We start from the raw sequence: 46,164 nt of genomic DNA, 5'->3' as shown, positions 1-46,164 counted from the left end.
GCCGGTCAAACCACATCCGAACCCAGGGAAAGGCCACCGGTTGAAGGTGTTCTACCCCTTGTGTTCTTTCATTGGAGCCGTCATGATCCGCAAACTGAAATCCGGCGAGTATCGTCTCTACTCTGGCAAGCTCGATCCGAAGACACACAAGCGCAGAAATCTCGGGACATTCAAAACCCGCGAGGCCGCCGAAAAGCATGAGCGCGAAGTGCAATACTTCAAGCACCACTAGCAGATCGACGAAGCCGGATATGCATCCGTGAAACAAAATCCGAGCCTGCCGGTTTATTGAGTTGAAGCAAAGGAGATTGGCTATGACGCAGCCTCGCAAGTCCAAAATCCTGCCACGAGAAGAAGATTATCGCGACTATCAGGATCGCGACAATCGCGATGGCTGGCCGTATTCGGATGAGAGCGGTTTGAGTTCGCCCAATCCGGAAAATCGAGAATATGGCACCACCCCGGCAAATTTTGACGAGGAACCCAATTCGGGCGTGATTGGAGATACCGCAGGTGCGGACGGGCTTGAGGAAGACACGGCCTACACGACTGGGCCACTTCCACCCGGTCGCATCGATGACGATGAATTGGAAGCGACGATTACCGAACGGTTCATTGAGAGCAAGGACATCGATGCAGACAGCATTGAGGTTCATGCAGACAACGGCATAGTAACATTGGAAGGCAGCGTCGAAACGCAGGCCATTGCCGAACATGCGGAAGCTCTCGGGCTGTCGGCGCCCGGTGTCGTCAAGGTTCACAACAATCTGAAAACGATCAGTGTCGATTCCCATATTCCGCCGGATGTGTGACATGCGGCCTCGCATATCCTGGAGGCGCGTAAAAATGGTCCTGCTTGTAACATCGCGACGCGATACCCATTTAGCGTTACGAGAACGATGACTCCGTCTGTTCATTGCACTGCAATAGCCGACTAGGCTCCAATTGCCTGGTCTTTTAGGCGGTACGTGCTTTGCCCTGTCCGATAATGTGACGGGCGCTTCCACTATCCATCGACATTCGGGCTGGCTCAATGGCCAGCTGAGGAGATTCTATTGAACAAATCAAACGCAATCGCCGCGCTCGCGGCAATGAAATCGCATGAGCGCCGTGAAACTGACAAGAGGACGGACGACAAGAGCTGGAAACCCTACCCCTGTTTGCTCAGCCGCAGCGAGCTTCAAAAGCTGATCGCCGAGCAACTCGGGTGACGGCCTCCCGCTTATCATTGGCAACAGCAAGGAGAATAAGATGCAGGTTCTGGTAAGAGACAATAATGTAGAGCAGGCACTCAAGGTGCTGAAAAGAAAACTGCAACGCGAAGGCCTGTTCCGGGAAATGAGAGAACGGCGCGCCTACGAAAAGCCCTCGAAGCGACGTATTCGGGAAAAGGCGCAGGCCGTCAGTAGACATCGCAAAGCCATGCGCAAAAGGATGCAGCGCGAGGGCCGCTGAGAAGTCGGTCGGACCCCGCGTCTCAAACCGAAATTACTGAGATGCAGGGAAGCTGGTACTTGTCGCAGCGATCTTCGCGACGGCGACCGAGACTAGCTCGGCCTCAGTACAACTTGATCCTTCTTCACATCAAGCCGCACTCGGCCGGAGATTGCCGCTCGGCAACGATCTTCAACGGCGACGGACCGCGAGCCGGGCATGCCCTTTCCGACGACGTTGATGATCGGATTATGGCGTTGCTGCCGCGGTAACGCGCCAGACCGTGTTGCCGACGTCATCGGCAATTAACAAAGCACCGGCTTTGTCGACCGCCAGCCCTACCGGCCGCCCCCTGGCCTCGTTGTCGCCATTCAAAAAGCCGGTCACGACGTCTTGGGGAAGGCCTTTTGGCCGACCGTCGGCGAACGGCACGAAGACGACCTTGTAGCCGTTGAACTGGTAGCGATTCCAGCTCCCGTGCTCGCCGACGAAGGCTCCGCCGCGATAGGCCGCCGGCAAACTGGTACCGGTATAGAAGGCCATACCCAGGGGCGCGACATGCGAGCTCAGTGCGTAGTCCGGAACGATCGCCTTCGCAACCAGATCTGGCCTTTGCGGCATGACCCTCGGATCGATATTCTTGCCAAAATAGCTGTACGGCCAGCCGTAAAAGCCCCCCTCCTTCACCGAGGTCATATAGTCCGGCACGAGATTGGGACCCAGTTCATCCCGCTCGTTGACAACGGCCCAGAGAGCGTGCGTCTGCGGCTCCCAGGACAGACCATTCGGATTTCTCAAGCCGTCTGCGAAGATCCGATGGCGGCCGGTTGCTCTATCGACCTCCCAGATGGAGGCGCGGTCCATTTCCGCCTGTATGCCGTTTTCGGTGATATTGCTGTTCGATCCGACACCAACATAAAGCAGCGCCCCATCGGGGCTCGCCACAAGGCTCTTGGTCCAATGGTGATCGATGGGACCGCCCGGCAAATCGACAAGTTTCGTTCCCGGGTCGGGGATGCTCGTCTCTCCCGTCTTGTACGGGTAACGCATGATCTTGTCCGTCTCTGCGACATAAAGGTCGCTACCGACAAGAGCGACACCGAAAGGGGAGTCGAGATGATCAAGAAAAACGCTCTTCGTTTCGGCAACCCCGTCCCCATCGGCATCGCGCAAAAGGGTTATGCGATTGCTTCCTTCGTTGTTGCCGGCAGATGTCGCCATCGACTCGATCCAGCCCATGATCAGATCCTTGGGACGTTTGATAGACGCGGCAGGCCGCGCTACGGATTCCACGGCGAGAACATCGCCGTTCGGCAGCACATAAACCGAACGCGGATGCTTCAATCCGGTCGCGAGCGCCTTGACCTGCAACCTCTCCGCTACCTGCGGCTTTTCACCGTTTTGCCAGCCGACCACCTTGGCGACATGCATTGGCGGAAGGAGATATTGTGTCTGAGCCGGCAGTGTCGGATTTGGCCCGACCTGATCCTTCGGATTCTGTTCGTTCTGATCGCAGCCAGAAAGCATGAAAATCGTGCCGCAGATAAGCGCAGCAAAGGAGAATGACACAGTCGGTTTATCTATCCTAAGGTTCATCTTTCGGCTCCCGAACCTCTGCGGTAAATCCGCGACCGCCTTATCCAGCTGCTAAAGAGGACGAGCACAACCACCACGGATGAAAGAATAAGGCCGGTCGGAACGACGGAAGTCCACGCATCGCGGCTGTGCACCAGAGCGTTGAAGAATGACAGGACGAGGATAAGAGCGTTACAGATCATATATAGCCAAACAGGGCCTCGCATCGAAGAAAGACGCCGGCCAAGAGCATCGACAATCAAGGCAATTACAGCAAGCAAACCGAACAGTAAGCCAACTGTAAGCAGCCATGCTGAGGCATTCGCCCACATCATTTCAGCCGTTCCCCAATAGGCCAGATCTGTTGCCAATGTGCCGAGGAAACAAACCATTGGGATCGGAATGAAGAGCGAGTGAACGGGGCGGTGTGGAAGAGGATACGTAGTCCGAAGATCCTGATCGACCATGTCGGCATCTCCAAATTCCTGGCGAGAGAGCATCTGCCAAACATTCAACGATATGTTTTGTTCCGGGCGAAGGTTTGCGACCGGAAGGGCTGGGGTGAATCCTGAACCAAGCTCCCGAGGAGGAATTCCGTGGGCAGCCGGTTCAAGCTGGCCTGAGGTGAATCGAGGCACTAGGATCTCCGCTCAGCTATCGACACGAGGGGCAATTCGCCCCTACTTGCCGCCTTTCCGCTTGGGATGGCGGCCAAGATGGCGATCCTTTTGCTGGAATAGGCCTTTCACGGACGATCTGAGGAATGCTGCCAAGTTCATTTCGTACAAATCCCTCGCGCCGAAATCAAAGGAGAGGCTTGCCTCCGGTAACGGCGATAGTTGTGCCGGAAACATAGCTGGAGAGTGGATCGGCGAGCATGACATAGGCCGTCGCCAGTTCAGCCGGCTGACCCGGTCTCTTCATCGGCACCTGCTTTGCAAAATTCTCGACCGCCTCTGACGTCATCGTGGAAGGGATCAATGGAGTCCAGATAGGTCCAGGCGCGACGGCGTTGGCGCGAATGTCCTTTTCCGCGAGCAATTGCGCCAGCCCGGCGGTAAAATTCTGAATGGCCCCTTTGGTGGTGGCATAGGCGAGCAAAGTCGGGTTTGGAGTATCGGAGTTGATGGACGCTGTATTGATGATGGCGCTACCCGGCTTCATGTGCGGCACTGCCGCCTTGGTCAGATAGAACATGGCATGGATATTGACCCTGAAGGTCAATTCCCACTCCTCGTCAGTGATATCGCCGATATCCTGAAAGCTCTCTTGATGCGCAGCATTGTTAACAAGAATATCGATCCCTCCGAGTTCGGCGACAGCCTTGTCGATAATCTCTCGACAATGTTTGGGATCCTGAATATCGCCGGCCATCAGTACTGCCTTGCGGCCGGCCTCCTCAACCCATTTCTTGGTTTCATAAGCATCGTCATTTTCATTTAGATAGGCGATCAGAACATCGGCGCCCTCGCGGGCAAAGGCGATCGCGACCGCGCGGCCAATGCCGCTGTCGCCACCGGTGATGACAGCCCTTTTGCCGTCAAGCTTTCCCGATCCGCGATAGGTCCTCTCTCCATGATCGGGTGCAGGATGCATGGCAGCGGTATAGCCCGGCATGGGCTGTTGCTGCGGCGAAAATGGCGGTCTCGGATATGTCATGACTTTCTTCCGGCAATGGTTGCAGTCCCATCCAAACCCTCTGCCGCGCTTTCGGTTCCATCAATGACACGCTCTCTGCGGGATCCGTCCCGGAACATTCATGTCCGGTAACGGTTCCTGTCGAAAGCCGAGTTTCGAGAAATCCCGTTTCACTGATTTTGAAAGGACAGTCCGATGCAGCGCTTCGAGGAAAAGGTCGTCATCGTGACGGGCGCGGCATCAGGAATGGGCGAGGCGACGGCGCGACGGTTTTCCAAGGAAGGCGCTAGTGTCGCCCTCGTCGATCGCCGTACCGAAGCGCTGGAAAAAGTCGTTGCAGATCTGCCAGCCGAGCGCAGCCTCAAGCAGGTGGTGGATGTATCGGCATCTTCGGCGGTCGCCGCGATGGTTTCGGCAGTGGTGGAGCGGTTCGGTCGCCTTGATGTGATCGTCAACAATGCGGGCATTCACGAGGGTGGCGAGCCCACCGACATCTCAGACGAACGATGGCATGCCGTCATCGCCAACGACCTGGACGCCGTATTCTTCGGTTGTCGCGCGGCCATCCCACATCTTGAAAAGACCCGGGGGTCGATCATCAACACCGCTTCTGTCTCCGGCACCGGCGGCGATTGGGGCATGAGTCCATACAACGCCGCTAAGGGTGGCATCGTCAACCTGGCCCGTGCCCTGGCGCTCGATCTCGGCCGAAAGGGAATTCGCGTCAACGCCGTATGTCCTAGCCTCACGCGGACCGGTATGACACAGGATATGCTCAAGGACGAAGCCCTCGTTGCCAAGTTCAAGGAACGTATCCCGCTCGGCCGGGTCTGCGAGCCGGAAGAGGTTGCGGCTGTCATCGCCTTTCTGGCAAGTGACGACGCAAGCTTCGTCACCGGCGCCAACATTGCCGTCGATGGCGGCGTGTCCGCCTCCAACGGCCAGCCGGCACAGGATTGAACGGGAGACGAGCGCGATGAACTTCAAGAAAGTTGACCTGCGGAACGGCCTCGAGACCTACGTCGTCGTGCTCGATGCGAATGAAGAGGCGTTCTCCACGCTGGCCCGCTTCGCCACGGACCAGCGTCTCAATGCCGCCTCGATCACCGCAATCGGCGCATTCGAACGAGCGACCGTCGGCTGGTTCGATTTTAGCAAGCGCACCTACCGCAAGATCCCTATTGCCGAACAATGTGAGGTGCTGAGCCTGATCGGTGACATTGCGACAGGTGACGACGGCAAGGCAAGCCTCCATCTTCATGCTGTCTTAGGCCTCGAGGACGGCTCCACGCGCGGCGGTCACTTCCTGGAAGGTATCGTGCATCCGACCTTGGAAGCAACCATCGTCGAAACGCCGGTAGAGCTGCATCGTCGATATCAAAGCGATCTCGGGATCGCATTGATCGAGCTTTGAGTTTGCCGGTCTTCAACCTCCAGACAGCAGGAACATTACGGGCCGAGAGAGGTTCGATCAGCTGTTCCGGCGGCAGAAGGAGGATATCATGGCAACGGAAAGGCGCTTCGAAACTTCGCGCGGTAGCGGCGGTGAGACACACCAGCACATTCCCGAAAACGGTCCTCATGACGGCGCGGACCATCTGACCACCAATCAGGGCATCCGGGTGTCGGACAATCAGAACAGCCTAAAGTCCGGCCTACGCGGCCCGACGCTGCTTGAAGATTTCGTCCTGCGTGAAAAGATTTTCCATTTCGACCACGAGCGCATTCCCGAACGGATCGTGCACGCGCGAGGTTCGGCCGCGCACGGCTTCTTCGAGCTCTATGAATCGCTGTCCGATGTAACCGGCGCCGATCTCTTTCAGCGCAAGGGTGAAAAGACGCCGGTCTTCGTCCGCTTTTCGACGGTCGCCGGCGGTGCAGGCTCGGTGGATACGCCGCGCGACGTGCGCGGCTTCGCGGTGAAGTTCTATACGAAGCAGGGCAATTGGGACCTGGTCGGCAATAACATCCCCGTCTTCTTCATCCAGGATGCGATGAAATTCCCCGATCTTGTGCATGCCGTCAAAATGGAGGCGGACCGAGCCTATCCGCAAGCGGCCACGGCTCATGACACCTTCTGGGACTGGGCATCGCTGATGCCGGAATCCACACATATGTTGATGTGGGCGATGTCGGATCGCGCCATTCCCCGATCTTTTCGCATGATGCAGGGTTTTGGCGTTCACACCTTTCGCTTCGTCAGCGATACGGGCAAATCGACATTTGTAAAGTTTCACTGGAGGCCGAAACTCGGCATTCAATCGCTGGTCTGGGATGAGGCGCTGAAGCTGCAGGCGGCTGACAACGACTACCATCGCCGTGATCTTTTCGAGGCGATCGCCGCCGGGCATTTCCCGGAATGGGAATTGGGCCTCCAGCTTTTCGACGATGCTTTCGCCGAAAGCCTGCCCTACGATATTCTGGATCCCACCAAGATCATTCCCGAAGAAGTTCTGCCGCTGAGGATGGTCGGGCGCCTCGTCCTTGATCGCAATCCGGACAATTTCTTTGCCGAGACCGAACAGGTGGCATTCTGCCCGGCCAACATCGTGCCAGGCGTCGATTTCACCAACGACCCGCTGCTGCAGGGGCGGCTTTTCAGCTACCTCGATACTCAGAAATCCCGCCTGGGAACCGCAAACTTCCATCAATTGCCGATCAACGCGCCCAAATGCCCCGTCATGAATTTCCAGCGCGACGGGCAAATGCAAATGCAGGTGCCGAAGGGCCGCGCCAATTACGAGCCGAACAGCCTCGGCGAGAACAGCGAAACCGGCGGCGCGCGCGAATGCCCGGCGACAGGTTTTAACACCTATGAGCATCAGGCTGGCGACGGCGAACAGGGCGACAAGCTGCGCAGGCGCGGCGAACTCTTCGCCGATCACTACAGCCAGGCGCGTCTCTTCTGGAAATCCCAAACGCCGTCGGAACAGGCTCATATCGCATCCGCCTTCGTCTTCGAATTGTCGAAAGTACAATTGCAGCATGTGCCGCCGCGCATGGTCGGAAACCTCGTCAATGTCGATGCCGGACTTGCCGATCGGGTCGCCGCCGGGCTGGGGCTTGTCGGGCCAGCCAAGAATTCGCCGGCACGCGAACCGATCGATCTCGACGCTTCCGCCGCCCTTTCCATTCAGAAAAACATGAAGGAGACGCTGGAAGGACGGCAGATCGGCATCCTGATCGCAGGTGGAAGCGATGCCAAGGCGATCTCCGATCTCGTCGGCGCCGTGAACGGCGCCAGGGCAAGACCCTTCATCGTGGCCCCGAAAGTCGGGGAAACGAAGCTTTCTGACGGCAATACGATTAGGGCCGACGGACAGCTCCTTGGTTCGCCGTCACAGCTTTTCGATGCGGTTGCCGTCATCCTCTCGAAGGAGGGCGCAACCTCGCTGCTTAACGACGGAACAGCGGTACAATGGGTGATGGACGCATTTGGGCACCTGAAGGCGATCGGCCATGACGCGGCAGCCAAGGTGCTGCTCGACAAGGCAGGCATCCGACCCGATGCCGGTGTCGTCGATCTCGGCTCCTTCCTGGGTGCTGCGCCCAAGCGCTATTGGGACCGCGAGCCCACTATCCGCATGCTCGCCTGATAGGCAATCTCTTTTGCCGTCGCCAACTGCCTCCATTGGTGACCAGCGGTGTCCACCGATCATCGCGTCGCCCGCCGATCTGATTTCGGCGGGCCAATATCCGAAACCCCGAAACAACTACCTGCCGTGCACCTTTTATCTTTCCCACCATCATCCAAGGATCAAGGGTAGTGAAGCCGGTAACGGGAAGGCGAATCCTTTGGCTCGTCGCTAGAAATGCCGAAGCTCACCAGCGCCTGCGATCATCGGTGGTCACGATATAGTCTCGAACCCGATTTTTTGACCATCAAGGTAGCCATGCTCATAGGCCTTGGCTTGTTCGCTGTTGTCAGGATAGGGGTTCTTTCTGTTCTCAGCTTCGCATTTTCCAGCCTTCACACCCTGTTCATACGCTTCCTTTTCGCTCTCTGAGGCTGGAAGACGAGGTGAGTGTTCAGGGTAGTATTGTATGGGATTGGGTAGTCCAAGCGCGGGTGCGAAGACTGAGGCGATGATCGGCTTCTGCGGACACATAATGAATTCCTCCTGACAGTAAAACGTCATTTGCGATGGACGGTTCCCTGAGGTCATCGGATCAACGTATCGTCAATCAGCGCGATAGCTCGCGGCCGATACGAGGCAAACGCGCGCGATCCGATTGCTTCACCCTCTCAACGACGGTCTTCCATAGGCAAGGTTCACATCGTGAAACTTTTTGAATTATAGGTCGTTGTCGTGCTTATGACCGACGCTAAATCCAATCCGAAATCGGTCGACCGCGCCAAGTCGCCTGGACCTGAGGGGTCGCACCAAGAGAAGCTCCCGATTGTCGACGCCGGGCTTCCTCCAAAGATCATTGAACTCGATCCGAATCTAACGCCTGAGGAGGCCGAAAAGGCACGCAAGGGTTACCTACTTACACGTTTCTGGATCAGCGCGCGCGGTTATTGGAGCGGCCGCGGAGACGGTTTTGCGTGGCCGTGCACGATCGGACTGCTTGCGCTGATTGGCCTGAATGTCTGCGTCCAGTATGGGATAAATATCTGGAACCGCGCTATTTTTGACGCCATCGAGCAACGCAATGCCCATAACGTCTATTTCCTGAGCTTGGTGTTTCCGCCGCTCGTGCTCGCAAGCGTCGCCCTTGTGACATCACAAGTCTACATTCGCATGATGATCCAGAGACGATGGCGTTCCTGGCTGACGACCGCGCTCATCGCGCGCTGGCTCGCCAACGGCCGCTACTACCAGTTGAATCTGATCGGCGGCGAAGGCCACAAGAACCCTGAGGCCCGTCTCTCCGAGGATTTGCGGATCGCGACCGAATCCCCCGTAGATTTCCTTGCCGGCGTCATTGCGGCGTTTGTGTCGGCATCGACCTTCATCGTGGTGCTGTGGACGATCGGCGGCGCGCTGTCGTTCCAGATCGCAGGCTCGGTCTTCACAATTCCCGGCTTTCTCGTCGTTACCGCGGTTCTTTATGCGGTCGTCACCTCCACCTCGATGGCGATCATTGGACGTCATTTCGTCGAGATTTCCGAGGTCAAGAACCAGGTAGAAGCCGAATTTCGCTATACGCTGACGCATGTGCGCGAAAACGGCGAAAGCATTGCCTTGCTCGGCGGCGAAGAGGAGGAGCGCAACGATCTCGAAAGGACCTTTGGCAATGTGCTGAAGCAGTGGGCACGGCTTGCGCACCAATACATGCGCACGACGCTCGTGTCGCACGGATCAATGCTGATCGCACCCGTCGTGCCGGTCCTGCTTTGCGCACCGAAATTTCTCGAAGGCAGCATGACGCTTGGCCAGGTGATGCAGGCTGCCTCTGCCTTCGCCATCGTCCAGAATGCATTCGGATGGTTGGTGGATAATTATCCGCGTCTTGCCGACTGGAACGCCTCCGCGCACCGCGTCGCCTCACTCATGACGTCGCTCGACGGATTGGAGCGTGCCGAAAAGAGCGATTCCCTCGGACGTATCAAGCACGGTGAAACCGAGGATGAGGCTATGTTGTGCCTAAATGATCTCTCCGTAACGCTCGATGACGGCACCTCGGTGGTCAAGGAAACGGAGGTGGAGATCGATCCCGGCGAACGAGTATTGGTCGCTGGGGAATCCGGCACAGGCAAAAGCACGCTGGTGCGGGCAATTTCGGGTCTTTGGCCCTGGGGCCATGGCAGCGTGAATTTTCATCCCGATAGCCGATTGTTCATGTTGCCACAGCGACCCTATATCCCATCGGGCACACTTCGCCGCGCCGTCGCCTATCCCCGCGCTGCCGAAGACTGGACTCTGGATGAGATCAAAGCAGCCCTCGAGAAGGTCGGCCTCGACTATCTGAACGACAGAATTGAGGAAGACGCGCCATGGGACCAGACGCTGTCGGGCGGCGAAAAGCAGAGGCTCGCATTCGCACGTCTTCTGCTACACGATCCCGATATCATCGTCCTTGACGAGGCAACATCGGCGCTCGATGAAAAGAGCCAGGACAAGATGATGGAAATGGTGATTCGCGAACTGCCGAAGGTCACCATTATCAGCGTCGGCCATAGAGCTGAGCTGGAGGCCTTTCATAGCCGCAAGATCACCTTGGAGCGACGCGAGGGCGGGGCAACGCTTGTCAGCGACATTGACCTTATCCAGTACGGGAGAAAACGGAACTTGCTTTTGCGCCTCTTGGAGGACCGAAGGCCGCACCGAAAGGCAAGCTGACCTCTGGAAAGAACGCGCCTTCAGGGTTGACTGAAGTTTGCCGGATTGTCAGTCCGGCCGCACGGTGAGCAACAAGCATCCTTTCGGATGGCCTAGCCAATTTGCGTTGGCCGGCCCCAATGAGGGGCGCCAAACGCGCCCACCCAATGATCGCGTTTGGCGTTAGTGAACCTGAGATGACACCGTACCTGCATTGGGCGGAGCCGGCTTGCCGGGATGAAGTGCGAAGGCGAAATAGACTGCGACGAGGCAGGCAAGAACGAAAATCGTCATCACGAAAATCATCATGCGGCGGCGTGCATGTGAGTGGCGGTCCATTTCGTCTCCTTGCGAGCTACGCACTCCGCGTTTGTCTGCTCGGCATCGATAGCTGACAAAGAGACAAAACCGCATCCGGTCGATAATGTTCCGAGGAGGTCTTCCAAGGCGCTCCTCATATTCCATCGAGTGCCATGATCGCGAGTGATCCGCCAGCCAACATCGCTTTGTCCTTTCGTCGCCGGCCGGGTTCTGAACGCATAGAGCATTGCCAGGAAAAGTGCGCATCGGTTTCCGTCCGGAATGCGCAAGGAAACAAGAGCATAGAGCGCTTTTGCGATTCGAAGAAAAGCGGAAACGTTCTAGACAAGTGCACGGGTCCAGTAATCGACACCAAGAAATCCGAGCAGGATCAGCAGCCAGAAGGCTGCGGCAACTGCGGCAATGCGATTAAGAGCCGTCTCCTCATTCAAATGCATATAGCGCCAGCAGATCATTGCAGACTTGACCGCCGCGATCGAGAGGCTGACGATGAGGCCCAACGGTCCGCTCAGTACAAAGCTGGCCGCGATGGTGGCACTTAGCAGAACCAGCAAGATTGCCCAGATGACGACGAGAGGATTTGCGAGGCGTAGCATATGACGTTCACCTCGCAAGATAGAACACAGGATAGAGGAAGACCCAGATCACATCCACCAGATGCCAATAGAGGCCCGCGGTGACGAGAACGATCGCCCGCTCCGGCAGCTCGATCGAGCTGCATGCCAAGCGAAACGACAGCGTGAGCAAAAGCACGATGCCTATGGACAGATGCACCGCATGCAGGCTGGTCGCGATGAGATAGAGGTTCATGAAGAGATGCTGAATGCCGTCCGTATAACGAGAATGCACGCCCTCTATCGGGAGCAGCCCTTCAGCGAATTCCATCTGGTACTCATAGGCTTTCGTCGCGAGGAAAGCCAAGCCAAGGGCGGCGGCTCCAACGAGCCAGCCGCGCGTGATTTTGGTTCGGCCCTTTCGTGCACTTTCCACGCCCAGAGCGACAAACAGGCTCGAGGTCAGCAGGATGGCCGTATTGAGCCCACCAATGCCGAAATGCAGAGCACGGGAGGCGTGGACGACCTCGGCGGCATGGGCCAACCGCATGGCCGCGGCAACGCAGAACAAGCCGCCGAACAGCATGATTTCGCTGCCGAGAAAGACATACATCCCCATCATCGCGGCCCGATGCTGCTGACGGGGATCGGTGAACGGATCGGTGACAGGCCCTGCCTCAGACATGCTCGTCCCTCATCTCGATTTCATAGTCGTAAGGCGGCCGATCGACGACCGGCAGCGTCTCGAAATTATGCTTGGGCGGCGGCGACGGCGTCGTCCATTCAAGCCCGGTCGCATCCCAGGGATTTTCGGGTGCCGGCTTGCCGTAGCGCATCGAATAGACGAGATATATCAATGGCATGACGTAGGCGATCCCAAGAACGGCAGCGCCGCCGGTTGAAATGACATTCAGCACCTGAAACTCCGGCGGATAGACATGATAGCGCCGCGGCATTCCGAGATAGCCAAGCAGAAATTGCGGGAAGAACGTCAGGTTGAAGCCGATGAAGAAGAAGATCGCTGTGACTCGCCCCAAGGCCAGCGAATACATGCGCCCGATGATCTTCGGCCACCAATAATGCAGCGCGCCGAAGAAGGCCGAGATCGTTCCGCCGACCATGATGTAGTGGAAATGCGCGATCACGAAATAGGTGTCGTGCACATGAACGTCGATTGCCAGCATGGCGAGCATCAGGCCCGTCAATCCGCCGAAGACGAAAAGGCCAATGAAGGTCATGGCGAAGAGAAACGGCGGATCGAGCGAGATCTGACCTTTGAAAAGGGTTGCCGTCCAGTTGTACACCTTCACGCCGGAAGGAATCGCCACCGCGATGCTGAGGAAGGAAAATGCCGCGCTCGCATAGAGCGATTGCCCCGAGACGAACATATGGTGGCCCCAGACGAAGAATCCGAGCGCCGCGATTGCGATCGAGGATCCGGCTACGAACTGATAGCCGAAGATCGGCTTGTGGGCACCGGCGGCGACAAGTTCGCTGACCACGCCGAGGGCGGGCAAGACCATGATGTAGACGGCCGGATGGCTGTAAAACCAGAAGAGATGCTGAAACAGCAGCGGATCGCCACCGATCGCCGGGTTGAATATGCCGAGCCCGAACAGCCGTTCCAGCGAGATGAGGACAAGCGTGATCGCCAGCACTGGCGTGGCCAGCACCAGGATCAGCGATGTCGCATAGATCGACCAGACGAAAAGCGGCAGCCTGCCCCAGGTCATGCCGGGGCAACGCAGGGTGTGGACCGTGACGATGAAGTTCAACCCCGTGAGGATCGACGAAAAGCCGACGATGAACACCGCGCTTGCGGCCAGGATCACGTTGCCGTTGGCATACATCGTCGAAAGTGGCGTGTAAAATGTCCATCCCGTATCGACGCCGCCTGCGATCAGAACGAACACCGTAAACAGCCCGGCGAGCATGTAGATATACCAGCTCAGCAGGTTCAGCTTGGGAAAGGCAAGGTCCTTGGCGCCGATCATCAACGGGATCAGGAAATTCCCGAAAGTGTTCGGGATGGATGGAATGAGAAAGAACCATACCATCACCACACCATGGACCGTGAAGGCGCGATTGTAGCCATCATTGGTGAGGAGGTCACCCGCCGGCGTCAGCAGATCGAGCCTGATCAGCGCGGCCGCGGCCGCACCGACGAAGAAGAAAAAAGTAATGGACAGAGTATAGAGAACGCCGATGCGCTTGTGATCCGTCGTCAGCAGCCAGGACTTGAGACTATGGCCGGCTCGCAGGTAGCTGAGGCGTTGCGCGACGGTTTCCGTTGAGCCGCCTCTGCGGATATTCGCTTGCTCGAGCTTCGGATCGGCTGCATCGGTCATTGTGTCACCCCCGCCTGCTTCAGCGATTTGACATAGGCGACGAGCTTCATGACGTCCTCCTCGCTCAAAACGTTCTGAAAAGTCGGCATGATCGGCTGATAGCCGGCAACGACTTGCGATTGCGGCAGCAAGATGCTGTCGCGGATATATTGATCGTCGGCGGTGACGATCTCGCCGGATTGAAGCGGCACAGGATTGCCGTAGATGCCGACCAGGGAAGGCGCGCGGACGGAAGCTCCCGGGTCGTGGCAGCCGCTGCAGCCGCGGCTGCGAAAGAGAGCGGCACCTTCCGCGGCAAGGCTGATGTCATTCGAGGACAGGGACAGCCATTTGGCGTAGTCGGCGGGGTTCATGACGACGAAGCTGCCTGTCATCTCGGAATGATTGCTGCCGCAATATTGCGAGCAGGCGATACGATAGGTGCCTGGCCTGTCGGCCACGAACCAGCTCGACGTATACCGTCCCGGCACGACATCCTGCTTGATGCGCAGCGCCGGGATGAAGAGGCTGTGAATGACGTCCTGCGAGGCCATGGTAAGCTTGACGGGTTGGCCGGCGGGGACATGCAGTTCGTTGATTTCGGCCTGCCCTTCGGGATGCTGGAATTTCCACATCCATTGCTTGGCGACGACGTCGATCTGCATGGCGTCGGCAGGCGGATGGTAAAGCCTGGCGAAGAGGTCGGTCGACCAGACATAGAAGCCGAGCAAGGCAACAAACGGGATGATGGTCCAGGAGAGCTCCAGGGGAATGTTACGGTTCGATGCATGTCTGCGATCGGCCTTCTTGCCGCGTCGATATTTGACGATGAAGACGAGGAGCAGGACGAAGACAGGCGCCGAGAGCGCCACGATCAGCACGGTGAAGGCGATGACGAGCAGGTCGATCTGATGACTGTAGGCCGACGCACCGGACGGCCAGAGCGGAATGAAGGTCATGGCGCCCCTCCCCCGGTGTCTCTCGGCCGACGCGAGCGAGCGAACATGACGACAAGCAGGCCGATGCCGATGATCGCGACCAAGCCGGATACAAAGCGAAGCGCCGCCAGAACGAGCGACGAGTATCGCCCGGTGAGCGGATCATAGTGATAGCACAGCAGCAGAAGCTGGTCGCGCCAGCTGCCGAGCCGGCCCTCGCCGGCCTCGGTGAGCGCCAGTTTCAGGTCCTCGCTTGACGGCGCAAGACCATAAAGCCAGCGGCTCAAACGCCCGTCCGGCGTTAGGACGGCGACCGCAGCATCATGGGCATATTGGCCGATGTCGGGATCCCAGGCGTAACGATAGCCGAGCGCATCCGTCACCCCATGAATGGCGGCCGCTTCGCCCGTCAATGCATGCATGCCGCTGCCTGCGAGGGAGGGAAAGCGGCTTTTCAGTTGCTCGATCGAGGCCGAAGCTTCTTTCAGGCCTTCACGCGCATCGATGCCGAAGGCAACGATTGTAAAGTCGGCGCCGGGTCGAAATGATTGACGCTGCACAGCCTCCATCAGGCCCGACAGGGTGACACCGCAGATATTGGGGCAATTGTGCAGAACCGGCGCCAACAGGATCGGTTTACCGCCTCCAAGCTGTCGAAGGGTGACGACATGACCGGCTTCGTCGCGAAAAGGCTGATCGAGGGGAACAAGAGCATTCGGCTTTTGATCGATCCCGGTCGCCGCAAATGGATCGAAGGCTGCCGCATGCGCGTCGCCGGCGCAGAAAAACAAGACAAAAGCCAGCATGAATCCAGCGGTCCTCATCGCGCTTCCTTCCGCTCGTCGCGATCAGGCCAGCCGCGTGCCGCCAGAATGGCCATGGCCCTGTCGATCGGAATATGCGCCCTCCCAGCCTCGCGGTCGATCCAGCCATAACCCAGAAGACGCTGTTCCGCCTGCCGCTGAAGCACCTCCCGATTGGCTGACGGAGACACCTCGAGGCGAGGGCCTATCTCCGCTTGGTTCGAGCCGAACGCCGTCAGCGGCGGCGCGGCGCCCAGCATAATCCACTGCAGAATGCCAAAGACAATGAGAACCGAAAGACCCATGCCGAGAAAGAGGCCAAATGTCACCCAAAGCACCAGCCGGGGCGAGACGTCCCTTGGTTCGAATTGCGGCGAAGCCTCCTTTCGCCGCGGCTTCCCGTGGAGCGAGGCGGTCACGGCGAACCCTCCATAGTCGGAGTTGCCGCCAATCGGCGCACGACCTTGTTCGCACGAGAAAGAATGGCAAGCGCGACCTGGGCGAGCCCGACAAGCGACAGACCATAGGCCATGATCGCGCAGCCTCGATACGATGTCAGCTGCGGTAAGATAAGCCAGGCATATTCCACCAATCTTCCTGCAAGGACCATCAGCGCGAGACCGACCAACCATCGCCCGGATTGGCGGATCGGCGGAAAGAACAGAAGAAAAAGCGGCGTCAGATGCAGGAAGGCAATCGAGACTTCGACTGAAGCCCAAATGCCTGTGCCGCGGCGCTGAAACCAGAGGGCGCCTGGAACCAGATTGCCCGACCAGATGATGAAATATTGCATGAATGCCAGATAGGCCCAGAAGAGGATGGCGGTGATCACGAGTGCACCGAGCACGCCCGGCTTCGCCACGCCCCCTTTCCAAAGGCTGAGAAGCACCAGCAGCGCGAGCGCCGTGAGCATCTGGCCCGCAAGCACATAGAGCGCGAAACCGGAGGAGTGAAAGTGCGGGTCGAGCGACATCAGCCAATCGGTTGCCAGAATTTCCTGAAGGAGGACGAAGCCGATGAGACCGCCAATTGCGATGCCCATGGATCGGCTGCGCAGTAGCGCCTGCGCAAGCAGGTAAGCGGCGGCGAGAATGAACAGGGTTCTGAGATCGAAGAACAGCGGCGTCAGGTAGATCGCCTTGAAGGTTTCGGATGGAGGCTGCCGCACCCATTCATAGACGGAGGATAGACCGAACAGGATCGGCAGCCAGGCAATCAGCACAAGCGGCAAAAGAGACAGCGCCGATCTCGCCGCGTGATCGAGATCGTGGCGCCAGATCCCCGGAATGATGCGCATCATCATGACCAGGCCGAGTGCACCGAGCGGCAGGGCGCTTATGAAGGCGAGTGCAGCAAGCCAGCCGAGCAAGGCGGATGCTGGCGCGACCAGAACCAAGGCGAGAGCCGCCATGCAGAAGATGCCGCCGCTCAGCGCCAGCAGACGGGTCGGAAGGGCCTCGATGCGGCTCACGATCCCGCCCTCCTCAGCTGCGCCTGATCTTCCGGTGGGAGACCTGCGGCATCAGCATCCTGGCTTAGCTGCAGCGCGCGGATATAGGCTGCGATCGCCCAGCGATCCCGCGGAGAAACGCGATCCGCATAGGAATACATCACACCGTGGCCCTTGGAGATCACCTCGACGAAATAACGGGATGGCGCCTGCCGCAGGCGGTCGATGTGAAAGCTCGGCGGATGGGGAAAGCCGCGCGCCGGCACCGTGCCGTTGCCGTAGCCGGCGGTGTCGTGACAGGGCGTGCAATAGATGCCGAATTCCTGCTGTCCGCGCTGGAGGAGCTCGATATTCACCGGCGGACGATCGGCAAGCGCCTGCGCATTCTGGAGATCATCGCGCCCAATCGTTCCATCCGGCGGCGCCTGCAACGCTTTGCCATCGGCAAAGAGCCGGCTCTTTTCGTAGGAATCATAACGCGGCTGGTGGTTCATGTCGTCGCAGCCGGCAAGAAGCAGGCTCAGCGTAAGAATGAGGGGACCGTATCTCATTCCGGTTGCTCCGTATGCTCGACGGCGTCCACGCGCACGGGATTGAGCTTGTCGAGAAAGGTGCGGGTGCGCTTCGGATGGAAGCGCTCGTCGTTGCTCATAATGACGAGAAAGAACTTGTCGGACCGCGCAAGCTGAAACGCCTCTATGTCGAAAAGCGGGTGATGGAGCCGCGGCAGGCGGTTCAGAAGCAGCATGCCGAAAATGGCGGAGAGAACGGCAAAAAGAACCATAAGTTCGAAGGTGATGAGCATGAAGGATTGCCAGGCATAAAGCGGCCGGCCGCCGATTTCGATCGGATAGGCGTAGTTGGTATAGAGCTGGAGACCGTAGGCCAAGGCCGCACCGAAGATGCCGCCTGCCAAAGTCAGCCATGGAACGATGTTCTCCTTGAAGCCCAGTGCCTCCGTCAGTTCTTCGACCGGATAGGGCGAGTATGCCTCCATGACGGTAAAGCCCGCCTTGCGCGCGCGCTTCACCGCCTCGACCAGCCGCTCGGGCCTGTCGAACTCCGCGAGCAGGCCAAACAGGTCGCTTCCGGGGTGCGGCTCACGCATGGCTCAAATCCCCCGTCTCGCGCAAAGCCTCCTCCACTTCGAACGCCGAGATGACAGGCAGGAAGCGCACGAAGAGAAGGAATGGCGCCAGAAAGACGCCGAGCATCCCGGCGTAAAGACCCCATTCCCATATGCTCGGATGATATTGCCCCCAGGAAGAAACCAGATAGTCGCGATAAAGCGACGTCGTCAGCAGCATGTAGCGCTCGAACCACATGCCGATCGTCGCAGACAGGCCGATCAGAAAGAGCACAAGCGGTTGGCATCTCACACTCTTGAACCACAATAGCTGTAGCGGCACGAAATTCAGAATGACGGCGCCCCAGTAACTGAAGGCATAGGCGCCGGCCAGCCGATCCATCAATGTCCCGATATCCTGCAGATCGCCGCCATAAAGGCTGTCGAACACCTCCGCCACATAGCCGTAGCCTGTCATCAGGCCGGTTGCGAGCAGGAAGCGTCCGAGAAGGTCGAGATGGCGCTCTGTGACCAGCATGCCGAGGCCGAGGGCGTGGCGCAGCACAACCGCGATCATGGCAACGACCGCGAACCCGGAAAAGGCGGCGCCCAGCACGAAATAGGGCGGGAAAACCGTAGAGGTCCAGCCCGGTATCGGCCCGGCGGCAAAGAGAAGCGAGATTTCCGAATGAACCGAGACGACCAGCGGAACGGCAATCGCCGCCGTCAGGCGGTAAGCCTGGTTCCATCGCGCCCAATGTCTTGCCGAACCTCGCCAGCCGAGCGCTGCAAGCCCGTAAATCACCTGCTGCCATCGCCGTCTCGCCCGGTCGCGCACTGCCGCCAGATCGGGAATGATGCCGATGTACCAGAACAGTACGGAAACGGTCAGATAGGTGAGCACGGCGAAAAAATCCCAGCTCAACGGGCTCTTGAACTGCGGCGAGATCGTCATCGTGTTGGGATAGGGCGCGATCCAGTAGAAGAACCATGGCCGGCCCAGATGCAGGATCGGATAGAGCCCGGCGCAAACCACCGCAAACAGCGTCATCGCCTCGGCAAAGCGGTTGAGCGAATTGCGCCAGTGGGCACCCAATAGAAGCAGCATTGCCGAGATCAGCGTCCCGGCATGGCCGATACCGAGAAACCAGATGTAGTTGGCAATCGCCAGCCCCCAATTGACGGGGATATTGTTGCCCCAGACGCCGACGCCGGAAACCAGGAGCACCGTCGCCGAAATCACAAAGGACAAAAGCAGCAGCAGGGAAAATGAAAAGCATATCCACCATGCGCCAGGGGCCGGATATTTCAACGGGATCCGCGTAACCCGCTCCGTCGCCGCAGCATCCCGATTGCGAATTTCACCGCTCATCCCGCTGCCTCCACCTTCCCAAGAGACGGGTCTTCGATCCGGGCAAGGTAGGTTGTTCGCGGCCGGGTGTTCGCTTCCTCAAGCAGGCTATAGTCGCGGGAACCGGCCTTGCGGCCACTGACTTCGGAATTGGGGTCTGCAACATTGCCGAAAGTAATCGCCTGTGTCGGACAGGCCTGCTGGCAGGCGGTGACGATCTCGCCATCGCGGATCGGCCGGCCGTCCTTGTCGGCCACGATCCGTGCTTCGGCGATACGCTGGACGCAGTAGGTGCATTTTTCCATGACGCCGCGGCTGCGTACCGTCACGTCCGGATTGCGCATGGTCTTGACCTGCTCGGCATCGCCGCTGGTAAAATCGAACCAGTTGAAACGGCGAACCTTGTAGGGACAATAGGACGAGCAGGTGCGCGTGCCGATGCAGCGATTATAGACCTGCAGGTTCAGGCCATCGATGCTATGGACGGCTGCATTGACCGGGCAACCCATTTCGCAAGGCGCCTGCTCGCAATGCATGCAGGGAACCGGCTGGAAATAGGACTTCGGCGACGCCACATCGCCTTCATGGTAATGATCGATGCGCAGCCAATGCATCTGCCGCCCTTCGGCGACGAGTTCCTTGCCGACGACCGGAATATTGTTTTCAGCCTGACAGGCCGTGACGCAGGCATTGCAGCCGATGCAAAGATCGAGATCGATCGACATGCCCCAGGAGGGATCCGACACCGGCCTGTCGGGATAGAGCGATGGCGGCTTCTGCTTGGAAGCCGGCGGGGATCGCGGATCGAGCTTGCCGACCTCGACCGTCCGGATGAAATCGAAACCGTCGATCGCCTGGTGCAATTGCGTCGTTGCCACCTGCAACATTTTACCCGTCGGCTCGATGGTGATGCCGGCGAAATGCCAGGGTTCCGTCGACCGTTGCAGGCCATAGGCGTCATAGCCAAGACCTGCGGCGATCGAATCCTTCAGCTTGCGTCCATAGCCGAGCGTAATGGCGATCGTATTGGCTTCCTGACCCGGCATGATCCAGACCGGCCCTACAATGGAAGCGTTGCCTGCGGTCAACCTGACCTCAGCACCGTTTTCAAGCTGCCGTTTTGATGCAAGCTGCGGACTGATGAGGATCACATTGCCCCATGTGATCTTGGTCAGGGGCCGCGGCGTCTCCTGCGCCCAGGCGTTTTCCGAAAACGTGCCGTCCCAGACACCGGCATCCGGGCGAATGACCAGGGATAGCTCGGAATTGGCAGCCGGCGCCATCGGCGGAACCGAACGGTCCCGCACGGCAAAATTGACCAACGGTTCAGCGCTGTCCGAAACGAAGCCGCGATTGAGTGCGTCGCGCCAGCGCGCGTCGAATTCTCCGCCCCACGCCGCCCGCCAGGTCTGCCGCACCAGATCCCTGTCGCTCGACGTGCGGCCCATGAGCGTTTCGAGCACGACATGCGCCGAACGCACCGCATAGAAGGGCCGAACCAATGGCTGGATCAATGTTGCGCTGCCATCGACGGCTCGCGCATCACTCCAGCTTTCGAGATCATGCTGAAGCGGCACGTGCCAATGCGAAAGCGAGGCCGTTTCATCGACGTACAGGCCGGCATGAATGCGGAGCTTCACTTTCTGCAACGCATCGCGAAATGCGAGGTCGCCTGGCGCAAGATAGGCGGGATCGGTGCCGATGACCGCCAAGGTGGAGACCTTGCCGGCGTTCATGTCCGCCGTGAGCACATCGAGCGATCGAGGGCCGTCCGACGCCTGGACATTGACCGGCTCCGAGAAGCGAAGCGTGCTTCCAAGGCTGCCTAACCTCTCATTGATCAGCAATGCCAGAGCCTGAAGATCGTCTCCATGATGCGCACCGATCAGCAGCAGAGCATTGGCCTTCGACGCAAGAAGGGCGGATGAGGCGCCAGCCACCCATTGACGCTCATGATCGCCGAGGCTGACATCTCTCAGGCCCAAGAGGCCGATCTGGGCGCCAACCGCGCGCAACAGCCGATCGACCGCCGAATGCCGGGCAACGAGGCGCATGTCGGCGACCGCGCCGGTCGCCGAAGGTGTCGGTTCGGCTACGAACAGGCGGCTCGTTCCTTGCTTTTGTTGACGCAGCCGCCGGCGATCGGCAAAGCCACGGGCATATGGCGTCTGGCGAGGACCGGGGCCGAGAAAATCGTCATCGAGGCTGACGATGGTCTCGGCAGCGGCGAATGCCGGCTGAAACTCCAGCGGGCGACCGAAAATGCGCTGCGTGGCAGTCAGTCTGCCCGTCTCGGGCAATGGATCGCAAACGTGCCACCGCGCCTTCGGCCACCGCTGCATCATCATTTCGATCTGCCGACGCATTGTCGGCGAGCTGAAGGGGGCGGTCAACAGCCGGAATCCTTCCCCTTCAGTCTTGTCCAGTTCATCAGCTTTCGCCGCCATTTCGGTATCGAATGCGTCCCAATTTGCGGGTTTGCCCAGATGAAGCGGCATTTGCGAGCGGCCGGGATCATAGAGGCCGAGCAGCGCAGCTTGCGTGAACGCATCGGTGGCGCCGCCGGATACGGGGTGATCGGGATTGCCTTCAAGCTTGACCGGTCTGCCGGTGAAGGTCTTGCCGAGGATGGGCTGCGCGTAGCCGCCAAAGGTCACGGCAGTCGCAAACCATTTGGCAACGCCGACGGTGACGCCGTCGGGCGCCTGAACGTAAGGCAGCGCCTCCTCGTCCGCTTCGCCCTTGCAGGCCGAAAGACCCGCAAGCGCGAGCGATGCTGCCATGATCTTCAAAAGGGAGCGGCGATCGATGGCGACGGCATTGCCGTGCAACATGGGGAATTCTCGCCTCGAGAAGCGAGAAAACTCCTCCGTATCGGCAAGCTTCTCCAGCGCCCGCCAGAAACGCTTTCCCGTCTTGCCGGCGAGATGCCTGCGGACCGCGTCTTTCTCATCCCCGCGCTCGGTCATCGCATCACCTGTGACAGATATTGCATTGGATGAGTTTCCTCGGTTCGATGCCATAGGTCTTCACCACCTGCGCGCCGAAATCCTTGTGCCGTTCGGAATGGGCATCCCAGTCGGACCAGTCCATGCGTGTCACCTGATCCGGAGGGCGAAGGTTCGGCGCGGGATTTCGATGACAGTCCAGGCACCATTGCATCTGGAAAGGTTCGGCGCGCGTCATCAGCGGCATCCGGTCGACGCGCCCATGGCAGGCGACACAGGGAACACCGCGGGCAACATGGATCGAATGGTTGAAATAGACGTAGTCGGGCAGCCTGCTGACGCGATTCCAAGTGAGCGGCACGTTGTCGGCAAGGCTATGGCGCACGGGCGCCAGCATGGCCGCGCCGGTCCATATCTGCGAATGGCAGCTCATGCAGATATGGGTCGCCGGCAATCCGGCGCGGGCGCTCGTCTCGACGGAAGTGTGGCAATAACGGCAATCGATACCGAGACCTCCCACGTGGTGTTCGTGGCTGAAGGGAACCGGCTGATCCTGCACCCACCCAACCAGCGTGCCATAGCTGGAGCTGGCATAACCACCGACAAAAAGGACGATCAGAAATATCAGGATCGCAGCAGCAAGCAGCGATGCGCGCAGCCTCGTATCAGCCGATGCCGTAAAGATCTGCGCCACGGAATTCCCCTGAATTCGCTCTCGCAATGGGATCAAACGAAAACCGGGATTGAAAGTTCCACCTCCCAGTAGTGACGGTCACCGGGAGTGCACCGCCATCCCAATTGTCAGGAACAATGCGGCCTGAGGACGGTTTTAGGAGCGAGGGCGGAACGTCATGCCATGGCCCGCCACAAAAATACACTCATCCGACAGGAGACCGTTCATGAAACATCAGCAGCCGCGTGAAGGCGCACCAGGAACCACCGATCAATCGCCGCGATGGGAAGGACCGGCTGGATCAAAGCCGGCCGGATATCTTCCGGCCAAGGATGGCGGGGAAAAAGCGCGCGATGCTCATGGCGAAAACATCGATCATCCCCGCAAACGCGGGGTATCCGACGCCTTGAAACAAAAGGGCGACGATTGACGGCGCCGCCAAAGTGAAAGCCGCATGTCAGGCTGGTGGGCTCACGCCTGCAATTCCACTTTAGGGGCAAATCCGGCAAGGAATGGCGTCTCTGGGTGACAGACGGACGGCTTCCGCGCCATGCGAATGCTTCAGGAATGCTCAAATGGATGAACAAGGACGAGTTGGCCACGCTTCGATGGCTGGACTCTTGTTCACGGCATCAGCTGGAGCCAAAAATAGCCGTAGGGCTGAAACATGATTGGATAGCGAAGCTTGCAGACAGCCGGAAATGCCGTCCTCCCGAACAGCTCCGTGGGGCTTCTACCCGAATACCGATGTAAATCGAGCATGGCGGCCTGAGCAATATTCGACAGGTTCGCAACGCAAAGAATGCATTCCCCGCGATATTCCCTGACATACGCGATGACGGCGGGATTGTCGGTGCCAACAAAGTGAATCGCTCCCCTTGCGAAGACTCGATGCGCCGACCGGATTGCCAGGATGCGACGGACCCAATTCAGAAGAGAATGCGGGTCCTTCTCCTGGGCGGCCACATTGATCACCTGGAAGCCGAAACGAGGGTTGTCGACGAGCGGCAATGCGATGGTCTCCGGATCGCTGTCGGAGAATCCGGCATTCTTACCGCTGGACCATTGCATGGGTGTGCGAACACCATCTCGATCTCCCAAATCGATATTGTCGCCCATGCCGATCTCGTCGCCATAGTAGAGCACCGGGCTGCCGGGCAATGAGAACAGCAACATGTGGAGAAGCTCGACGCGGCGCCGGTCCTGATCCATTAGCGGCGACAAACGGCGTCTGATGCCCAGGTTCAATCGGGCGCGTTCGTCGGAAGCGTAGGTGTCCCATAGAAAATTACGCTCGGCCTCGGTGACCATTTCCAAGGTCAGCTCGTCATGATTCCGCAGGAAAATGGCCCATTGGCAATCCTCGGGAATGCCATGGGTCTGCTGCACCATGGTGATGATCGGCTGGGAGTTTCCCATTGCGATCGCGGTGAATATTCGCGGCATCAGCGGGAAGTGGAACGCCATGTGGCATTCGTCCCCTGCTCCGAAATAATCCCGTGCCTGATCTGGCCATTGGTTTGCTTCTGCAAGGAGTATGACACCGGGGTAGCTCGCCTCGAGCGTCTTTCTGATGTGCTTGAGCAGCCTGTGCGTTTCTGGAAGATTCTCGTTATCGGTGTTCTCTCGCTCAACGAGATACGGAACGGCATCGAGGCGAAAGCCGTCCACGCCAAGATCGAGCCAGAAGCGCATGATATCCAGAACCGCTTCGATGACCGCGGAGTTGTGATAGTTCAGATCCGGCTGATGGGAGTAGAAGCGATGCCAGAAATAGGCGTTCGCAACGGGGTCCCAGGTCCAGTTGGATCTTTCGCTATCGACGAAAATGATGCGCGTTTCCGCGAACTTGTCGTCCGTCTCGGACCAGACGTAGAAATCCCGCTCCGGGGACCCGGCTCGCGCGTGCCGGGCACGCTGAAACCAGGGATGCTGATCGGAAGTATGGTTGAGAACCAGCTCCGTAATGACATGCATCTTGCGGGCATGAGCGGCATCCACGAACCTCCTGAAATCGTCAAGTGTACCGAATTCCGGACTGATGCTTTCATAGTCGAGCACGTCGTAGCCGTCGTCCCGGCGAGGAGACGGATAGAACGGCAGGAGCCAGATTGCATTGACGCCGAGCGATGCCAGATAATCCAGCTTCCGCGTCAATCCGGCAAAATCGCCGAATCCATCCCCATTGGCGTTGAAGAACGACTTTACATGGAGTTGGTAGATGACAGCATCCTTATGCCAGGATGCATAGCGAAGCTCGCGTTCGGTTTCGCTCAATCGTCAGCTCCCTCGGCAACCATTGTTTCAACCAGGCGCGACTGGTTCTGGCGCAAAACTAATGTTGCCACTCGTCTGTTCAAGATTGCTCAGGGGAAATCCACGGCTCGACGCCGATGTTCACTCCCGTGACGAGGAATACGAGGGCAGCTCGCTTGTTCGGATTCCAGAGCCATCATGGCCGGTTTTCCCGCGCCAATCGGGATCACTTCTTGCCGTTCGCCTTGCCCCGGTAAACGGGGCAAGAACATTGTTGCCAGCTACCTGCTGCATTCTCCGCCGATCAGGCAACTTCCTCCGACAGCTTTTCAAAGATCGGCCTCAATCGCCGATGGCGTCCGACCGGCGGATGCTCAATTTCCACCACACGCCCCGATTTCTTCTGCCGCTTCAGCCATTCACGCAGGGTTTCGGCGCTCGTATGGTCAAGATAGTGCAGACGGGCGCCGGCGATCCTGATCTTGCGACCCTCAGGAAGCGTTTCCAGCGTGTTGAGCAGGGCGGGAACATCCTTGCATGTCGCTACACCCACAAGGTCGAGGTGGATGGTTTCATCATCCTCCAATCTGTCGATGGCGAGCTTGCGACGCAGATACGGAAGGATTTCCAGTATAGACAGTGCAAGACCGAGCGCCACGCCGACGAGGAGGTCCTGGAGTACCACCATTGCCACCGTCGCAGTCCAGATGCCGACGGGAACCCAGCCGTGATGATCGAAGAGGTGGCGGACATGATGGAGACTGATCAGCCGCCATCCTGTTACCAGCAGCACCGCGGCGAGCGCTGTCAGCGGCACCATGGCAAGCAGCTGCGGCAGAAATGCCACCAGCCCAAGGATCCAGACACCATGCAGCACCGCCGACGCGCGGGTCCGCGCGCCTGCCTGAATATTGGCGGACGATCTGACGATCACACCCGTGATCGGCAGCGCACCAAGCAGACCGCAAAGTGCGTTGCCGATGCCTTGCGCGAACAGTTCCTTGTTGAAGCGGGTCCGCACGCCATCATGCATTCGATCAACGGCGGCGGAAGACAATAGCGTTTCCGCACTGGCGATCACGGCGATGACCAGTGTCGCCACGATGATACCCGGCTCGACGATCCTCGCAAAACCATCGAGCGTTGGCAGCGAAATGCTGTCGATGAGAGAGGACGGCACCTCCACCCTGGCGATCGGCAGCTGCATCCCGGCCGTCAATATCGTGCCAGCAGCAACCCCTACCAGAGCACCGGGTACCAGCATCAATGGCTTTGGCCTGAACTTCTCCCATGCGATCATGGCCAGCAATGAGATCAATCCCACGAGGAGAGCAACCGATTCCTGGGTCAGTCCCGCACCCCAAACGCGGCGGAGGGTCTGCTCCATAGCGGAGACGTTCTCGATGCCTCCGGCAGCAGGTCTTGCCCCCATCAGCACATGGATTTGGCCAAGAATGATGAGGATGCCGATTCCGGCGAGCATGCCGTGGACCACCGCAGGCGAGATTGCCCGAAACCACGACCCGATCTTCAGGAATCCGGCAAGGACCTGCAGCAATCCCGCCACGATGAGAACCGGTCCGAGCATGGCAACGCCATATTGTTCGACGAAGCCGAAGACGATCACGGCGAGACCCGCCGCCGGTCCTGACACCTGCAGCGGAGATCCGGCTAGAAGGCCGACGACAATGCCGCCGACAATGCCTGAAATGAGGCCCATGGCCACCGGAACGCCTGAAGCCACGGCAATCCCGAGGCAAAGCGGCATGGCGACGAGAAACACCACAAGCGACGATGGGAAGTCTCGCGAAATAACAGAGCTTGAGATCATCGGCCTACTCCGCAGCTTGCGGCATCACATGGGGGCGACCACGACCCGTGACTGCGACGGGCAAAGGTCTGTCCTCCATGATGTCCGTGAAGCGAGCGGCCGCACCGTCATAGACCAGCACCTCCCCCGTCTCGATATCGAAAAACCAGCCATGCAGGGTAATGTCGTTGGTCGCCAATTTGGCCGCGACCGAAGGATGCGTGCGCAGATGGTCGAGCTGGACAACGACGTTTTCCATGGCGATGGCGCGAACCCTTTGGCGCTCGGGCAGATCGGCAGGATAGGCCTCGCAAACGATCGAATGGGCCGCATGGCTATGTTTCAGCCACGCAGCGACATTCGGCATCGGCTTCAGGAGATCGGGCTGGCAAAGTCCTTTCATGGCGCCGCAATCGGAATGCCCGCACACGATGATATCGCGAACGCCGAGTGCGACGACGGCATATTCTATCGCCGACGATACGCCGCCATTGGCCGTCGAAAACGGAGGAACGATATTTCCGGCGTTGCGGCAAACGAAAAGTTCGCCGGGACCGGATTGCGTGATCGTTTCTGGCATCACCCGGCTGTCGGCGCAGGAAATCATCAGCGCTTGCGGTTGCTGTCCCTCCTCCGCCAGCCTGCGATAAAGTGCCTGATGGTCGGGGAAGACGGCACCGCGAAAGCTGGAGATACCTTTAAGCAAATCACCCATTGTCGAGTCCTTGTGATGGGCCGGACGGCAGGCAGGGGGCGTACCCATGCCCGGCGGGTTGGAATGCGCGATCATTTCGCAAGTGCGAGATAGGAACGGACAATCGGAAGAAAATAGCGAAACTGGAATTAGTCGAATCTAATTTATAAAAACCTTGTGAGTGGATTGTGAGATGACTTTAGTTGCAATCGGCTATGCGCAATTCCCCGCCTCGGTTTTGACATCCATCGCAGAGGCGAGATATCGCATTCGGTATTGCGCGTTACAGTTGATGCGATAACATGCATCTGGTGTTTTCTCGGGGTGAGTACCGGTGCTCCTGCGTCAATCCGTTCTGGCCATTGTGGCATCCGCAACCTTGTTCGGCGCGGCGCATGCAGACATGACGATACAGCGCATACCAATAGAAAACGCCGTCCCCGTTCTTCTGCTGAAGGGTGAATTCAGCCAGTCCGATGATCCTCAGCAGCTCTCCCGGGAAGTCGCAGCAAGCGGCGCCAAGGCCGTTACCTTTGACAGCAACGGCGGCAACATCCTTGCAGCCATGGCCTACGGCAGGATGATCCGGTCCCTCGGGCTGGCGACCTTTCAGCTGCGTGCCAGCCAATGCGCATCCGCCTGCACGCTCGCGTTCGTCGGTGGGGTGATCCGCCAAGCAGAGCCCGGCGCCATCGGTGTTCATCAATCTTCGTTTGCGCCAGGTGCCGGGCTCGACGGTCCTACTGCCGTGGCTGCGATACAGACGATGACGGCACAAATCATGTCATATTTTACGGAGATGGGCGTCGATCCGAAGCTGCTTCAGGTCAGCCTCTCCGTACCCAGCGACGACATGCGATATCTCACCGCCAGCGAGATGCAGAGCTATGGTGTGACCTTCGGCAACCTCAACGATATAGCCGGCCGGCTTGCCTCAGGGGGAGGGGCTGTGCCGGCGGCTCCCTCTTCCGCATCGCATGAACCTGCAGCACAGACAACCGAGCAAAAGGCCCGGGCCTTTATATCTGCCTATTATGACGCATGGTCTGGCGGGAATACCGAAGCCGTTGCATTCATGGAAAAGGCGTATGGCGAGACCGTGGATTTCTACGGAAAGGCGGCGCCCAAAGCGGAGGTCGTCACTGCAAAGCGCGACTTTGCGATACGATGGCCGATCCGGGCCTATAGCGAAAGGCCGCAGTCTCTAAAGATCAGTTGTTCGGACACCTGTAGGATCGACGGAAGTGTCGATTGGTACGCAAAGCGCGCCGGCGATCGCATATCATCGGGAACTGCGGAGTTCTCCTTCGTCTGGGATGTGAAGACCGGAATGTTCATATCGGAAAGCGGAAAGGTCAGCGAGACCGACAAGGGAGCCTCCGCACCGATCCGCCTGATAGCCCAGTGGCAGGAGCAAAACGGAGTATGCCGCGGCGGTAGCGGAGATTCGGCTGACACTCTGGCAGCCTGTGATCGACGCGAGCGCATCACAGCGAAGCTTCAGACCGTCGGCTGGTGCTTCGGTCGCGAAGGCCAATATGGCTATCAAATGGACTGGCATGCATGTGACGGTCCATCGTCTCAGCAAGCAGCTGCGGACGTCAACGCATCAGGCGCATCGAGTGTGGTGCGGAAAAACCCGGCCGACTTTCCGATCCCAGGCCGATTTGCCGGAAAGACGATGCTGCCGGACTTCAAGGGGCGAGACCGCCAGTTCAACTCCTTCAGAACGCGTATTCGTGACGGGATGCGCCAGGGGCCTAACTTTGCGGGACACTACACCCTCATTCAGATCGGCTGCGGAACGGGATGCTCCTTTGCGATCGTCGCCGATAACAAGACTGGCCGGCCGGCGAGCTTTCCACGCGGCGGCGAAGCGAACATGTATCTCGCGTTGAATTATAGTCTCGAAAGTCGCCTGCTTGCAGCTCAATGGTTCAGCTACGATTCCGGTCGCTGCTTCCTTGAGTATTTCGACTTTGATCGAGATGAATGGAAGCCGCTGACGAAGGCCGACATCGGAAATAGCGATACCTGTTACAAGGCGATCGAAGAAAATCTTCACTGATGCCGCGCGGTTGCGGGGGGAGAGACGGTTATCCGAGACTCGAATAGCATCCCCACTCGGACCGGCGCTGTCGCGGCTCAGAAGGATTGGCCTAATCCCGAGCTCCGCGCAGTTGGCCGGGGCCGTTCGGCGATGCGGGATCTGCGGGACGGGCACTCTCGACATAAAGACCATAGCTCGTCCCATAGCCTGCGACGCTCAAGCGCATGCCCGGCGCAAGGCTCTGTCTAAAGCTATCGGGGAAGCCGCACAGTTCTCTGAACATCAAGGGCAATCCCTCAAGCTTGATCGGTCGGCGACAGTCTTTGCTTTCAAATCCGTCGATTTGCACTACTGTATAAGGCAGCTCGACATGGGCACCGATGAACAGTGGGAAGATCATTGGAACGATAAGAATGGCGATATTCCGACCGGCGGCAAAGGCAAGCAATGCCGCACCGCCAATGATAATTGGGTAATCGTCCCGAGGCTCCCGATATCTGTGCAGTATCAGAACATAGACCGCGGCCGATACTAGGCCGATGGCAAGGCTCGGTATACTCATCAGTGCCGCCCACTCCGTCGACGGCAGAAATAATGGAAGGAACACGCCGACGACCATTGGCACCGCGATACCGATCAGTAGCCAAAGCCAAAGCAATTTCTGGGCAAGCCAGGGAAGCTTCCCCCGTGCTTGACGTTGTCCGCCACGTGTTCTCGCCGGCCTATTTGCAGCGATAATACGCCTGGCCTCCGCCGCGGTCATGGCGTGCGGGTAACGCGGTGGCACCTCGATCTTGCCAGATGCAATCCAGCGCTTGATTTGCTTGATCTGGTTATCCGCAGCAGGTTCATGGACCTTGATCCAGGCCGAGAGTTCCTTGTCGTCGCCGAGCGCGCCATCCGGGACCGCCTGATTTATGCGCAATGCAATCCATTTGGCACGCTCGACTTTTGTCGATGAGGGGTGACGCACTGTCATATGTTTGCGCTGGCCTCATCGAACCTTTTGATCAGAAACTTATCCATCTGCGGCTTTCATCTTCAGTAGTGAACATCTCGTCAGCGATCATCTATAGTAGAAGAGCGCCGCCAGTGCACGGCTCGATGTCAGGATCGTGGCACAGAGAACCCCGCAGCTGAGCGATCTGTACCATGCCGCTGGCTGACATCCTCGTCGAAATTGGCCGTAACACCCCAAACGGGCTGCACGGGCGATTTTCAAGGGCGTTCGGCCATACTGTTTAGTGGAACACTATCGACGTTGACGTGTTCTTCGTCCCAGATGCGCCAAGCTGCCGGGGTTGCGACAGAGCGATGAAAGAGCGGCACGCCAACGAAGCAATTAGCCCGAAGCCAGACGAAGCCAAGTCCCGGCAACAGGCTTTGCAATTCATGACTACAGAACATTTCGTGCTGCAGACTGCCCGTGCGGCAACGATCCAGGAGGCGAACCAACGCGCCAACCTGTTTCTGACGTCGGTCTCGAGTGCGACGATCGCCCTTGCCTTCGTGGCCCAGGTCACGCAGATGGGGCAGCCGTTTGTCTTGTTCAGCCTGATTTTGCTGCCATGCCTCTACTTCATCGGCCTTGTCACGTTCGTGCGGACGGTGCAGGTCGCCATCGAAGACATGGTGCATGCACGCGGCATTGCGCGAATCCGCCATTACTACGTCGAAGTCGCGCCGCTGATGGAGAAATATCTGGTCCACTCCATTCACGACGATGGTCAGGCCGTTCTGAGCGACAAGGCTCTCAAGCAGTCGCGCTGGCAATCGTTCATGAGCACCGCCGGTCTGGTGAGCGTCATTGCCGGTGCAATCGCCGGCGTCTTTGCTGGAGTGGTCGTCAAAACGGCCGCCGGCTCGGGCGTCCCTGTCGCAGTTGTCCTGGGGATCGCCATTTTCGCGATAAACGTTGCTGTCATGCGGCGTTATCACGTTCGGACCTGGAGGGCCGCGGAGCGGAGATTGCCGGTTCTGTTTCCTAGCGAGAAGAGGCTTCGCCGTTGATGGGCGGTGGGCACCACCGGGTAATTGAGCGCAACGCAATTTGCGAAAGGTTTCAACTTTGCATCGCTGAGCCGTAGTTCAGCGCGCATGCTGGGAGCAATTCAATTGCGGCCTGCCCAGGGGCGTGATTTTGCGAGAGAAATCTTATGACAACCGTGTTTGTCTCGTTGAGTGTCTCAACAGGGCAAGTGGATCGAGAATCTGGCCGAAGCAGACCACCGCTACCCGCTCGCCGGTGGTCTTGGCGATATACATGTATTCATCCGCGCGTTTGACATAGGATTGCACAGTGTCATCTGCCCGCAGGAACGTAACGCCCACGGCAGCGCCGGTGAACGTGACTTGACCGTCAATGGGTATCGGTTTGAAGATTCGTTCCATCGCCTCTTGGAGATGCCGCTGCAAATCACCGGCGAGCTTCCGGTCGATGTCGAGCAGCACGGCAAATTCGTCGCCCCCGATCCTCGCAATGAAATCGGTGGCACGAAAATTCTCACGCAGTCTATTGGCGATCGTTCTCAGCACCTCGTCACCTGCCGAATGCCCGATCGTATCATTGACGATCTTAAAATCATTCAGGTCGATGTATGCGAGAGCGAGTTTCCGATCATTCAGCAGATTGCGAGCGACGGCGTCGGCGATAACTTCATCGAAACAGGCCCTGTTGGGAAGACCGGAAAGCGCATCGGTACGGGCGGAGGCCTTTAGCGCGTTCTCGATCTCACGTTGCTGCCTGACGCGGGCGGAAACGTCGATAATGATTTCGACATCGAAGGAAATTCCGTCAATCACGGTGCGCTGGGCAGAAATAAGCGTCGGAATGACTGCGCCGTCGGCATAGGTAATATCCACCTCTTCCAGCTCATAGGCGCCCTCTTCTTCGAGAAGGCGATGACGGCGGTCCCTGGCTGGATTGTCAATCGCCGCACCATCGGAAGTCAGCCTTTTTCCCCTGATGTCGTCCCATTTCAAGCCAGTGAGCCGCAGATAAGCTTCGTTGACTTTAACGTAGCTGGATGTCTTTGTGTCACTCGTCGTGATAGACATCGCTATAGGTGCGGATTCGAACATTCGCACCAGCATCGATGCCAACAATTCTGCCGGCAAAATGTCTTCCTGGTCTGCCAAAGATGCTGCGCCGCACTTTCCAGATTCTTGGAAACCCAGCTCATACTTCACTGTTGAGGGACGCCAGGGTGCAACCGCAATATCGGTTAGCGATTTCGCTTGCCACACCTCCGTCGAAGTTCCGAACCGTTCTATTTTCGGCTCGCATCCCGTTTGTGCCGCAACCGCGGTGATGACGCCGTACCACTTCACGATCCTGCCTTCGGCGTCGCGATGCGGCTTTGCGCGACTGAGCATCCATGTCCACGCATCGCCGTAGAGTCTCATTCGGAACATCGTTTCAAATGGCTTGCCCGACGGCAACCATGCAAGCCATTCCTGCCGGACCCGGAGCCGGTCGTCCGGATGCATACGGCGATACCAGTCCGCAACACGATCAACGGTGCTATCAGCCATTCCATCGAGTGTGGGTCCCATGAAACTGACAACACCTTTGGCGTCACTCGACCAGGGAATACTTGCACTGAGTTCGATCGATCGCCGAGCGTGGTCTTCGGTTTCCCTCAGCGCGGCCTCGATCGCCTTGCGATCCGTAACGTCGATCGCGGTAACCGAAATGCCGATCTGCTCGCCCCCATCGTCCTCGACAGGCTGGTTGATGACAAGGAAAGCTTTTTCGCTGCCGGCAGGCTGGTATTCGTTAATGACGACGGTCTCGCCGGCGAGGACACGCCGCAGATCGCTCACGACGCGAGGCGCGTCGCGATCAGGTACGAAGCTATTCACCGCCCGCCCGATCAGGTCATCCGGACACAGGCCAAACATTGCCGCGAAGCGATCGTTGACGCTGACATAGCGCAGTTCCATGTCGAGAAAACACAGGCCAATCGGTGCCGCTCTGTACAAAGCGTCCAGCTGGTGAACGCGCTGGAACAGCGAAACGTTTGCGGCACGTTGAGACAGCGATTTTTGTTTGTGGCATGCCAGCCACTGCGCAGTCTCAGTCCCATTCAGGGGGTTGCCGAATAGCCAACCCTGTCCGACATCACATCCTAGTCGACGGAGAATGGTGGCCTGTTCTTCGGTCTCGACACCCTCTGCGACGACGGTCATGCCCAGACTTTGACCTAACCCGATTACCGAAGCGACGATCTTACGGCTATCGTTGTCGCGCTGCATTGAGCGCACGAAACTCATGTCTATCTTGAGTTTGTCGAACGGGAAGGCGTGCAATCGGGTGAGACTGGCAAATCCTGTTCCGAAATCGTCAAGCGCAAAACCCATGCCAGCAGATTTCATTAGAGCGATCGTTGACCGTACGGTCTCATCATCTTCAAGCAGAACGCTTTCCGTTATCTCAATTTGAATTCGATCTAATGGAAAGCCCGTCGCCTGAACAATGCTGCGGATGAATTCGAACAAATTCGGATCACGGAATTGTACGGCGGAAATATTGATCGCTAGCACGAAATTTCCCGGCCAGAGATTTGCCTGCTGACACGCTTCCGAGATGATCTTTTTTGTCAAAGCATCGATCAGGTCGTTTGCTTCGGCGATAGGGATAAATTCCGATGGCGGGATGATGCCAATTTTGGAATCGGTCCAGCGCGCCAAAACTTCAAACCCGACGAGCGCCCCGCTTTGCATGTCCACCAAAGGCTGAAACGCTGGCCAGATTGCTGGCGTCGACAATGCCTGTTTCATGGAATGCGGCGATATCTTCCGGTCACTCAGAAAACTGCGTTGCTCTGCGTCTGACCGTTGGCCGTGATTCTGGAGATTTGTTTGAGCGGTTTTCCCACGAGAGATCATTGTGCTTCCCACCTGCGCGCAATAATCATGCCGGCATCCGCTTAAAATTCGATTATTTCTTTCGAGTATAGTGAACTGCGATAGGTATATGATCAAAATCTTATAAGCATCCAGTGAAGTTGTTGCACTTTCGGCTGATGGAGTTCTCAACTATCCTGCTGATGTTGGTGCGATATTCTTGACAAGAGCTGCGCAGCTTCATTGCAGGGCGACCAGGCGGTAAAGGCAATACCGTTGATCGGGCCATCGAGCACGAAGAACGCGGCGACGCGGTCGTGGCGGGCCTGGATCCGGAGGCGTTTTCGCCGCATGGGCTTCGGTCCGGTTGCCTGACCGAAGCGGCCAACTGCCGTGTCCCGCTTCAAGAGGCTATGCAGCAGTCGCTGCATAAGTCGGCGTCGCAGGCGGCAGGTTACTACAACAAAGCCGAGCGGAAGAACGGTCGAGCGGCACGCTTCGTCATTTGATGAGTGGGCCTCAATTCGCAGTTTTACGACGCAAATGTCAGCGATCCGTCGAAGCATGATTACGGCACGCTCATTCTCACCGCCGGAAAATCTCAGTCTTCCGAACGGATATAAACCTGCAGCGTGTAGCCGATATGCTCGGTCATCAGCGTCCTCGCCCGCTCCTGATCGCGGTCGAGGGCTGCTTCCATCAGGGCTGTATGATGCTCGAGCGCCATAGCGTCCCGCAAAGCGGCGACTGCCTTCTCGTAGCCGATCGAGAGACCCGCAGCGGCACGTTGCGTCGGCGCAAGACCGAGAAAACGATGATGGCGGCGAAGCTGGTCCGAGATGGTGGACTGGAAACGCTGCAGCCAGTTCGATGTCGCCGCACTGACGAGTGCTGTATGGAAGGCCGTGTGCTTCTCATCCCATTCGTCCGCCATTTCCTCGGAAGCGGAATCGGGCACGATCCTGCAGCGCGACAGGCGATAATGCGCCGTCACGACCGCGGATTCCCAATCCGGACCGCCCCTTTCGATCGATTCCATAAGCAGCGGCAGCTCTATGACCATCCGCGCCCGCATCAGGTCCTCCAGCTCCGCGCGCGAAACGGGGGCCACCGCAAAGCCGCGATTGCTGACGGCAGTGACCAGCTTTTCCGCCTCCAGCCGCGAGAGCGCCTCTCGAAGCGGCGTCCAGCCGACGCCATAGGCATCGCGAAGGGCGCCGAGCCGCAAGGAAGTGCCGGGCCTGAGCTTGGTGTTGAGGATATCGCGTCGCAGCAGCCGATAGGCGGCCTCTGTCTTGTTCAACGCATCCTTGTCCTGCATGGTCCTTGTCCCGCTCCTCGCAGCATAGATTATATATAAAATCGCCGTAGCGTAAAAATATATATCAAATACGCTCATCGTGAATATCATATATTGAAAATTGACAGGCTTGCCGCAGTTGCTATGATCCGCCCCAAGAGAGCCGAACGAATACGGCTCCCTGTCACATTCGGGAGGAAAATATGCTGAAATCTACGTCCAAGTGGCTGTCCGGCCTTGCCGTGGCCGGCGCTTTCATGGCCGGCGTTGCCACGGCTTCGGCAGAGCCCATCAAGATCGCGATCGCCAATTTCGGTGAGCATCCGCAGCTCAACGCTTCGATCGCCGGCTTCAAGAAGGCGCTCGCCGACAACGGCTTCGTCGAAGGCAAGGATGTCGTCTATTCCGAGAGCAATACGAGCTTTGACGCTTCGCTCGTTCCGCAGATGATCGCCAAGCTGCAGGCCGAACATCCGAAGCTGATGTACACGGTGACGACGCCGGTGTCGCAGATCGCCAAGAAGGCGCTTGCAGGCTCCGGCATTCCGATCGTCTTCACCGCCGTGACCGACCCGGTCGCCGCCAAGCTTGTTCCCTCGTGGGACGCTGGCGGTGACGGCATTACCGGCTCGAGCGACCTGCAGGACATTTCCGCAATCCTCACCTTCACCAAGAAGCTGCTGCCGAATGCCAAGCGCCTCGGAGTACCCTACAATCCGGGCGAGGCCAACGACGTCGCTCTGATCGACAAGGTCAAGGCCGCTGCTCCGGCAGCCGGCTTCGAAGTGGTCCCCGTCGGTGTCGACAACGTCAACGACATCCAGCAGCGCATCGCATCGCTCGCCGGTAAGGCGGACGTGATCTACACCCCCGCTTCCAATCTGCTACAGCCGGCAATCCCCGCCGTTGCCGCCGCCGCCCGCCAGGCACAGATCCCGATCGTCAACTCCGACGACGCGGCTGTCCGCAATGGCGTCGTGCCGGCAAGCTTTGCCGTCAACTATGAGCAGGTCGGTGAAAACGCCGGCAAGATCGCCGCGCAGATCTTGAAGGGCGCCGATCCGAAGACAATCAAGCCGTCCGTTCCGGCCTATAAGGACCACGCACCGCTGATCAACAAGACCGTGTTGAAGGCGTTCGGCGCTGAAGTCCCGGCTTCGCTTGCCGATTGCAATTGCTTCACGCAGTGATAGGCAGCATCTTCTGCTACAGCGACCTTTGCGCGTCATATGTGACGCGCGGCGCTGTAGGATCAATCCGATCCATGGCGGCGTCAGGGACGCCGCCATTTCATAACCCTACACTGCAGGGGAGGCACGGATGCTCGATATCAAATCCGCGCGCAAGGTTTTCTACAGAGGCCAGCCCGACGAAAAGGTCGCGCTCGACGGCCTGACGCTCTCCCTCAAGACAGGCGAATTCGGCGTCGTCATCGGTTCGAACGGCGCCGGCAAGAGCAGCATGCTGAATGCGATTTCCGGCGCACTCAGCCTTGATTCCGGTCAGATCCTCATCAACGGCAACGACGTGACGAACATGCCGGTCCACAAGCGCGCCGCCCGTCTTGCCCGCGTGTTCCAGGACCCGATGAAGGGAACGGCGGCCAGCATGACGGTCGGCGAGAACATGCTTCTGGCGGAGCTGCGCGGCAAGAGCCGCGGATTTCGTCCCGGCCTGAATGCGGCTCGCCTCGCTGCCTACAAGGAACGTCTCGCCGTTCTCGGCCTTGGCCTCGAAAACCGGCTGGATACCAAGGTGGAACTTCTTTCGGGCGGCCAGCGCCAATCGCTGTCCCTCATCATGGCGGTCGGCGGTTCGCCCGACGTGCTTTTGCTCGATGAACACACAGCCGCACTCGACCCACGCACGGCCGATATCGTCATGCAGGCGACCGTTCGCACCGTCGAGGCGCTGAAACTGACGACATTGATGGTGACGCACAACATGCAGCACGCCGTCGATTTCGGCGACAGCATCATCATGCTCGATGCCGGCCGCGTGCATCTCGAAATTGCCGGCGAAGGCAAACGGCGCATCACCGTGCCCGAACTCATCGGCCACTTCGCCGTCAAGACCGACCGAATGCTGCTGGTGAGCTGACATCATGATGGATTTCATTCAGACAACCGTTTCGAGCTTCGTCTCGCTCATCCCGGTCACGCTCGCGCAGAGCTTCATCTTAAGTTTCGTCGTGCTCGGCATCATGATCCCGTTCCGGATGCTGAGCTTTCCGGATCTGACCAGCGAAGGCGCCTTCCCGCTCGGCGGCTGCGTCTGCGGCATCCTGCTGGCAGCCGGCGTCGCGCCGCCGCTCGCGATCGCCGCCGCTTTCGTCGTCGGCCTTGCCGCCGGCTGCTGCACGGCCTTCATCCACCTGCGCTTCCGCATTCATACGCTGCTCGCCGGCATCCTGATGTCGACCATGCTGTACAGCGTCAATCTCGGCATCATGGGCAAATCGAACCTCTCCGTCTTCGGCTCACCGACGGTGTTCGATTGGGTGCCATTCACGGAGGCCGGCTTTCCCGCCAGCAAGATCGCCGTTGCCGGCGTACTCGCCGTCGTCGTCCTGATCGCCCTCAATCTCTATTTCAAGACGGAGAAGGGCACGGCCATGCGCGCCGTCGGTTCCAATCCCGACATGGCCGAGGCGCAGGGTATCAATGTCTGGGCCGCCACCATCGGCGGCGTCGGAATCGCCAGCGCCTTTTCCGCCGCCAGCGGCGCGTTGATGGTCCAGTCGCAGGGCTTTGCCGACGTCAACATGGGTATCGGCATCCTGATCAACGGCCTTGCAGCCTTGATGATCGGCGAAGCCTTCACCGGCAAGCAGACCGTGCTGCGTCAGTTGCTGGCGCCGTTCGTCGGCTCGATCATCTACTATCAGCTCGTATCGCTCTGCCTTGCCGCCGGCATGCCGCCGCCGAACCTGAAACTCGCAACCGGCCTTTTCGTGCTCATCATGCTGGCGCTTCCGAGCATCCGCCGCCGCGGCGGAGCCGTCAGCCGAGAAACCATTCGCGAATAAGTTTACGAGGCAACGACATTATGGACAGCCTTCCCGATCTCGCCGCCGTCGAGGCCATGGACGAGGCCGACCCGCTGCGCGTTTTTCGCAGCCGCTTCGCCCTGCCGGCCGGTGTCATCTACCTGGACGGCAATTCGCTCGGCGCGGCCTCGCACGAGGTCTTTGCCGAGGTGCGCCAGGCCGCCATGGAAGAATGGGGCAACGGCCTGATCCGCAGCTGGAACAGCGCCGGATGGTTCCATCTGCCGCTCGAGCTCGGCGACCGGATCGGCCGGCTGATCGGAGCTGCCGAAGGCCAGACCATCGTCACAGACTCCACATCGATCAACATCTACAAAACCTTGCATGCGGCGCTCGCAATGCGGCCCGGCCGCAATGTCATCGTTGCGGAGGGCGATAGTTTCCCCACCGATCTTTATATGGCGGAGGGTGTGGCTTCGACACGCCCTGGCCTGAAGCTCCGCCTCGAGGGCCGCGATGCCGGCGCGATCGAGGAGCTGATCGACGAGAATGTCGCCGTCGTCCTCATCAATCACGTCAACTACAAGAGCGGCGAGCTGCGCGACATGGCGGCGCTGACGAAGCGCATCCAGGCGGCGGGCGCACTCGTCATCTGGGATCTCTGCCACAGCGCCGGCGCCCTGCCCGTCGATCTCGACGGTGCGGGTGCCGATTTCGCCGTTGGCTGTACCTACAAATATCTGAATGGCGGTCCGGGTGCTCCTGCCTTCATCTACGCCGCAAAGCGCCATCACGCATCGATCGTTCAGCCGCTCAGCGGCTGGTGGAGCCACGCCCGCCCCTTTGCTTTCGAACAGAGCTTCGACGGCGATACGGGCATCAAACGTTTCCTTTGCGGCACGCAGCCGATCCTGTCTCTGCGGGCGCTGAAAGGGGCGCTCTCCATCTGGGACGAGGTGGACATGAATGCCTTGCGCCAGAAAAGCGTGGCGCTTACCGATCTCTTCATCCGCCTGGTCGAAGCCAAATGCGGCCAATATGGTGTGGAACTCGAGACGACGCGCGACAGCAAGAAGCGTGGCAGCCAGGTCTCCTTCATTCACGGCAACGCCTATGAAGTCATGCAGGCGCTGATCGAACGCGGCGTTATCGGCGATTTCCGCGCTCCCTCGACATTGCGCTTCGGCTTCACGCCGCTCTATGTCGGCTATCGCGACGTCTGGCGAGCCGTGACGGTGCTGGAAGACATCCTGAGCAGCGGATCATGGAGGGAAGCACGCTTTGCGGTGCGGGCAGCCGTGACCTGATCTGCAGGCGCCGGCAGCTGGAGAGAGGAAGCTGAACATGAGCTATTTCAGGGTCATCGATTGGGAGAGCGCTTATACGAACGGCGCCTATATCGTCAATGGCGATCGATGGCCGGCCGCCTGGGTCGAGCCGGCAAAGTCCTTCCGCGACAGCCTGACGGCGGCGGGACGCGCGAAACTCGACATCGCCTATGGACCTGCGGAACGCAATCGCTTCGACCTGTTTTTGCCCGAAGGCCAGCCGAAGGGATTGGTGGTCTTCGTCCATGGCGGCTACTGGCTACAGCTGGACAAGAGCTATTGGTCGCACCTTGCCGACGGCTCGGTTGCGGCCGGATATGCCGTCGCGATCCCGTCCTACACGCTTTGCCCGGAAAATCGCATCGGCGGGATCGGCAAGGAGATTGCAGCCGCGATCACCGCAGCGGCCGAACTGGCCGACGGCCCGGTCATGTTGACGGGGCACTCTGCCGGCGGCCAGCTTGTCGCCCGGATGATGACGACGACCTCGCCGCTTGGCGAGGCGATCCAGAAGCGCATCCGGCATGTTCTCGCCATTTCCGGCGTGCACGATCTGCGCCCGATCATGAAGCGCAAGATGAACAAGGAGCTTCGCATCGATGACGCAGAGGCAAGGGCCGAAAGTCCAGCCTTGCTGGAGCCGACCGACGGCGTTCGTCTTACCTGCTGGGTCGGTAGCGCCGAGCGCGCCGAATTCATCCGCCAGAATGCACTGCTCGCCAATATCTGGACCGGTCTCGGCGCAGCGACGAACGTGGTGGTCGAGCCGGACAAGCATCATTATTCGGTACTCGACGGCCTTATGGATGCCGCTCATCCGCTGACGCGGAGCCTGCTCGCTGAATAGAAGTTTCGTGATTGCATCAAGGCGATGCTCTCGGCGCATCTCTGACGCCGAGAGCATCGCATGTCGGTTCTTGTTTAGCCCTTGACGGGCGCATTCATGGCCCAGGCGACGCCGAAGGGGTCGCGAAGCTGACCCCAGCGATCGCCCCAGAACATTACCTGAGGCTCGACGACCACTTCCGCTCCCGCATCGACGGCGCGCTGCCACCAGAAATCGAGGTCATCGACAACAAGCTGCATCGTGAAGGACTGCGGCTTTTCCAGCGCATGGCCGTATTCCGGGAAAGCGTCGCCGAGCATGACCGAGCTGCCGTTGATATAGAGATGGATATGCATCGTCCGGCCCTTTTCATCGACCGGATACATGAAGGCCTGTTCGGCACCAAAGGCACGCTTGTAGAATTCTGCCGCCTTCGCGGCGCCACCAACCGTCAAATAGGCCACGACCCCGCCGCGAACCGGTACGCGGGGCTGCTGGGACTGCATCTGATCTGCTGCATCGGTCATATTCGTCTCCTTGGGAACGGTTCTGCGTTTAAGGCCCTTTTCGATGGGCTGCTCCAAGGACGCTGGTCGATCATTATTCCCGACAATGGCTGTTAAAGTTTTTTGCTTTTTTTGCCGGCTCCACCCGGCCTTATTTATCCCTTCCATGTGCAGGTTCTTTGGGCCGCAAGCGACGTGACGTTCAAAGCCCTGCCCTGCCGATCGCATGGATGACGCCATGAAGCTCGCCAAGACCCTTCAGCCGTCCGATGAGGGAATAGCCGGGATTGGTCGGCTTATCGATATCGTCCCCGATAAGGTGCCCATGATCCGGCCGCATCGGGATCAGATGGTCTTCTCGGCCCTCGTTGCGGCGGCGCGCCTCCTCCGCGAGCAATGTGCGCAGGATGGCATAGATATCGCTGCGCCCTTCCAGATGCGAGGCTTCCACGAAGGAGCCATCCGCTTCGATCGCAACATCGCGCAGATGCGCGAAATTGATGCGCGAGGCAAACTCATGGGCGATCATCCGAACATCATTGTCGGCACGGGAGCCTAGAGAGCCGACGCAAAGCGTCAAGCCGTTGGCCGGATCGTCGACATTGCCAAGGATGCGGCGCAGATCTGCCGCCGTCGAGACGGCGCGCGGCAGGCCGAAGAGCGAAATGGGCGGATCGTCGGGATGGATCGCGAGCCTGGCGCCGAGTTCGGCGGCAACGGGCACGACTTCCTGCAGGAAGGCTTCGAGATTGGCCCTAAGGTCCTCAGCCGTCATTCCGTCGAAGAGGGCAATGGCTGAGCGGATGGCTTCACGGCCATAGCTGTCCTCGCCGCCGGGAAGACCGGCGATGATGTTGGTCTCCAATCGCTGCACGGCCTCCGGTGAAAGCCCCTTCAGCCGCTCTTCGGCACGCCGCACCAGGGCCGGTGCATAATTTTCCTCCGCCCCCTTCCTGCGCAGGACGAAAACGTCATAGGCAACGAACTCCACCATGTCGAAACGCAATGCGAGCGCGGTGGTCGGCATTTCGAAGCGCAGATCCGTACGCGTCCAGTCCACGACAGGCATGAAGTTGTAGCAGACAGTCTTGATGCCGGAGCGCGCCAGATTGGCCAGACTGTCCTTCCAGACACCGATCGCTGCCTTGGCCGCAGCTCCCCCGAGCTTGATGGCGCTGGGAACCGGGATCGATTCGCACACGCTCCAGCGCAACCCCGTCGCCTCGACGAGCGCCTTTCGCGCCTCGATTTCGGCCGGCGTCCAGACGCGTGAATGCGAAACTTCATGCAGTGCCGTGACGATACCGGTCGCGCCAGCTTGGCGTGCATGCGAGAGCGGAACAAGATCCTTCGGGCCGAACCAACGCCAGCAGCTTTCCATACGATATCCCTCCATTTGTCGGTCAAAATACTGCTGAAAAGGGAAATGTCCATCACCCGGCATCGCTTGACAGCGCTTATTGACCAACAATATGCTTTTGATCGCGGAGGAATGATGGTGATGGAAACCGCTGAGATCGGGGATAGGGGTTCGGCGGTCGACCAGGTGGTCGATGCGCTGCGGCGGCTGATGCGCGAGCGCAATCTCGGCCTTGGCGACGCCCTGCCCTCGGAAGCCGAACTCGCGTCGATGTTCAATGCCAGCCGCAATACGGTGCGCGAAGCGATCCGCATCCTGAAGGCCTACGGCATCGTGGAAAGCCGCCAGAAGGTCGGCGCCGTTATAACGGATCGCCGCCAGCAGGCGCTGATGGACCTTTTCTCCTTTGCCATCGATATGTCGGCGGAAAGCTTTCTCGATATCCAGGGATTTCGTCGCCTCATCGAGGTCAATCTCAGTGATCTTCTGTTCGAAACTGCCGATGAAACCGCCGTCGACAGGCTGCGCTCCATCAACGAAGCGATGAAGGCCGCATCGACGTTGACCGAGGCTGCGGAACTTGATTTCAGATTTCATGCCGCTCTTGTCGGCCTCGCCGGCAATCAGACCCTGTCACAAGTCTACGGCATTCTGCAGCCATTGTTGCAGCGGCTGATGGAAGCGGGCAAACGCACTCGCGAAGCCGTCGACAGCGCCTATAATGACCATCGCGCCATTATCGAAGCGTTGGAACAACGGGATCGAATCGCCTACGCCTATCACATGAACCGCCACCTGCAGGCGGGCTTGCAGTTCATCGCGCCAAAGGCTGTTTGAGACATCCATTCCATAACGGACACATGACATGAAAAGACAGACGCTCGACACCGGCTGGACCCTCTCACGCCTTCGCTCGCCTTCCAGCGCCCCGGCCCTGCCCAATTCGATCTCTGCCGGCGTGCCGGGCAACGTGCATCTAGACCTGATGGCGGCGCAGCTGATCGCCGATCCCTATCTCGACGTCAACGAAATCTCGCAGGACTGGATCGGCCGCTCGGCCTGGCGCTATCGCCTGGCCTTCGATTGGGACGGCGACGACGCCGAGCGCATCGACCTTGCCTGCCTCGGCCTCGATACGGCGGCACGCCTGGAGCTGAATGGCACGGCGCTCGGCGAAACCCGCAACATGCACCGCAGCTACCGGTTCGACATTGCCGACCAGCTGAAAAACGGCCGCAACGAACTGATCGTCGATTTTCAATCGGCTTACGAGCATGGCGAGGAGGTGCGCAAACAGCTCGGCAGCGCCGCCGACATCCCTCAGAATTACCCCGGTCCGAGCAACCTCATCCGCAAGATGGCCTGCAATTTCGGCTGGGACTGGGGTCCCACCGTCGTCACATCGGGCATCTGGAAACCGATCGTCATCGAGAGCTGGTCGAAGGCACGCCTCGGCAGCATCCGCCCGGAAATCACGCTGCAGGGCAGCCAGGGCGTTGCGCGGCTGCATGTCGAGATCGAATGGGCCGACAAGGGTACGGATAGCGTGGCCCTCGTGCTCTCCATCGGCGGCAAACGCGCGGAAGTCCGCGTCGCGCAAGGCGAGACCCACGCGCTGATCGAGTGCCGTATCGACAATCCGCAGGTCTGGTGGCCGCACGGCATGGGCGGCCAGCCGCTTTACGATCTCGACCTGCAGCTTCTCGGCTCGGATGGGGCGGCGCTCGATGCCTGGAAGCGGCGCGTCGGCTTCCGTTCCGTGCGGCTCGATACGGCACCGGACGAGATCGGCTCCGCCTTCACGCTCGTCGTCAACGACGTGCCGGTCTTTGCCCGCGGCGCTAACTGGATTCCCGACGACTGCTTTTTGCCGCGTGTGACACGCGAGCGCTACCGTGAGAGGATCGCCCAGGCCCGTGATGCCAATATGAACATGCTGCGCGTCTGGGGCGGCGGCATTTATGAAACCGATACCTTCTATGAGGAATGCGACGCGGCCGGCATCATGGTCTGGCAGGATTTCCTGTTTGCCTGTGCCACCTATCCCGAAGAAGAGCCCGTCTACAGCGAGATCGAGGCGGAAGCGCGCGAAGCGATCACGAGGCTCATGCCCTATGCCTCGCTGGTCATCTGGAACGGCAATAACGAGAATATCTGGGGCTATTTCGACTGGGGCTGGCAGGATGTGCTCGGCAACCGCCCCTGGGGTGCCGGCTACTATCTCGATCTCCTGCCGAAGCTGGTCGCCGAGATCGACCCGACCCGGCCCTATTGGGCGGGCAGCCCCTATTCCGGCTCGATGGAAATCGCGCCGAATGCCGATGAACACGGCTGCAAGCACATCTGGGACGTCTGGAACGAGGTCGGCTACGAGACCTACCGCAATTATATCCCGCGCTTCTGCTCCGAATTCGGCTGGCAGGCGCCGCCGACCTTCGCAACCCTTGTCCAGTCCGTGCGCGAGAAAGACCGCGCACCGGCCTCGCCGGGTGTCCTCCATCATCAAAAGGCGACTGGCGGCAACGACAAGCTTCTGCAAGGGTTGGGAAGCTGGTTTCCCCACCCGCAAAATTTCGACGACTGGCTCTTCGTCACGCAGCTCAACCAGGCGCGCGCGATCAGCTATGGCATCGACCACATGCGCTCGCATCGGCCGACCTGCATGGGCACCATCGTCTGGCAGCTCAACGACTGCTGGCCCGTCACCTCCTGGGCAGCGATCGATGGCGCCGGCCGGAAAAAGCCGCTCTGGTATGCGTTGAAGCATAGCTACGCTCCGCATCTCCTCACCATCCAACCGCGCGGCGATGGCCTGGCCGCGGTCGCAGTCAATGACGCAACTCTATTCTGGCG

At 59.1% G+C, this 46,164-nt stretch carries 42 protein-coding genes and 2 pseudogenes; 19 read left to right on the top strand and 25 right to left on the bottom strand.

Annotation, left to right across the window (positions count from 1 at the left end; translation table 11 throughout):
- The 4 genes from Q4Q11_RS13390 to rpsU all read left to right on the top strand — a co-directional run.
- On the top strand, window positions 1-232 hold a 232-nt coding region (locus tag Q4Q11_RS13390), incomplete at its 5' end, for a hypothetical protein (protein WP_498569767.1).
- Window positions 233-314: 82 nt separating this feature from the next.
- The gene (locus Q4Q11_RS13385) at window positions 315-812 is read left to right on the top strand and encodes a BON domain-containing protein (RefSeq protein WP_498569764.1); all 498 of its coding nucleotides are present in this window, start codon (window positions 315-317) and stop codon (window positions 810-812) included.
- A gap of 243 nt (window positions 813-1,055) precedes the next feature.
- A complete protein-coding gene (locus Q4Q11_RS13380; RefSeq protein WP_498569763.1) occupies window positions 1,056-1,211 on the top strand; it encodes a hypothetical protein in 156 nt (51 codons plus the stop codon).
- A gap of 40 nt (window positions 1,212-1,251) precedes the next feature.
- Window positions 1,252-1,455, top strand: coding sequence for a 30S ribosomal protein S21 (gene rpsU / locus Q4Q11_RS13375; RefSeq protein WP_498569762.1), 204 nt, complete (start codon window positions 1,252-1,254; stop codon window positions 1,453-1,455).
- 228 nt (window positions 1,456-1,683) lie between these two features.
- On the opposite strand, the gene Q4Q11_RS13370 is transcribed toward rpsU, so the two are convergent.
- The 3 genes from Q4Q11_RS13370 to Q4Q11_RS13360 form a co-directional block, all read right to left on the bottom strand.
- Window positions 1,684-2,961: a PQQ-dependent sugar dehydrogenase gene (locus tag Q4Q11_RS13370; RefSeq protein ID WP_498569766.1), complete on the bottom strand. Its 1,278-nt coding sequence runs from the start codon at window positions 2,959-2,961 to the stop codon at window positions 1,684-1,686.
- Window positions 2,962-3,026: 65 nt separating this feature from the next.
- Window positions 3,027-3,476 (bottom strand): DUF2231 domain-containing protein, encoded by a 450-nt coding sequence (locus Q4Q11_RS13365; protein ID WP_113336917.1) that lies wholly within the window; start codon window positions 3,474-3,476, stop codon window positions 3,027-3,029.
- 337 nt (window positions 3,477-3,813) lie between these two features.
- Complete coding sequence (locus Q4Q11_RS13360) at window positions 3,814-4,668, bottom strand: SDR family oxidoreductase (RefSeq protein WP_498569761.1); 855 nt, start codon at window positions 4,666-4,668, stop codon at window positions 3,814-3,816.
- A 174-nt stretch (window positions 4,669-4,842) separates the two neighbouring features.
- Between Q4Q11_RS13360 and budC the strand changes: the two genes are divergently transcribed.
- The 3 genes from budC to Q4Q11_RS13345 all read left to right on the top strand — a co-directional run bounded on the left by budC (window position 4,843) and on the right by Q4Q11_RS13345 (window position 8,243).
- Complete coding sequence (gene budC, locus Q4Q11_RS13355) at window positions 4,843-5,607, top strand: meso-2,3-butanediol dehydrogenase (protein ID WP_498569760.1); 765 nt, start codon at window positions 4,843-4,845, stop codon at window positions 5,605-5,607.
- A gap of 16 nt (window positions 5,608-5,623) precedes the next feature.
- Window positions 5,624-6,061 carry a PPC domain-containing DNA-binding protein gene (locus tag Q4Q11_RS13350; protein ID WP_498569759.1) on the top strand — a complete coding sequence of 146 codons (438 nt, stop codon included), beginning with the start codon at window positions 5,624-5,626 and terminating at the stop codon, window positions 6,059-6,061.
- An 88-nt stretch (window positions 6,062-6,149) separates the two neighbouring features.
- On the top strand, window positions 6,150-8,243 hold the full coding sequence (locus Q4Q11_RS13345; protein ID WP_498569758.1) for a catalase: 2,094 nt from the start codon (window positions 6,150-6,152) through the stop codon (window positions 8,241-8,243).
- Between the two features lie 252 nt (window positions 8,244-8,495).
- Here Q4Q11_RS13345 and Q4Q11_RS13340 read toward each other — a convergent pair whose 3' ends face one another.
- Entirely contained in the window at window positions 8,496-8,756 is a 261-nt protein-coding gene (locus Q4Q11_RS13340; protein ID WP_112509610.1) for a hypothetical protein, read from the bottom strand.
- Between the two features lie 207 nt (window positions 8,757-8,963).
- Between Q4Q11_RS13340 and Q4Q11_RS13335 the strand changes: the two genes are divergently transcribed.
- Window positions 8,964-10,934, top strand: a complete 1,971-nt coding sequence (locus Q4Q11_RS13335) for an ABC transporter ATP-binding protein/permease (RefSeq protein WP_498569757.1) — start codon at window positions 8,964-8,966, stop codon at window positions 10,932-10,934.
- A gap of 162 nt (window positions 10,935-11,096) precedes the next feature.
- Here Q4Q11_RS13335 and Q4Q11_RS13330 read toward each other — a convergent pair whose 3' ends face one another.
- The 13 genes from Q4Q11_RS13330 to Q4Q11_RS13270 all read right to left on the bottom strand — a co-directional run bounded on the left by Q4Q11_RS13330 (window position 11,097) and on the right by Q4Q11_RS13270 (window position 23,365).
- The gene (locus tag Q4Q11_RS13330) at window positions 11,097-11,252 is read right to left on the bottom strand and encodes a hypothetical protein (protein ID WP_162701492.1); all 156 of its coding nucleotides are present in this window, start codon (window positions 11,250-11,252) and stop codon (window positions 11,097-11,099) included.
- A gap of 302 nt (window positions 11,253-11,554) precedes the next feature.
- On the bottom strand, window positions 11,555-11,830 hold the full coding sequence (locus Q4Q11_RS13325; protein WP_112509506.1) for a cytochrome C oxidase subunit IV family protein: 276 nt from the start codon (window positions 11,828-11,830) through the stop codon (window positions 11,555-11,557).
- A 7-nt stretch (window positions 11,831-11,837) separates the two neighbouring features.
- Window positions 11,838-12,473: a cytochrome c oxidase subunit 3 gene (locus Q4Q11_RS13320; protein ID WP_112509508.1), complete on the bottom strand. Its 636-nt coding sequence runs from the start codon at window positions 12,471-12,473 to the stop codon at window positions 11,838-11,840.
- Window positions 12,466-14,136, bottom strand: coding sequence for a cytochrome c oxidase subunit I (locus tag Q4Q11_RS13315; RefSeq protein WP_498569756.1), 1,671 nt, complete (start codon window positions 14,134-14,136; stop codon window positions 12,466-12,468). Before Q4Q11_RS13315 ends, Q4Q11_RS13320 begins: the two co-directional genes overlap by 8 nt.
- Window positions 14,133-15,074 carry a cytochrome c oxidase subunit II gene (gene coxB, locus Q4Q11_RS13310; RefSeq protein ID WP_498569755.1) on the bottom strand — a complete coding sequence of 314 codons (942 nt, stop codon included), beginning with the start codon at window positions 15,072-15,074 and terminating at the stop codon, window positions 14,133-14,135. Before coxB ends, Q4Q11_RS13315 begins: the two co-directional genes overlap by 4 nt.
- A complete protein-coding gene (locus Q4Q11_RS13305; protein ID WP_498569754.1) occupies window positions 15,071-15,877 on the bottom strand; it encodes an SCO family protein in 807 nt (268 codons plus the stop codon). The genes coxB and Q4Q11_RS13305 overlap by 4 nt, the downstream gene beginning before the upstream one ends.
- Window positions 15,874-16,275 (bottom strand): hypothetical protein, encoded by a 402-nt coding sequence (locus Q4Q11_RS13300; RefSeq protein WP_498569753.1) that lies wholly within the window; start codon window positions 16,273-16,275, stop codon window positions 15,874-15,876. Before Q4Q11_RS13300 ends, Q4Q11_RS13305 begins: the two co-directional genes overlap by 4 nt.
- The gene (locus Q4Q11_RS13295) at window positions 16,272-17,327 is read right to left on the bottom strand and encodes a hypothetical protein (RefSeq protein WP_498569752.1); all 1,056 of its coding nucleotides are present in this window, start codon (window positions 17,325-17,327) and stop codon (window positions 16,272-16,274) included. The genes Q4Q11_RS13300 and Q4Q11_RS13295 overlap by 4 nt, the downstream gene beginning before the upstream one ends.
- Window positions 17,324-17,857 (bottom strand): c-type cytochrome, encoded by a 534-nt coding sequence (locus Q4Q11_RS13290; RefSeq protein WP_498569751.1) that lies wholly within the window; start codon window positions 17,855-17,857, stop codon window positions 17,324-17,326. The genes Q4Q11_RS13295 and Q4Q11_RS13290 overlap by 4 nt, the downstream gene beginning before the upstream one ends.
- A complete protein-coding gene (locus Q4Q11_RS13285) occupies window positions 17,854-18,414 on the bottom strand; it encodes a DUF3341 domain-containing protein (protein ID WP_498569750.1) in 561 nt (186 codons plus the stop codon). Before Q4Q11_RS13285 ends, Q4Q11_RS13290 begins: the two co-directional genes overlap by 4 nt.
- A complete protein-coding gene (nrfD, locus tag Q4Q11_RS13280) occupies window positions 18,407-19,744 on the bottom strand; it encodes an NrfD/PsrC family molybdoenzyme membrane anchor subunit (RefSeq protein WP_498569749.1) in 1,338 nt (445 codons plus the stop codon). Before nrfD ends, Q4Q11_RS13285 begins: the two co-directional genes overlap by 8 nt.
- Entirely contained in the window at window positions 19,741-22,692 is a 2,952-nt protein-coding gene (locus tag Q4Q11_RS13275) for a TAT-variant-translocated molybdopterin oxidoreductase (RefSeq protein WP_498569748.1), read from the bottom strand. Before Q4Q11_RS13275 ends, nrfD begins: the two co-directional genes overlap by 4 nt.
- Before the next feature lie 4 nt (window positions 22,693-22,696).
- Entirely contained in the window at window positions 22,697-23,365 is a 669-nt protein-coding gene (locus Q4Q11_RS13270) for a cytochrome c3 family protein (RefSeq protein WP_498569747.1), read from the bottom strand.
- A 205-nt stretch (window positions 23,366-23,570) separates the two neighbouring features.
- Here Q4Q11_RS13270 and Q4Q11_RS13265 point away from each other — a divergent pair, with 205 nt between their 5' ends.
- Window positions 23,571-23,774 carry a hypothetical protein gene (locus Q4Q11_RS13265; RefSeq protein WP_498569746.1) on the top strand — a complete coding sequence of 68 codons (204 nt, stop codon included), beginning with the start codon at window positions 23,571-23,573 and terminating at the stop codon, window positions 23,772-23,774.
- 203 nt (window positions 23,775-23,977) lie between these two features.
- On the opposite strand, the pseudogene treS reads toward Q4Q11_RS13265, so the two are convergent.
- The 3 genes and pseudogenes from treS to Q4Q11_RS13250 all read right to left on the bottom strand — a co-directional run.
- Window positions 23,978-25,621 (bottom strand): annotated as a pseudogene (treS, locus tag Q4Q11_RS13260) (maltose alpha-D-glucosyltransferase); the annotation flags it as partial.
- A gap of 283 nt (window positions 25,622-25,904) precedes the next feature.
- Window positions 25,905-27,431, bottom strand: a complete 1,527-nt coding sequence (locus Q4Q11_RS13255) for a SulP family inorganic anion transporter (RefSeq protein ID WP_498569745.1) — start codon at window positions 27,429-27,431, stop codon at window positions 25,905-25,907.
- A gap of 4 nt (window positions 27,432-27,435) precedes the next feature.
- Window positions 27,436-28,125, bottom strand: coding sequence for a carbonic anhydrase (locus Q4Q11_RS13250; protein ID WP_112509535.1), 690 nt, complete (start codon window positions 28,123-28,125; stop codon window positions 27,436-27,438).
- Between the two features lie 313 nt (window positions 28,126-28,438).
- On the opposite strand from Q4Q11_RS13250, the gene Q4Q11_RS13245 reads away from it, so the two are divergent.
- A complete protein-coding gene (locus tag Q4Q11_RS13245; RefSeq protein WP_498569744.1) occupies window positions 28,439-30,172 on the top strand; it encodes a COG3904 family protein in 1,734 nt (577 codons plus the stop codon).
- A 91-nt stretch (window positions 30,173-30,263) separates the two neighbouring features.
- On the opposite strand, the gene Q4Q11_RS13240 is transcribed toward Q4Q11_RS13245, so the two are convergent.
- Entirely contained in the window at window positions 30,264-31,133 is an 870-nt protein-coding gene (locus Q4Q11_RS13240) for a hypothetical protein (RefSeq protein WP_498569743.1), read from the bottom strand.
- 413 nt (window positions 31,134-31,546) lie between these two features.
- Here Q4Q11_RS13240 and Q4Q11_RS13235 point away from each other — a divergent pair, with 413 nt between their 5' ends.
- The gene (locus Q4Q11_RS13235; RefSeq protein ID WP_498569742.1) at window positions 31,547-32,164 is read left to right on the top strand and encodes a hypothetical protein; all 618 of its coding nucleotides are present in this window, start codon (window positions 31,547-31,549) and stop codon (window positions 32,162-32,164) included.
- 144 nt (window positions 32,165-32,308) lie between these two features.
- On the opposite strand, the gene Q4Q11_RS13230 is transcribed toward Q4Q11_RS13235, so the two are convergent.
- A complete protein-coding gene (locus Q4Q11_RS13230; RefSeq protein WP_498569741.1) occupies window positions 32,309-34,936 on the bottom strand; it encodes an EAL domain-containing protein in 2,628 nt (875 codons plus the stop codon).
- A 386-nt stretch (window positions 34,937-35,322) separates the two neighbouring features.
- On the opposite strand from Q4Q11_RS13230, the pseudogene Q4Q11_RS13225 reads away from it, so the two are divergent.
- Window positions 35,323-35,511: pseudogene (locus tag Q4Q11_RS13225) on the top strand (integrase); the annotation flags it as partial.
- A gap of 92 nt (window positions 35,512-35,603) precedes the next feature.
- On the opposite strand, the gene Q4Q11_RS13220 reads toward Q4Q11_RS13225, so the two are convergent.
- Window positions 35,604-36,323 (bottom strand): GntR family transcriptional regulator, encoded by a 720-nt coding sequence (locus Q4Q11_RS13220; protein WP_113214483.1) that lies wholly within the window; start codon window positions 36,321-36,323, stop codon window positions 35,604-35,606.
- A gap of 182 nt (window positions 36,324-36,505) precedes the next feature.
- Between Q4Q11_RS13220 and Q4Q11_RS13215 the strand changes: the two genes are divergently transcribed.
- The 5 genes from Q4Q11_RS13215 to Q4Q11_RS13195 all read left to right on the top strand — a co-directional run bounded on the left by Q4Q11_RS13215 (window position 36,506) and on the right by Q4Q11_RS13195 (window position 41,466).
- Window positions 36,506-37,492: an ABC transporter substrate-binding protein gene (locus Q4Q11_RS13215; protein ID WP_498569740.1), complete on the top strand. Its 987-nt coding sequence runs from the start codon at window positions 36,506-36,508 to the stop codon at window positions 37,490-37,492.
- Window positions 37,493-37,622: 130 nt separating this feature from the next.
- On the top strand, window positions 37,623-38,402 hold the full coding sequence (locus tag Q4Q11_RS13210) for an ABC transporter ATP-binding protein (RefSeq protein ID WP_113214481.1): 780 nt from the start codon (window positions 37,623-37,625) through the stop codon (window positions 38,400-38,402).
- A gap of 7 nt (window positions 38,403-38,409) precedes the next feature.
- The gene (locus tag Q4Q11_RS13205) at window positions 38,410-39,330 is read left to right on the top strand and encodes an ABC transporter permease (RefSeq protein WP_498569765.1); all 921 of its coding nucleotides are present in this window, start codon (window positions 38,410-38,412) and stop codon (window positions 39,328-39,330) included.
- A 20-nt stretch (window positions 39,331-39,350) separates the two neighbouring features.
- Window positions 39,351-40,598 carry a kynureninase gene (gene kynU / locus Q4Q11_RS13200; protein WP_498569739.1) on the top strand — a complete coding sequence of 416 codons (1,248 nt, stop codon included), beginning with the start codon at window positions 39,351-39,353 and terminating at the stop codon, window positions 40,596-40,598.
- A gap of 37 nt (window positions 40,599-40,635) precedes the next feature.
- On the top strand, window positions 40,636-41,466 hold the full coding sequence (locus Q4Q11_RS13195) for a hormone-sensitive lipase (protein ID WP_498569738.1): 831 nt from the start codon (window positions 40,636-40,638) through the stop codon (window positions 41,464-41,466).
- A 74-nt stretch (window positions 41,467-41,540) separates the two neighbouring features.
- On the opposite strand, the gene Q4Q11_RS13190 is transcribed toward Q4Q11_RS13195, so the two are convergent.
- Complete coding sequence (locus tag Q4Q11_RS13190) at window positions 41,541-41,972, bottom strand: VOC family protein (protein ID WP_498569737.1); 432 nt, start codon at window positions 41,970-41,972, stop codon at window positions 41,541-41,543.
- A gap of 181 nt (window positions 41,973-42,153) precedes the next feature.
- A complete protein-coding gene (uxuA, locus tag Q4Q11_RS13185) occupies window positions 42,154-43,332 on the bottom strand; it encodes a mannonate dehydratase (RefSeq protein WP_498569736.1) in 1,179 nt (392 codons plus the stop codon).
- A 120-nt stretch (window positions 43,333-43,452) separates the two neighbouring features.
- Here uxuA and Q4Q11_RS13180 point away from each other — a divergent pair, with 120 nt between their 5' ends.
- Window positions 43,453-44,148: a FadR/GntR family transcriptional regulator gene (locus tag Q4Q11_RS13180; protein WP_498569735.1), complete on the top strand. Its 696-nt coding sequence runs from the start codon at window positions 43,453-43,455 to the stop codon at window positions 44,146-44,148.
- Window positions 44,149-44,176: 28 nt separating this feature from the next.
- On the top strand, window positions 44,177-46,164 hold a 1,988-nt coding region (locus Q4Q11_RS13175), incomplete at its 3' end, for a glycoside hydrolase family 2 protein (RefSeq protein WP_498569734.1).

It is taken from the genome of Rhizobium sp. UFLA01-1127 (genome assembly GCF_059803845.1).
The sequence above is the reverse complement of the archived record's forward strand: the minus strand, read 5'-3'. Positions and strand labels throughout refer to the sequence as shown.

Coding starts and splice junctions, on each gene's coding strand:
- Q4Q11_RS13385 (WP_498569764.1), top strand. CDS start 315: ATGACGCAGCCTCGCAAGTCCAAAATCCTGCCACGAGAAGAAGATTAT.
- rpsU (WP_498569762.1), top strand. CDS start 1,252: ATGCAGGTTCTGGTAAGAGACAATAATGTAGAGCAGGCACTCAAGGTG.
- Q4Q11_RS13370 (WP_498569766.1), bottom strand. CDS start 2,961: ATGCTTTCTGGCTGCGATCAGAACGAACAGAATCCGAAGGATCAGGTC.
- Q4Q11_RS13365 (WP_113336917.1), bottom strand. CDS start 3,476: ATGGTCGATCAGGATCTTCGGACTACGTATCCTCTTCCACACCGCCCC.
- Q4Q11_RS13360 (WP_498569761.1), bottom strand. CDS start 4,668: ATGACATATCCGAGACCGCCATTTTCGCCGCAGCAACAGCCCATGCCG.
- budC (WP_498569760.1), top strand. CDS start 4,843: ATGCAGCGCTTCGAGGAAAAGGTCGTCATCGTGACGGGCGCGGCATCA.
- Q4Q11_RS13350 (WP_498569759.1), top strand. CDS start 5,624: ATGAACTTCAAGAAAGTTGACCTGCGGAACGGCCTCGAGACCTACGTC.
- Q4Q11_RS13345 (WP_498569758.1), top strand. CDS start 6,150: ATGGCAACGGAAAGGCGCTTCGAAACTTCGCGCGGTAGCGGCGGTGAG.
- Q4Q11_RS13340 (WP_112509610.1), bottom strand. CDS start 8,756: ATGTGTCCGCAGAAGCCGATCATCGCCTCAGTCTTCGCACCCGCGCTT.
- Q4Q11_RS13335 (WP_498569757.1), top strand. CDS start 8,964: ATGACCGACGCTAAATCCAATCCGAAATCGGTCGACCGCGCCAAGTCG.
- Q4Q11_RS13330 (WP_162701492.1), bottom strand. CDS start 11,252: ATGGACCGCCACTCACATGCACGCCGCCGCATGATGATTTTCGTGATG.
- Q4Q11_RS13325 (WP_112509506.1), bottom strand. CDS start 11,830: ATGCTACGCCTCGCAAATCCTCTCGTCGTCATCTGGGCAATCTTGCTG.
- Q4Q11_RS13320 (WP_112509508.1), bottom strand. CDS start 12,473: ATGTCTGAGGCAGGGCCTGTCACCGATCCGTTCACCGATCCCCGTCAG.
- Q4Q11_RS13315 (WP_498569756.1), bottom strand. CDS start 14,136: ATGACCGATGCAGCCGATCCGAAGCTCGAGCAAGCGAATATCCGCAGA.
- coxB (WP_498569755.1), bottom strand. CDS start 15,074: ATGACCTTCATTCCGCTCTGGCCGTCCGGTGCGTCGGCCTACAGTCAT.
- Q4Q11_RS13305 (WP_498569754.1), bottom strand. CDS start 15,877: ATGAGGACCGCTGGATTCATGCTGGCTTTTGTCTTGTTTTTCTGCGCC.
- Q4Q11_RS13290 (WP_498569751.1), bottom strand. CDS start 17,857: ATGAGATACGGTCCCCTCATTCTTACGCTGAGCCTGCTTCTTGCCGGC.
- Q4Q11_RS13285 (WP_498569750.1), bottom strand. CDS start 18,414: ATGCGTGAGCCGCACCCCGGAAGCGACCTGTTTGGCCTGCTCGCGGAG.
- nrfD (WP_498569749.1), bottom strand. CDS start 19,744: ATGAGCGGTGAAATTCGCAATCGGGATGCTGCGGCGACGGAGCGGGTT.
- Q4Q11_RS13275 (WP_498569748.1), bottom strand. CDS start 22,692: ATGACCGAGCGCGGGGATGAGAAAGACGCGGTCCGCAGGCATCTCGCC.
- Q4Q11_RS13265 (WP_498569746.1), top strand. CDS start 23,571: ATGAAACATCAGCAGCCGCGTGAAGGCGCACCAGGAACCACCGATCAA.
- Q4Q11_RS13255 (WP_498569745.1), bottom strand. CDS start 27,431: ATGATCTCAAGCTCTGTTATTTCGCGAGACTTCCCATCGTCGCTTGTG.
- Q4Q11_RS13250 (WP_112509535.1), bottom strand. CDS start 28,125: ATGGGTGATTTGCTTAAAGGTATCTCCAGCTTTCGCGGTGCCGTCTTC.
- Q4Q11_RS13240 (WP_498569743.1), bottom strand. CDS start 31,133: ATGACAGTGCGTCACCCCTCATCGACAAAAGTCGAGCGTGCCAAATGG.
- Q4Q11_RS13235 (WP_498569742.1), top strand. CDS start 31,547: ATGACTACAGAACATTTCGTGCTGCAGACTGCCCGTGCGGCAACGATC.
- Q4Q11_RS13230 (WP_498569741.1), bottom strand. CDS start 34,936: ATGAAACAGGCATTGTCGACGCCAGCAATCTGGCCAGCGTTTCAGCCT.
- Q4Q11_RS13220 (WP_113214483.1), bottom strand. CDS start 36,323: ATGCAGGACAAGGATGCGTTGAACAAGACAGAGGCCGCCTATCGGCTG.
- Q4Q11_RS13215 (WP_498569740.1), top strand. CDS start 36,506: ATGCTGAAATCTACGTCCAAGTGGCTGTCCGGCCTTGCCGTGGCCGGC.
- Q4Q11_RS13210 (WP_113214481.1), top strand. CDS start 37,623: ATGCTCGATATCAAATCCGCGCGCAAGGTTTTCTACAGAGGCCAGCCC.
- Q4Q11_RS13205 (WP_498569765.1), top strand. CDS start 38,410: ATGGATTTCATTCAGACAACCGTTTCGAGCTTCGTCTCGCTCATCCCG.
- kynU (WP_498569739.1), top strand. CDS start 39,351: ATGGACAGCCTTCCCGATCTCGCCGCCGTCGAGGCCATGGACGAGGCC.
- Q4Q11_RS13195 (WP_498569738.1), top strand. CDS start 40,636: ATGAGCTATTTCAGGGTCATCGATTGGGAGAGCGCTTATACGAACGGC.
- Q4Q11_RS13190 (WP_498569737.1), bottom strand. CDS start 41,972: ATGACCGATGCAGCAGATCAGATGCAGTCCCAGCAGCCCCGCGTACCG.
- uxuA (WP_498569736.1), bottom strand. CDS start 43,332: ATGGAAAGCTGCTGGCGTTGGTTCGGCCCGAAGGATCTTGTTCCGCTC.
- Q4Q11_RS13180 (WP_498569735.1), top strand. CDS start 43,453: ATGGAAACCGCTGAGATCGGGGATAGGGGTTCGGCGGTCGACCAGGTG.